Here is a 57,671-nt window from a genome sequence, read left to right on the forward strand (position 1 = left end):
TGCACTTGTTTGCCCTCCTTTATTATTTTGTGGTGATTTAATTTTAGGTGATAGGGAAAACAAGTGCTATCTTTTTGCACAAAAATATCCATTGAGGAGGTTACTCCCCAACGGATATTATAGAGCCCAAAAAAAGAGCGCGGTTTCGACCGCACCCTTTGGGTTCAATAAAATTTACGCTTTGGCCAAGTCTTGTTGCTTGCTGCCTTCCTTCGAAACGATGTAGCCGTAAAGCAATGCGGCGACGACGCCGATAATATTTGCGGCCATATAGGGCAGGCGGAAACCGATCTTGGCGCCGAAAATGTAGGCCATAATAATGTAGGTGTAGAACATTCCCGGAATCAACGAAATCAGATAGGCTCTGCCGTGGCGTTTCAGGTAAATGGCGATCATGGCAAAGGCAAAGACCGCGATGGTTTGGTTTGCCCAAGCGAAGTATTGCCACAAGACATTGAAGCCGTTGGGGCTTAATTTCGCGAAAATCAAAATCACGAGCACGCCGGCGAAAATAGCCAAGGAAAGGCTCACGCGGTTTTTCATTTCCTTTTGCGAAATATTCAAGTGGTCGGCGATCATCAAACGGGCGGAGCGAAGCGCCGTGTCGCCGGAAGTGATGGGAAGCACGATGATGCCGATGACGGCGATTAAACCGCCGACGGTACCCAGCATGTCGTTGGCCACGAGACCGATGACGGCGGGTTTACCGATGAGGCCGGCGTCGATGCCCATGTTGTAAATACCCATGGCGGCGGCGGCCCAGATCATGGCGATAAAGCCTTCTAAGATCATCATATCGTAGAATACGAAGCGGCCTTCTTTTTCACTCTTCACGGAGCGACCGATCAGCGTCGCTTGGGTGGAGTGGAAACCCGAAACGATACCGCAGGCCACGGTAACGAAGAACACGGGAAGAAGGTGGATGCCTTGGGGATGCACGCCGCTTAAATTACTCATGGTCAGATTATCCAAGGGATAGCCCTTGATAAAGAGGCCGAAGAAAATACCGATGGCGGAAAGCAAGAGGATGCAGCCGAAAATCGGGTAGACGCGGCCGATGATCTTGTCAATGGGGAACAGGGTCGCAATAATGTAGTAGGCGAAAATGCAGGCATAAACGATCCATACCACGGGGTTTGAAGCGACGGCTTCCTGATGCAAAACATTGGCGACGATTAAGTCCCCGGGGGTGTAAATAAATACGGCACCGACTAAAACCATAAGTACGATGACGAAAATGTTGTACACGGAGTACACCTTGTTGCCTAAATTGCGCTTAATCAACGCCGGCATTTGCGCCCCGTCGGAGCGCAGGGAAATCATCCCGCTCATGTAGTCGTGAACGGCACCGCCGAGAACGCAGCCGATGGGAATTAAAATAAATGCGATGGGTCCAAATAAAATCCCTTGGATCGGTCCTAAGATCGGGCCGGTACCGGCGATGTTCAATAATTCGATTAATGCGTTTTTCTTTTTGTCCATGGGGACGTAGTCGACGCCGTCTTGGCTCTTAATGGCCGGCGTTTCTCTGTCGTCCGGTTGGAACACTTTCTCAGCGAAGCGACCGTAACCGATTCCGCCGACGAGCAAAATCGCGAGGCCGATGAGAAATGTAGTCATAAATACCTCCTAAAATTAATTTCTAAGTAAAAGCCAATAAACAACAAAGACTTCTACTACTCACATCCTTATTATAACGCTGATTGTGAAAATTACAACATCCTCCCGTGAAAAAATAGGTAAATTCTCCGGCTTCTCGCTCATTTTTTCTGTTCTGTATAATATATTTATAATATATTCGTCTTTATTCGAGTTGACGTGTTCCATTAAATCATGTTTTACCCATAGAAAAAAGACCGCCCGCGCGGTCTTTAATGCAAGAGGACCAATTCCTCGCCTCCGTCAAGTTCCATGCGCCAGGCCACGGTGGCGTAGCCCCGGGTGCCGTGGGAGAGGTTTTCCACGGTGCCCTGTTCTTCGGGATTGAAGTAGTAGCAGGGGTCGATCTTTTTTATGGTCCTGCCTTTTAAGCTGTCGTGGCTGAGGAGGCGAAGGAGGGATTGGGTGGCCATGGGCAGGGGCTCCCGCTCGGCGGTTTCGTCGATGACGTCGATCCAGAGCCGGTCCATGCGCACCACTTTGTCTCCCACCAGGTCGATTTCCGTGTAGGCGGATTCCACGTAGTTGCTTTTGTAGGTCTTCGTAAACATGAGCTTCCTGCGATTGCCCGCAGCTTCGCTGTAAAAAAGGGCGATGTCGTCGGTGGGAAAGCCCCGCTCCGCCAAAAAGTCCAGGGCTTTTTTCTCCGCGTCTTTTTCGTTTAAAAAGGCGTTGGATGCGGCGTCGGCTTCGTAGATCAGGCGCCGCTCGTCAAGCACTTTCAGTTGCCCTCGGGCCGTGCGAAGCACGAGGCGCTGATCGTCGTCTTCCGCCACGCGGCCTTTTCCCTGAAAGAAGCGCTGATTTAAATTGTCCGTCGTGTCCGTTTCGTAGGCCACATCCAAAATGGGCAAGGACGATCCGTCTTTCGGAATCTCCGCTTCCAAGGCGATGCCCGCGTCATTTAAAAGCTCTTTCGTCTCCCGATGAAAGGCGGCGGCGTTTTCTGCCGGGGCCACGCGCATGCGGTCCGCGTAGAGGACGCCGGCGAGGAAAAGGTCAGTGATGAGGAGGGCGACGATGAGGACGGTTTTTGCTTTTTCCCAATTCATGATCTGTCACCGCCTACATAGGCCCCGCTCAGGGCGTCGAAAAGATACACCCGCTCCTCGTAGAGGACGTAGTAGCCGGGCACGAGGGCCTTTTTTTCTTCTCGACCGTCGTCTAAATAACAGAGGCTTACCCGCTTCAGGGGCTTGAGCAATTGATCGTAGCCGTCTTCTTTCGCCCCGAAGATTTCCGGATGCATGGCCACCACGTCGGCAAAGGCCATGCCTTCGACCAAGGTGTTTGCGCTTTCTTCCTCGGCTTTGTTGCGGTAGAGATAGGTCATACGCTTCACCTGATTGTTGAAAAGTTCCACCACGATGGCATCGATCTTTTCGCCTTTTACGGGAAAAACGGGCAGGCCTTTTTCCGAATGGTTCATGACGACGCGGTAGCCCCGCCCGCCGTTTGCGGTGATGGGCTCCAGCTTTTCCAGATAGACGTCGTCGATGGTGCCGGTGTTTTTCGCCACAAATTCAAAGGCCCGCTCCACGGCGCCGGCGGGATCCATGACTTCCTTGGCCGCTTCCGTCTGATCTTTGTAGTCCAGAAGGCCGTTGTTGTACAGGCGCACGGTGCGCTGGCCCCAGACGTAGAGGGTGGAATCTTCTTCGCCGATTTCGTGAAGGTCGTCGATGCCGGCCTTCAACAGGCGGCGAAGCAGGTCGTTTTTGTAGGCGCTTTTCATATTGGCCAGGTCGTTTTCGTAGACCACATCGCCTTCAAAGACGGGCTTTTCGTCGGAAATGTACACGGCCCGCTGAATGCCGTAGCGCTCCCACAGGGAGCTGTAAGGTGGATTGTCTTCCCTCTCCAGGGAGCGAATGTACTTGTTGATGTCCGAAAGGTTCACGGCGAAGTCGGGCTTCATGGCGCCTTCTTCCGTTTCGAAGATCACGCCTTCGGATTCGGAAAAGTAGATGGCGGCGATCTCGCCCTTCAGGTCGTGAAGATTGTACACGTCTTTAAAGAGATCGGAATAGGTGCCCTTGGCCACTTCAAAGACCACCGAGGGCTTGTCGTGGCATTTTAAATAATCCTTGTAGGCCATTCTTTCCCACTGCACCTTTTCTTTGCCGTCGAAACTTTGCTTTAAGATGTTGCGATAAAAAGGCCAAAGATTCTTCAGCTGCACCGTCTTCGTGTGGGCGCCGTCGCCGAAGTTTACCACCATGGCCGCGGGCATCATGCGCCCGATGACGGCATCGGTGAATTTCGTGTCCGCCACGGCGATGAGTTTGTTGCCCGTCGGCGGCGGGGCCAGCCAAATTTGCCGGGCTAGAACCAATGTGAGCACCAAGAGGGCGGCGAGAATGACGGTTTTTATTCGCTCTTTCATGCTTCCTCCTGATCCATGGGAAAACTCAAGAGCACTTCCGTGCCCACATTCAGCTCGCTCTTAATGCGAATGCGCCCGCCCATGTTTTCCATGATGTCCTTGGCGATGGAAAGGCCCAGGCCGCTCCCGCCCATGGCGCGGCTCCTGCCCTTTTCCACGCGGTAAAAGCGTTCGTAGATGCGCTCCAAATCCCTGCGGGCAATGCCGATGCCGTTGTCCTTGATCTGGATGTGCACGCGGGAGCCGTAGTTCCTTCCGATGACCTCGATTTTTCCCGCGTAGGTGGTGTACTTAAAGGCATTGGTCAAAATATTGGTAATCACCTGATAGGCCCCGTGCTTGTCCGCCAAAAAGGGGCGAATGTCCACGGGAATATCCAGATACACCTTGTGGTGGCGCTCCTTGATCATGGGCTGCAAGGATTCCAAAATGGCCGTCACCACTTCGTAGGCGTCCATGGACACGGGTTCCCAACTGGTGCGCTTGGCGTCCATATTGGAAAGCTGCAAGAGGTCGGTGACCAGGTGGGTCATGCGGTCGCTTTCCCGGTCGATAATGCCTAAAAACCGCAGCTGGGCATCGCGATTTAAGGAGGCTTTCATCAGGGTTTCCGTGTAGGATTTTATGGTGGTAATGGGCGTCTTCAGCTCGTGGCCCACATTGGCCACGAAATCTTTTCTGAGCACGTCCAAATTGTGTTCTTCCGTAATGTCCTGTAAGACGGCGATGATCCCCTGGGGCTGCTTGCTCTCCCCTTTGTAGGGGGCGTAGCGAATATTGTAGAATTTGTTTTTGATTTCGATTTGGCTGAGCCCCGTTAAGGAGCCCACGTCGTAGTAATTGATCTTCTCAATGTTCAGCCGCTTCATGTCGAAGGCCTCGCCCACGGCGTCGTCGGCGAGATCCAAAATCTCTTTGGCCACGGGATTCATGTGAACCAACCGCCCCATGGAATCCACGGCGATGATCCCCTCGGACATGTAGTGAAACATGGTGTCCAGCTTGGACCGCTCGGAATCCATGCGGGAGATGGTCTCTTCCAGTTCCGTGGTGAGGTAATTAAACATGCTCCCCAAGCGGCCGATTTCGTCGTTGCTCTTGACTTCAACCTTTTGATCGAAATTCCCCTCGGCCATTTCCCGGGCCTGACGGGTCACGTCCCGAATGGGCAGGGTGATGGAGCGGGCCAAAATATAGGCCAGAATGGTGGTAATGCCCATGGCCACCACCATGGCGTAGGTCATAATGACCCGGGCGTCGTCCACCACGCCGTAGAGGCCGCTTAAATCCGACACCATGTAAAATAAGCCCATGACGCTGCCGTCTTTTGCAAAAACCGGCATGGTGTAATGGGCGTAGCGTACCTTGGTCTTGGCATCTTCCCGAATCACCGAAGAGCCTTCGCCGCGAAAGCCGTCCAAGATCAGCTTCGGCGACAGATCGGAATCCCCCAGGGCGTTTTTTCCCGCCGCGAGGTCCCCGGAATTGTTGGTGGTGGCGACGATTCTCGGCACGCGGCCCGGGCCGATGACGTAAATTGCCTCGTCGCTACCGATGCGCCAGGCGTCCAGGGTGTTTTGAATGCGGCTGTGCACCTCGTCCCAAGGCGTCTCCGTCAAATAGGGCGATGAATTGGCCATGGAACTCAAGGTCTGCTCCATGTCCGTCTGTACTTTCTCCAGCTGCGCGTCTTCCAGTCGGTTGACGATAAAGGCGCCGATAATGGCCATAACCACCAACACGAGGAGGACGTAGATAAATATAAATCGCCACTTAATGCTGGAATAATGCTTATCCTCCAAAGTAATAGCCCACTCCTCGCTTCGTTAAAATGTAGCGGAAATCTTCCCCGGGATCTTCGATTTTTTCACGCAAACGGCGCACCGTCACATCCACCGTGCGAATGTCGCCGTAGTATTCGTAGCCCCAAACCTCTTCGAGGAGCGTCTCGCGGCTGAACACCGTGCCCGGCGATTGGGCTAAGTACTTCAAAAGTTCGAACTCCCGCAGGGTCAGCTCGATCACCTTGCCCCGCTTCGTGACTTCATACTTCACGGGATCGATGTTCAGATCCGCCTCTTCGATGACCTCGTCGGGCAAATAGCCTTCGTTCTCGAAATCCTGGCGGCGGAAGTTCGCCTTCACCCGGGCGATTAATTCCCCCATGCTGAACGGCTTCACCACGTAATCGTCGGCGCCGAGCTCCAGGCCGCGAATGCGGTCGCCTTCGGAATCTTTCGCCGTGAGCATAATCACCGGCACGCGGCTCTTCTTGCGAATCTCCCGCAGAGTTTCAAAGCCGTCCATGCGCGGCATCATGACATCCAAAAGCACCAGATCCGGCGCCCAGCTGTCGAAGGTTTCCAGGCAGGCCACGCCGTCTTTTGCCATGGCGGTTTCGTAGCCTTCGTTGGATAAATTGTATGCAATAATTTCGGCAATGGCCGATTCGTCTTCCGTAATTAATATTTTCATAGGATCCCTCCTCCCTCGATTATATCATAGGTAAAATCGGTTATAATCAAGAGGAGCCATCAGTCCTGAAGATTTCGGGAAAGTTCCATCATTTTTTCATAAAGGGCGCGCACCTCGCCGCCGTAGGGCGCAGCTTTCTCTTCCAATCGGGCGAGAAGGGCCGCTTCCCGCGCGGGATCGTAGACCGCACGGCCGATTTTTTTCTTCTCCTCGCCCATGGCCCGGGACAAATCGAAGCGGGCCTTTAAAAGATCCACCAATTCGTCGTCCACGGCGTCGATTTTCTTACGAATAGATTCTACTGACATAATTCCTCCGGAGGTTACATGATTCACATAATTTATCACGGTTACTTTTCCTTCGCCATCCACAAAGTGGTGCAGGATCTCGCCAAAAAGGGCACAGACGTATTGGCCAAGCCCCACACAGACTACGTCCTCCTTGCGGAAAAAGAGGGCGTCGTCACCCGAGACATGAAGGGAGATCCCGCCCCGGACGCCATACTGTTTTTCGACAAAGACGTGCGCCTGGCGCGGGCCCTGGAAAAAACCTGCCCCCTCTTTAATCCGGCGGATGCCATCGCCTTGGCCGACGACAAGATTTCCACCTACGACGCCCTGGCCCCATCCCTCCCCATGATCGACACCATCCCCGCCCCCTTTCACTACCGAGTGCAAGCGCCGAAAGACGACTTCCTCGATTATGTGGAGGCGAGATTCGGCTACCCCATGGTCATCAAAGCCGCCAAAGGCTCCTTCGGCGAGCAAGTGTTTCTCGCGAAAAATCGCGACGAGGCGAAGGAGATCGCGGAAAACATGGGGGCGGAAGATTATCTCTTTCAGCCCTTTATCGCCGAATCCGCCGGCGTGGACAAGCGAGTGCTCGTCATCGGCGATGAAATCGTCGGCGCCATCGAGCGCAGAAACGATCACGACTTCCGCGCCAACATCGCCGCGGGATCCACGGCCCGAGCCATCGAGCTCACCGAGGGAGAAAAAGAACTGGCCCTCGCCGCCCACAAAAAAGCCGGCCTCGCCTTCTCCGGTATCGACCTCATCGACTCCCACAATGGCCCCCTTCTCGTCGAGATCAATTCCAATATGAGCTACCTGGGCTTTCAGGAAGCCACGGGCATCGACGTATCGAAGAAAATCCTGGACTATGTGGAGAATCGGATCCGATAAATTCAGTGTAGCATGTTTCGGATAGGGGGACAATTGGGGCATCAGCCCATCGCCGAGACCGTAATCCAATGCAAAGCCGCCAAGCCGCGCTAAAAAGAAAACATCCTCTGCATTTGCAAAGGATGTCAGACTGCAGACAAGCTTCGTATAAATCTCGGGGTTTGCCTCTCTCTTTTCTTATGGAAAAAATTTTCAGCATTCATTATTAGAAAATGCAATAGACTCATTAGCTTTCACTTGCATGTTCCTCGAAATTCTCCACTTGTTCCATCACCTTATTAAACACCTCCGGACTATACTGTGGCGGATAACCATTCTTAACCAGACAAATCTTGATGTCAAGTCTTAACTGTTCGCGGACGTTGCGGTTGTTAAGCCAATCCGCAAATGAAGATTTTGTATCGATGATCTCTTTAACTTTTCGAGCCAATATTTTGCATTTCTCATTGACGACAACACCGTCTACTTCTTTATCTTCGCCGTATTCAAAATTATGCTGATCGCGTAAAGCGATTAAAATATCGTAAAATGCTTTTTCTTCAAAGGTCAATCCGAGTTTTCTGAAGCTCTCTTTACTTTCGTTCATTTGTTGAAGAATCGCCAACGCTTGCTCCGTTGCTGTTTTAATAATATCTTCTGAAGCAGTCTCCTGTGTTTCGCCGGCCTCTTCTGCATCAAGATGCTTGCGACGTTCATGGTACTGTTCGATGGTTTTCTCAAGCAATTCTTGAAACGACACCGCCGCTATGCGATTGACTTTCCCATAGTCTTTGATTTCCTTGCGCAACAGTTTAATCAGCAGTTCCAATTTCGTTGCAGGTAATTTTACATCCGAAAGCTTCTCAAAATACTCCGGCGAAAAGATATCTTCATCTTCTCCTGCCTCGAGAACACTTTCCACTTGATTATATCTTAAAGCCTCCTCAACCATCTTCGATACCGCTAAATTCATCGTTTCGGTATCCAAATCGGAAGTTCCGCTCATTTTGCGGACAAATCCCGCAATCGCCATAAAGCACTGGGCAAGCGCGGATTCTTCTTCCCCGAGATGACCTGAGGGCTGCGCAATATCATACGCACCTCTCATGCGCCGAACCGATTCGAGGAAATATTTCTTAAAGGATACTTTTTTCGAAGGATCTTTACCTTCCATACTTAGCTTCACGGTAGAGGCGAATACATATTCCGCGGCCTTGGCAAGAAGCGTGTAACGTCTAATCGGATCACCGTCGGGGTCGAGAAATGGTTTGAAATCATAATTTGTAAAAAGACGCTTAATAATTTCGAGCTCTTCTCTGAAAACCAACGTTGCTTGTTCAACATCGTCTGCAGTCGGAGCAACAGAAGTATCGCCGCCATACATCTTCATGGCTTCACGCATGTTGTTTCGAATGCCGATGTAATCGACAATCATGCCATAGTCTTTACCGGGATATTTTCGGTTTACGCGACTGATTGTTTGAATGAGCAGATGCTTCTTAAGGGGCTTATCGTTGTAAAGATAAGTAAGTGCGGGGACGTCGAAACCTGTAATCCACATATCCACCACAATGACAATGCGGAAATTCGATTTTTCCTGCTTAAAAGCCGCATCCAGCTTTTCACTTCGCTTATCATTTTTAACGCCGCCGAGATAATTGTACATCGCAGGTTCGTCATTGCTTCCCACGCTGGATACCATGGCGATAAACGGCATCGGCGATAGATTCTTAAGCTCCTCATCACTCGCTTCGATTTGATTCGGCGTTTTCTTCTCTTCAAACCACTCGGGATACTTCGCTTTAAACTTCATCAGTAAATCATAAGCAATCTTTCTGCTTGAACAGACGATCATCGCCTTTTGAATCCTGTCAGGATCATTTGCACAAGAGGAAAGGTAGTGGTCGTGAATGTCGGTAGCTAATCTTTCCAAACGAGAAGGCTCTGAAAGAATTATTTCCATGGAAGACATGGCCCGTTTGCTGGCTTCAATATCTTCGGCAGTTGCACCGTCATCAGCGCATTTTAGATAATAATCTTCGATCTCCTGTACCTTGCTGTTATTGAGCAACACTTTGGCGATACGAGGATGATACTTAATAGGCACAGTGAGCCCGTCGGCCACCGATTGATCCATCGTATAACGATCGATTTCATCACCGAACGTTTGATACGTTTCTGCAATGGGTGTGCCGGTAAATCCGACAAACGTCGCCTGCGGAAACGCCTCCTTCAAAACCTTGGCGTAGGGCTTCGAAACCATCGCTTTCATATTTTCGTCGGCATCTTTGCTGAATTGAATCTTTCTCGAATGTTCCAACTGTGTTCTGTGTGCCTCATCGGAAAAACAAATGATGTTGCGACGATCATTGATGAGGCCGATTTTGTCCTCTTCGCGATCGCAGAATTTTTGAATAGTGCATATATAAAATCCGCCACTTTGACGCGCACCCAGCTCCTCGCGCAGATGGGCTCTGTTTTTAACAACTTCCACTTCGCCTAAGTTTAAAAAATCCTTGCTCTTGGTAAAAAGCTCTCTCCCCTGCTTTTGCAGCTCTTCACGGTCAACGATCAAGATAATCGTCGGCGATCCGATTTCCTGAACATCTGTGCAGCGCAATGCCAACTGCCGGGCGAGAAAAGCCATCGTAAAGGTCTTGCCACAACCCGTGGCCCCGAAATACGTGCCGCCCTTGCCGCTTTTATTTATCACAGACCTGATAATACTTTCTTTAAGTAATTTCGATGCAAAAAACTGAGGATACCGACAGACGATTTCTACTTCCTCACTGTCATAATTGCGATCTTGGAAATAGATGTAATCTCGAAATATTTCTAAGAAACGATTCGGTGCATAGACCCCTTTAATCATCGTTTGCGTTTCGGCAAAAGGCATGGTGGAAATCGGATCGCTTTCGTTAACGCGCCGCCACGCGTAAAAATGCTCATAGGGCGCGCGCACGGTCCCGAGCCTCGTCTTGACGCCATCCGAAATACAGGCCAAGGGACAATAATGCAAAAGATGAGGAATGTCCCGCCAGTAGCGAATATTGACTTGTTCCCATGCATCGTAAACAGTTGCATTGGCATCCGCCGGATTTTTCAGCTCGATCGCACAAACAGGCATGCCGTTCACATAGAGAAGCACATCCGGCCGGCGCGTTGCCTTCATCCCGTTGTTCATGTACTCGATACTCAATTGATTGACGACACGAAAAATATTCCTGTCGGGCGCTTCAAAATCGATTAAAGGAACCATCTTCGGCAAAGCATTTTGTGGGGTAAATTGAACGCCGTTCACCATCCAATCATACACCTTATGCAAGGTGGCAAAATCACTTTCCGCACCTACCAAACGCACTTGATCGTAAAGCTGCGTAATTTCATCTTCTTCGAGCTCCGGATTGGTATGGGCGAGAAAGCCCTTGAAGTCATCGGCGATTAACACATCCCTTTTGTTTTCGCGAGCAATCGCCTTTCCGTAAGTATATTGCCAGCCTTCCTCTTCTAAAAGCCCGATAAAGGCAGACTCAAAGTCCGATTCACAAAAATACCCGTTGTAATTTTGTATCTTTGCCATAGGTTAAGCCTCCTTTGTTCTTTTCCCTTCTTCCAGGGAACCTTTTATCAGAATCGGGCAAACGGCCTTAATTTGTGCTTTAAGCTTTTCATTAATGACTTGGCGGCGTTGGTAGACGGTGTAAATATCAACGATGGATTGTTGGATTGGTAATGGCGGGATTGGGATTTCTATTTCATTGAAGCAATCCATATCTAGATTTGTCCTAATGCTGGCATCACTCAAAAACCACCCAAGTCTATCTATCTCATTGCGAGAAAACCACATCAACACATATTCCGAGAGTGCAGAGTCATCTTGATTGCTCAAGACTGTATAGGCGGGCGAAATAACTATAGGCTCAAGCTTGTCAAACAAAGCAATTCGAATACACTCATCTCTGCCGGTTTGCATTCCCGAAAAGGCAAAATCCCCTTTTGATACGACTTTATACTTTGTTAAATCAATTCCATTAACATTAGCATGAGATGGTATAAATTGTTTGTTAATGTTAATACCTTGAACATCAGAAATCGTGCCATCGCTGTTTCTGATATCAACTTCTCTTAACATATCAGCCACACGCTTTTTTGATGACTTATTTTTATAATTGTCGATTAACGCATCACAGGTGAGTTTCAGATCCTCCAATCCGCGCTCGTAAGCTTTTTGATTGGCGACCATGGCACTGTAAACATCCACATACTTTTGTTGAACGGAAAGGGGAGGAAGGTCGATATCCATATCGCATAATGCATGCCATGAAAAAACTTCTGTCGAACTGCCCCATGATGAAAAGCATGCAGCTCTGTCCCACTCAGAACGATTAAAGTGTAAAAATATATATTGAGGCAATACTAGTTTTCTCCCCTGCTCGGATAGCCTAAACGCAATATTATTCCAGCTAATCAAAAATGTCTTATTTGAATTGTTGTATCCAAAACCAATCTTTTTACCATGCGTTCGAGGATTAAATATAAACTCATTTGGTTGTACAATTAAAAAATTACTTAAATCGGTATCTTTAACATTCGCCTTTGTCGGTATTATTTCCTTTGTTATCGTCACCCCTTTAACATCATCTGCCCGATATGTTAATTCCGAATTTGTCTCAGTGACTAATTCAATCAGCTCGCCTATCTTATACCTAGTCAATCCCATAGCCGATCCCCCTGAAGGCATCTTCCAGCATCGTTTGCGTGCGCTTCTCTTCTTTCATCAGTTCTTTCATCTCTGCTTGAATGCGGGCCATTTCTTTTTCATAGTCGATGTCCAAGTCATGATCAATGAATTCGATGTATTTGCTCGGCGTAAGGGTCCATCCCTTGCTTTCAATTTCTGAAATGTCGACGCTGCGATACAGCTCCGCCACGGCATAGTTCTTTCCGTCTGTGCCTTCCCTTTGCCATTGGTGGTAAATCTCGGCGGCGCGCCGAATCTGTTCGATCGTTAGCCGCACTTTTTTCTTTTTTTCGCCTTTTACGGCATTTTCCGTCCAGGTACGTAAATCCATAAATAATATTTCACCTGTGCGGTTGCGAAGCATTCGATCGTGATAATTGCCGCCTTTTTTGTTTTGGTTGAGTATCCAAAGCGTCACGCTGATGTCGGTGGTAATAAACAGTTCTCGAGGTAATACGATGATCGCTTCCACTTTGTCGTTTTGAATTAATTTTTTACGAATTTCCAAGGTGTCGCTGTCGTTTAATGCGCCGTTGGCAAGCAAAAAACCGGCCACGCCGTCGGTAGGTTTCAGATGGGAAAGCATGTGCAGTATCCAAGCATAGTTGGCGTTGCTTTTCGGCGGCGTTTCGTAATCTGCCCAGCGAGCATCGTTCTTGAGATTGTCGTCATACCAGCCTTTCAAGTTGAAGGGCGGGTTGGCCATGATGTAATCGAAGTACAGGCCTTGATGCAAGTCGTGGATAAATGACGAATCGTTCGTTTCTCCCAGGTGATGGCTAATGCCGCGAAGGGCGAGGTTCATTTTAGCTAAGCGATAGGTGGCGGCTTCTTTTTCCTGACCGTACACGTTCACGCTTGAAATGCTTCCTTGCTTTGATTTTACGAGCTCGGCACTTTGAATAAACATGCCGCCGGAACCCTCTCATGTCAAGCTTATGACAAAAAAGGGTTTATAGTTATGTAATTTAAAAGAGAGTGATTGCTCACTCCCTTTGCTACTTCCATATTATGTTCAACACTTCGTTTCCTTCACAGAATACTGAATCTATATATTTCTCCATCAATTCTCTGGTAAGTTTAGTGTTGTCTATTACTTCTTTTTCTTCTTTTGCTTTTAGTATTTTTTCTTTTATTGCTTGTATTTCTTCATCTATCGAATTTTTAGAGTCAATGAATTTTTGTCTATTCATCTTGCCTAATTTATACTTTTCAAAATTTTGCATTTTCTTAGCTTCAAGATCTTCGATAGATTTTTCCATAGGTTTAACTTTTACTTTTTCATTCTTGATTTGATCTTCTAGACCATATTTTTCTTTTATCGCTTCAAATACTTGTTCTTCAAGGCTTCCTGCTCTTGAGTTCTTGTGTTTTACATTATTACACTTACATATCCTACAAGTAAAATATGTGTGTACTCTAAGACTTCCATCAGGTCTTTTGTGTTTAGATTGAATACAGCCTAGAATGTGATTACAAGTTGGACATTTTGCAAAACCTTGCAGTGGAGATTTTTTCCTCCATTCATAATCAGTGTTTTTACCTTTCATAAATAGATTCTTCTCTTTAATCTTTTGAACTTTTTCGAAGTCTTCTTTAGATATAATAGCTTCATGATTATTCTCAACTCTTCCCCACTCTTCTTTTGGTTTGAACTTAAAGGAAGATGGATTCAATACTGACTTATCTTGCATATTGAAAGTGTAAGTTCCAGTATAATTTTCATTCGCTAATACATCTATTACATTACCATTAGTCCAAGTTGGTCTAGGTTTTTTCTCAGTTCTAATTATCGAATATTCAAAATCAAGATTTGTTAATTCACTCTTTCTTTTTGATGGTGTTGGTATTTTTTCTTCATTTAATATCTTAGCTATATTTCTTGAAGATATTCCATCTAGTGCAAGTTTGAAAATCTTCTTTACTATCCAAGCAGTTTCTTCGTCAACTATGATTTTATGTTTATCATTAGGATCTTTCATATATCCCAATGGTGGACTCCAAGCTAAAAACTTTCCTTGCTTTTTAAGTGTGGTCATAGATGACTTTACCTTCTCAGAAATATCTTTTGTGTAGAAATCATATAATAGTCCCTTGAATTGAATATCTAAATCTGTTCCATTTCCTTTTTCTTTGTCACTATCATAGCCATCATTTATGGCGATAAATCTTACTCCTAGGAATGGAAATATATTTTCAAGATAATCTCCAAGTGTTATATAATCTCTCATAAATCTGGACAAGTCTTTTACAATTATCGTCTGGATATTATTTTTCTTTACATCTTCAAGCATTCTTTGAAAGGCTGGTCTATTTTCATTTGTTCCAGAATATCCGTCATCGACATATTCTTCTCTTGTGAAATTTTTAAATTCTTCATTCTTATCGAGATAATCATTTAGATATGCTCTTTGATTTATGATACTTTCACTTTCATCAGTCTTTATCATGTCTTCAACGGATAATCTAATATAAAGAGCAATCTTACTCATCGTCTGTTCCTCCTACTAAATTATCTATATTGAATTTAAAGACTATTTCAAATTCGTGTTTATCATAAACTATTATTTTTTCAATTAAGCTATGGATTAAATCGCCCGGTAGCTTTTCCAAATTCTTTGAAGCATATAAATCATTTATCCATTTTGTTGATTTTAATCTTTCTTTTTTAAGTTTTGATATATTAACTTCAATTGCTGAAATCTCGTTATCAAATGTAGACATATGACTTTGAGCAATCTCTCTTTTTAATAGATACTCGTCCCTATCAATCTTACCTAGACTGTATTCTTCATAGGCTCTTTGAATGATATTTTCTTCATTTAGATTTTTCCTTTTAAGATTTTCAATGTCTTTCTTACAAGTATCTATTGCGTTATTAAATCTAGCCTTAATTCGATTAACAAACTTTGTCTTGCTAGTTGTCTTTATAATAAACTCAGAAATCTTATCACTAATAGCCTGATCCAAATCTCTTTCCATAATGAATACTGATTTTTCGGGTTTTATACTTCCACTAAATCTCTCATTCTGAAAAGAATAGTAAAGTCTATCTTTATTTTTACCATAGATACGAGTTCTTCTATTAAGTTCTTTGCCAGTATTATTATTGATTACAAGACCTTTAAATCTGTTCTCATAGTCCCTGTTTTCAAAATTGTGCATTGGCGAACTGAAAACATGATTTTTCTTTCTCTCTTGTCTTTCTCGTAAGATTCTTTCGTGAACTTCCTTAGAAATGATTGCTTCATGTGCATTCTCACAAATTATATACTGACTTTCATTTACAAAATGTTGTTTAATTCCTTTTGCAAGATTTTGTTGCTTAACTCCTTGGACTAAAGTCCCCGTATAAGCTGGGTTTGTAAGCATTTTTGAAATTGTCCCTTTATTCCATTCAGGATCATCATTTTCTCTGTAAACTCTCCCAGTTTTATAGTAAATCATTCCAGGAGCATAGCCTTTTTCATTAAAATGCTTTGCTACTTCATATTGGCTTTTGCCTTGAAGAGTTAAATCAAACATCTCTTCAACTATAAATCTAACATTTTCATCAATTACAAGTTTTTGACCTTCTTTAGATTTTTTAATCTTGTAACCATAAGGTGGAACAGATCCAATAAAGTATCCGTTTCTTGCCCTATTGTGTTTTGAGGTTTTTATCTTAACTGAAATATCCTTAGCATACATATCGTTGATAATATTTTTAAGAGTAACCTCAAAAGATTTCTTTGAATCTGTTTCTTTGACTGTGTCTAATTTATCATTAACTGAAATAAATCTAACACCTAAAAATGGAAACACTTTATCAATCAATCTTCCCATTTCGAGATATTCTCTTCCAAGTCTTGATAAATCTCTGATAATAATACAATTGATTCTTCTATCTCTAATATCTTGCATCATATTCTGAAATGATGGTCTTTCAAAGTTTGTCCCACTATATTCATAGTCAGTGTAAACTTCTAAAACATCTATATTTTCTTTTAATGCATATTCTTTACAAGATAGGATTTGAGTTTCTATGGAATATGATTTTTCTCTCCACTCTTCTGTTCTTTCGTTAGATAGTCTTGTATAAATTCCGGCCTTAAAGACTTTTCTTTCTGTCTTTTCGCTTTTCTTTTCAATATATCTTTTGGAAGTTCTTGCCATTATAAAACACCTCCAACTAATTGCATTGGAGTCTTATTTTCAAGAGAATTTCCAAATACCTTATTTATTGAAATCAAATTCTTCTTTACTTCGGACTTGCTTTCACTTTCTTCTTTTATAAGGGTCTTCAGTAAGTTAACTGTTTCCAAATTATTGAAGACAAAATTAATCTCATTGTTTTCTCCGATTTCTATTATATCTATAAAAGATACGATTGTTAGCCTATTTAGGCTGCTTAAATCAGTGGGAACAATTTCGGAAACCAAACTGTCCTTGTTTTTCATCTTTTCTTGCAAGTTGGCAAGTATATTTTTCTTTGTAGCAATTTGTTTCTCTATTTCCCTGATTTTAATAAGATAATTTTTTCTGAACCTTTCAAACTCTTCAGAAGTTATAAGTTCATCTTCTAAGTCCATATATAAAGATTGTCTAAGTCTTTCATATTTTCTTTTTTCTGAGTTTAAGCTTTCAAAGTCAATATTAAATGTAACTTTTGATACATCTAACTTATTAACTTGACTTAGTAATTCATTGTATTTTTTTAAATAATCTTTAAGTGCAAAAAGAGTCATATCAAGTAGATAGTCTTCTTTTATACTATGTCTTGTGCAATCTCCTTTGTTATTATAGTGAGAACAAATATAAAAAATATTATATCCATTCTTGGACTTAACCTTTCTTCTAACCATTGAAGATCCACAATCTTTGCAATAAAGCATTCCTGATAAAATATGTGGTATATCTGCCGATTGTTTTACATCTCGAAGCATCATCTTATTAGCCAAAGCATAAATGCTTTTTGAAATAATAGGCTTATGAGAGTCGTTTATTACAATCCAATCTTCTTCATTTACTTCTACTTCTCTCTTAGACTTGTAATTTAGTTTTCTAGTTTTTCCTTGTTCAAGCACTCCAATATAGACCTTGTTTGTAATAATCCTATTGACCATTTTTGCATCCCATTTAGAGTCTTTAACAATAAAACCAGTAGTATGATTATCACCAGAATTTTCTTTATGCTTAGATGGTGTTACACAACCTATGCTATTTAAAAAATCTGCAATAGCCTTAGACGAATAACCGTCTATCTTCATATTGAAGATTCTTTCAATTATATGTGAAACTTCTGTATCAACGACTAACTTATGTTTGTTTTTGCTATCCTTCTTATAACCAAAAGGAGCAAATGCACCAATAAATTCACCATTCTTTCTTTTGATCTCTTTTGAAGATTTAACTTTCATAGAAATATCTCTACAATAAGAATCATTAATAAAGTTTCTTATTGGAAGAATTAAGTGTGTATCGCTTACATCTGCATTTTCACTGTCATAGTTATCGTTTACGGATATAAACCTTATACCTTTTTCTGGAAATATCTTTTGTAGATATTTACCTGATTCGATATAATCTCTCCCAAAACGGGATAAGTCCTTCACAATAATTGTTTTGAACTTCTTTTCTTCAAGATCTTGAATCATCTTCTTAAATTTTGGTCTGTCAAAATTAGATCCTGAAAAGCCATCGTCTACATATTCAGCAACAACTTTAAAATCATTGTCCCTTGCATATGATTTGATAATCTGTCTTTGATTTGAAATAGAATTACTTTCTGTGCTATCTCCATCCTCTCTCGATAAACGAAGATACATACAAGCAAATTTTTCCATCACAAAACCTCCTTAATTTGTATTTGGGCAAATATTCATTAAGGAGTTCTTCTACCACTTATATTTTACCGCACCCAAGTTTTTAAGTCAGCACCCCAGCTTATAGTCTTATACAAGCTCTACATAAATAAAGCTCAACAATATCTAGTAAGTCGAGGGACTCTTTATCACTTTGAGTGTAAGTAATTTTTTTAGAATAATCTTCTTTTGATATTTGCTCTTTAGGTTTATATTTCTTCTTTTCTTTTGTATTCATAGGTTTTACCTCACAATATAAAATTAAAGTTTTTTGACATTAACAAGTGCCTTGGATTAGCAACATAGGAATCTCACCTCCGCCTCTGTTCAGGATGAGCCGGCTTCAACCTTAGAAGTATCATTATCCTCATTTTCTTCATAGCGAATAGGGTATCCCTCCCTATATTCAAACTCTTACTTATCGCTCCCTTTCTTCTTCCCTTGCTTTTAGCTTAGCAGTACTTGTTTTGCCGAATTATTCAGCAGAAAGATCTTGGCGGATAGGTTATTACGCTCCAAAAATGATTAATGTCTTGTCTTGGTCTATTCAATTGTTAAGGTTCAAAATTTATCGAGAGTTATTAATCTTTTTAAATTTTGACCATCAGAAAATACTTATCTTGATGAAACAAAATTGTTTAAAATTACCCTCTTATACTTAACAGTGAAAAGAAGTCTTTCTTGGTAACCAATTTTCAAAAATAAATTTGGTTAAATAAAAAGGTCCAATTCCCACTGTATAAGTAACAGTGAAAATTAGACCCTCTTGGCAATTGTCATCTAAAAGTCTTCCAACATTTCCTTTAGTTTTTCTAAGACTTTATTACACCTTTTAATAACGGCTGGATGAGAAATATTCAGTTTAGCAGCTACTTCTCTAATTGTTTCTTCTTTATAAAAAAGACTTTCTATCAAATCCCTTTCAACAGGATTGAGTTTAGAAATAGCTCTTCTTACTTCTTCAATCATTTCCTTTGTTTCGATAATTTTTTCAACATCAAATTCCAGATCTTCTAAATTTTCTTCAAAATTACCATCATGATCATAGGAACAAAAAAAGAAACAGTTATTTAACCTGTCTCTTCTCATTTGATATTTCTCTTTGTTAAGTTCACTATGATAAGCAAGATATACTTCCTTGCTAACAACTACTTTCTTTCCTTCTACAAATAAATAATATTCTTTGTTCATTAATTTTTCCTCCTTGTTGACATGAATTTCTTTTGTTTGAAAATAAAATTCACACAAGGAGGGCTTCTAATTCTATGCATATACTCTCCTGGGCATAAAAAAAGACCGAAAGAAAATAAATTCTTTCAGTCAATGAATGCCAATATTAAATTTAGGTGCTAATCACCCATCATGGATATTATATATGCACTTAAGTACATATAAAATTCGTATATGGTACTTTTTTCATTCGGAAATAGTACGCAATCAGTTCGTCATAATTTAATTTTTTAAATGTTCATTATATCATCAATGCTACGACCGTCTTCAAGTTGACTAATAGCAGTTGGTAAAGTATATCCCCAAATTATTACACCAACCAATGCAATTGCTTCCTTCTTTCTTTGATAATAAACAGTTCTCTCTAAAGATACGCTTCTCATACAAGCTTCATCAGTAATCTTTTTTTCAGAAATATAGTAGTTGTAAATAATCTTATGATAGATTTCTCCATACTCTGGATAAACTTTTAGCCTAACACAGGCATCATAAATTATTAAAAGCATAAGCTTACTATCCATTACATTGGCTACTCTATTATTAAACTTTTCTTCAACTTTTTCTGGAGCAAATGTAGAAAGATACAAGTAAGCAGATTCTGAAGTTGATCCATAGTTTTCTTTACTCTCAAACATCATAAAATTTGCCCTGCTATCTACTGCCCAGGTAACTTGTCTATATAAACTTAAAATAAGTTTTGCAGCTGAACTAATCTCTTCAAATTTCAAGTTACTATCTGCATACATGTCCATTATATTCTTTAAAGTTTTACTTATTCTCAATCTAATCACCCCAATACAGCTTATTTACAAACTTGAATGTTTGTGCTATAATATGAATATAAGTTCAGTTTGTATTATATCTCAAATTGAAAAATAATTCAAGCACTATTGTTCGTATTAAAAGTTATAAATGCACATTAGTACAGGAGGTTAAAGTTATGGCTTTTGCGGATAGATTAAAGGATTTTCGTGAAAAAGAAAAGTTAAGTCAAGCCGATTTTGCAAAAATGATAGGAATAAGTACAAGAACTCTTGTACATTATGAAGACGGAGAAAGATACCCAAGAGATGTCGAGGTTTACAAAAAAATAGCTGAAGTTATGGACTGTGATTACAATTATCTTCTAGAAGAAAGTGACGAATTTTTAAATCGAGTTTATAACATGGGTGGCAAAAGAGAATTAGAAAAAGCTAGAGCATTAACAGAAGGTCTAAGCTCTTTATTTGCTGGTGGAGAAATTTCTGACGAAGATAAAGATGCTGCTTTTGAAGCTATTACTCGTGCTTATTGGGAGGCTAAAAGAGAAAACAAGAAATACGGTCGTAAGAAAAAAGATTAGGTGATTTTATGAGCATGAATCGCTATATATATGATAAGGTTAATCGACTTATAAAAAAATATAAGACACGAGATCCTATCGAATTAATAGAAGCTTTGAATATTAACCTGGTATATCTACCTGAAACAAAAATACTTTTAGGAATGTACCATTATATTCAAAGGAACAGATTTATTTTTATCAGTAGCAACACAAATTTTAATAGAAAAACGATATTAGCACATGAATTAGGTCACGATCAACTCCACAGAGATTATTGTATAAGTGGCGGAGCTTTTCATGACCAAACAGTGCTAAACCCTACAAATAAATTTGAAACTGAAGCTAATATTTTTGCAGCTCATTTATTAATAAGTGATGAAGATATCCTAGATAATATCAATGATCAAGTTTGTGATTATGAAATTGCTGGAAAATTAGGTGTGGATATAAATTTACTAAATCTAAAAATTTCTGAGTTAGCAAAAATGGGCAAGTTTAATAAACCAATTAATGTTAATACATCTCAGGGAGATTTTCTTAAAAACTATCGCCCTGAACATGATGATTATTATTAGGAGACTCTATGGGAATTTTTATTGCAGGATATTTTTTATTAATCCTTTCTGGAGTAGTTTTCTACTATCTCATCTCTACCTACTCTGTAAAAATCTCAGCATTTTTGATTGATTTTATAGTTGTAGGTTTAGGATTTTATATATCCATAAAAGATAAACTAGATAACAAATTGGCTATTCCCCTTTCAATTACAGTAGTAATAGTTTATGGAATATTGCTAGTTTTAATAAATCAAAAGCTACCAAAAATCAGTAAACTTTTAAACTATATAATTGCTTTTATAGGATCATCAGTTGCCCTATGGTTGGCACTTGATTTTATAACAAACACACTTACCGCTTTTAAAATAATAGGTCAAACTTATCATCAATTACCAATAACAAAATATATGATGATAAATTCCTTTATACATTATGTAATTGTATTCTTGATTAGTATTCCAGTGTTTAAAGGTAGAATGAAATTTATACTTGGAGGAAATTATGAGTAAAGAAATGGATAAAAATAAAGACGAAAATCATGATAAAAAAGAACTTCAAATCAGATCATCTGCTGCTGAATACTTGACTTTTATTGCAGCAAATGGTGATGATCAAGAAGCTATTGAAATTAGATATGAAGATGAAAATATTTGGCTTACTCAAAAGATGATGGCAGCTCTTTATGGTGTCAGTACTGCAGCAATAAATCAGCACTTAAAAAAAATATTTGATGACAATGAATTACAAGAAGAAGCAACTATTAAGAATTTCTTAATAGTTCAAAAAGAAGGTTCTAGAAATGTTTCAAGAGAAACAAAACACTATAACCTGCAAGCAATTATTGCAGTAGGTTTTAAAGTAAATAACGAACGTGCCGTCCAATTTAGAAAGTGGGCAAACCAAATTGTAAAAGATTTTACAATTAAAGGTTGGGCAATGGATGATGAAAGATTAAAAAATTCTGGCACAAAACTTACCAAGGATTATTTCGAAAAATTACTTGTAAAAATTCGTGAGATTCGATTATCTGAAAGAAGATTCTATCAAAAAATCACAGATATTTATGCCACTTCTTTGGACTATGATCCATCTGCAAAAGCAACAAAAAGATTTTTTGCCGCTATTCAAAATAAATTGCACTACGCAATTCATGGAAAAACTGCAGCTGAATTAATCTTAGATAGAGCCAATCACAAAACGAAAAATATGGGACTTACAACTTGGGAAGGATCACCAGATTCAAAAATTCATAAATATGATGTAGTTGTTGCAAAAAATTATCTAAACGAAGAAGAATTAAATCAAATGCAAAGAATTGTTTCATCATATTTGGACATGGCAGAACTACAAGCAGAAAGACATATCCCAATGACTATGGAAGATTGGGAAAAAAGATTAAATGGATTTTTACAATTATGGGATAAAGAAATCTTAAATGATGCAGGAAAAGTATCTGCAGCTCTTGCTAAAAAACACGCAGAAAGCGAGTTTGAAAAATATAGAATTATACAAGACAGACTCTACAAAAGTGATTTTGATAAGTTCCTAGAACTCGAGGATAATACAAAAGATTTAGAAAAATAACTTAATATACGCTTAATGCTTATAGGGGTTTGTAAATAATTTTTTGTATCAACCTAAATCCTGATTAAAGGATAAGGGTTGATACATTTTTTTATGCTTAAATCATCATTTGTGTAGATACAACTTTTTTCTACACCAACATTTTTATCTTCTAAATTATCTTCAAAATTCCCATCATGATTTAGGGACGAAAAAAGAGCAAGTGGTTTTTCTCGTCCACCTGCTCTAAATGCTTTTCCTTTTGAAAGACTTTAATATTTCTTCCTATTAATTATTTAATTTCCATGATTCCGCCTTAGCTTTTGCATTGATAAGATCAGAATAAAGTCCATTATTTTTAATTAGTTCTTCGTGATTTCCACGTTCTACTATTTCCCCATCTTTTAAGACTAAAATTTGATCTGCATTTCTTATGGTTTTTAGTCTGTGGGCAATCATAATTACTGTTTTATTTTTTGTTAATGATTCTATTGCTTCTTTAAGTTTATCTTCATTTTCTGGATCTATACTTGCTGTGGCTTCATCAAAGATTATGATGTCCGCATCTTTTAGCATAGCTCTTGCAATTGAAATTCTTTGTTTTTCTCCACCAGATAAACTTGCTCCACCTTCTCCTATTATAGTGTTATATCCTTCTGGTAAAGCTTCAATAAATTCATGGCACCTTGCCTTCTTTGCAGCTTGAACTACTTCTTCATGGCTTGCATTTTGTTTTCCAAATTTTATATTGTTTTCAATTGTGTCTTCAAAGAGATAGACGTCTTGAAATACCATGGAAATTGAATTCATAAGGTTTTCTATCTTATAGTCCTTAATATTTTTTCCACCTATTAAAATTTCGCCAGAATTTACATCCCAAAATCTTGCAATAAGATTACAAAATGTAGTCTTGCCAGATCCAGATGGTCCTACAATAGCAGTCATGGTATTTTCATTTATCTCTGCTGAGACGTTTTTTAAAATGGGTCTGTCATCATAAGAGAAGCTGACATTTTTAAAGACAATATCATGATTTTTTATAGGCTCTGTAATACTTCCTTCTCTCATATCAGGCATTGAGTCTATAAAACCTACAGAATCTATGGCATTTTCGCAAGCTCTTAGGATTGCCATGTTTGATCCTGCCCCGATTAAGCCTTCAAAGATAATAAATGATGCCATAATCATAAGAATTGTTTCAGCAAGTGGAAGTTCACCAGATAAATTTAATTTTAATGATACATAGACCATAGCTACTGTTGTTATTCCCATTACAATTCTTTGGATAACTGTGTAAGGTGCTACAGATATTTCTAAATCTAAAAGTATATTTGATGTATCTTTTATAGACTTTCTTAAAGCCCTGTTATTTTCTCCACCAAGATTATAGGATTTTATAACCTGCATACCTTGTAAAGTTGCTAATACTTCTTTTGTAAGTCTTGTTTGTGTTTCTGTCATTTTGTCTGCATTAGCTGATGATTTTTTCTCCATCATTGATGTAACGATGAAAAATACTACCACACCTGCTACAGCAACAAGTCCTACCTTTACGTTAAAAATTAAAGTTCCAAGGACAAAGACTAGTGTATTTAAAACTCCACCAAGTACAAGAACCAAAAGCATAGGCACCCACATTTCTGCTTGGGAAAGTGAAGATGTAGCAATAGTTGTTAATCTTCCTAGTGAAAAGCTTGAAAAGAAACCCATAGGAACTCTTTTTATCTTTTCTCCTATTTCTATTCTCTTGTGAGCTGCCATAAAATATCCAGCGTGTGTTTGTGCCATTTGTGATGATTTTTGTGTCATTATCTTTCCAACAAGGGATATAACTAATATTCCAAGACAAATAAAGATAGCCTTATAGTCTAAAGTTTTAGAAAATATATTTACTAGCATATAGTAAATTGCTCCAAACTCAAGGGCATTAAATACTGCGTGCAAAAATCCAGCGAGAATAGATTTCTTAATATATACCTGTTCCTCTTTTGAAAAATTCCATATCTTTTTAAACACATTAAGCATTTTCATCACCCCTTAAATTTGCAGCATACATTTCCTTATAAAGTTCTGATGACTTTAATAGTTCTTCATGAGTACCATAAGAATTTAATTTGCCATCTTTAATAACAAATATCCTATCTGCATCAACAATTGTCTTTAACCTATGAGCAATTATAATTAAAGTTTTACCCTTAACTAAATTAGCCAAGGCGTTTTGTATGAGTGCTTCATTTTCAGGATCTATATATGAAGTTGCTTCATCTAAAATTACGATTGGTGCATTCTTTAGCATGGCACGAGCAATAGATATTCTTTGTCTTTCTCCTCCAGATAGATGACCTCCACCTTCACCAACTCTTGTATCATAACCATTAGATAGATTCATAATAAAATCATGGCAGGCAGATTTTTTGCACACTTCTATGATTTCTTCGTCACTAGCTTCTTTATTTCCAAGCCTAATATTTTCCTTTATAGTCATATCAAAAAGAAAATTATCTTGAGATACAAAAGAAATAAGTGAAGACAAGTTTTCGAGCGACACATCTTTTGTTTCTACTCCGCCAATTTTGATAGATCCCTTATCTACATTCCAAAAACCAGCAATAAGCTTTGCTATTGTTGACTTGCCTGACCCAGAAGGTCCAACGAGTGCTGAAACTGACTTTTCTTTTATTTCCATAGAAAGATTATCAATGACTTTCTTTTCTCCATCGTAAGAAAAGTCTACGTCTTGAAGTTCTATATTATATGATTCTAAATTTTGTCCCTTGTCAATATTTTCTAACTCTCTTGAATCTAAAATCTTTCCTATCTCAGAAGTTATAGTCGATATTCTTGACATATCATCCATATAGTTCATGATTTTTAAAATACTAGAAACTGTAGCAAAGGATAAGACTATTAAGGTAATTAAATTTCCTAAATCAATACTTCCATTTATATAAAATAAAATCCCAAAAGGTATGATTGTAATAATTCCCATAGGAGAAAGTAATCTACCTATAGCAACCTTATTCATAGACTCGTCCATCCAGTTATAATAAAAACTTGCATTGTCATAAACTGCATCAGCATATTTTTTATAAGATGATTCGCTTTGATTAAAAGTCTTTATTACTTCTATCCCATTTATATACTCAACAATAGAATTATTCATGTGTTGACCAATGGCAACTGACTTTCCAAACATTTCCTTATAATGAGCATTCATAACAGACATCATAATAGACATTCCTACCACAAAAGGAATTAGTGATAGCAAAGTTAAACGCCAATCTAAGCTAAACATATAAATTAATAATAGAACAGGTCCTACTAAATTTGCAGTAAATTCTGGGACTAAGTGGGCAAGGGATGTTTCCATAGAATCAACCTGCTCAACTATAATATTTTTCAATTCTCCAGATGATCTTGATAATACATCTCCTAATGGCATCTTGAATAATTTCTTAGAAATATCATTTCTGATTTCTCCAAGTGAATTAAAAGTTGCTGTATGAGAAATACTTGTTGATATTCCCGCTGCCACTTCTTTAATAACAAATGTTAGAAAAATACTAAGGCATAATGGAGTATATAGGCTTATATCAGTTATGCCATTAATCAAATTTACAATAATTTTTGCCATATAAATATAAGAAAAAAGTCCAGCCACTACCCCTACTATTGCAAGTAGTACAGAAATAAAATATGAGCCTTTTCTTTTATTTACATATTCTTTTACTAAATTCACTTTAAAACCTCCTTTAGTAATATTTTTAAATAGTTTATTATATTTTTTTTATTTCAGAGGGCATTCTATTAAGCTCTCCAATCATCATTGCTATTCCAGCTAAAATCATAATTAAATCTACAAGAGGTTCAGCAAACCATACTGCCTTAACTCCAAATGTCATTGGTAGAATAATCATGGCAGGAACGAATAAAAATAATTGTCTTAGCATGACGATTATGCCTGCCTTTTTAGCATTTCCTATTGCTTGGAAGAATGTTATAGACATAACCATTACTCCATATAAGATAAATATAGAATAGAATAGTCTAAAGTTTCCTACTCCCTGAGTTATAATACTTTCTTCTACTCCAAATAAAGAAAGAATATTCTTTGAAAATGCTAATGCTGGTATCCAAAATATTGATGCAAGAACTAATCCTCCGATAGAAAATACTTTCATAGCTTCCTTTACTCTCTCATATTTCTTTGCTCCAAAATTTGTACCAACTACAGGTTGTAAACCTTGACTCATTCCCCAAAGTGGAATAAATGAAAAGGCATATATTCTAAGTGTTGCTGCCATCAAGATAGCATTTGTATCTCCGCCATATTTAAAGGACATTTTATATAGCATTGTTTGTTGAATCATAAATAAAATTTGCATCATCATAGCAGATGACCCTACGCCAAACATTTCTTTTTTTATTTCCTGATCCGATTTGATTTTATTTATTTTTACAGATTTACTCTTGTATTTAAAGTAATGGAGTGTTATTATTGCTTGAACTAATTGTGCTGTAATAGTTGCAAGTGCTGCACCTTCAATTGCATATTTCCCCATTAATTTCATTAGAATAGGATCAAGAATTATGTTTAAGAGAGCTCCTAGCCCCATAATAAGCATGGCTTTTTTCATTAATCCTTCTCCACGCATAACCATGTTTGCTGATTGAGTAAAGTTTACAAATAAAGAACCAATGAAAATCACGCGTAAATATCTGATACCATATTCTTTAATTTCGCCACTTGCCCCAACCATATCTAAAAAATGTGGTGCAAGTAAAATTCCACCTATTGTAATAATTGATGAGAATAAAATAACCCAAAAGATTAAATTCCCCATAATTTTATCAACTGTTTTTTTGTCGCCCTTTCCTATAGCTCTTGATAAAACTGATGCTGAACCTACGCCTATAAGTGTAGATACACCACTATTGAAAAATGTAAGCGGCATAGCTACACCACAAGCTGTCATTGCTGTTTGTCCTATAATATTTCCTGCAAATATTCCATCCATTAATGGATAAAGACCTATTACTATCATTCCTATTACAGCAGGAATAGATAATTGAAAGAGTAAATCTATAGGTCTTTTTGTTAATAATTGTTCTTTCATATCTTGTTTCAAAAAATCAACTCCTTACACAATCAGTCCATCTTTAATAAATTTCAAAATTTCTTTTTCATGTCCCTGAATATTCACTTTCTTGTATCTATCTCCTCCAAGCATTAACACAGAATTACAAACTTTAAAAATAAGTTCTATATCATGAGTTATTATGGCAAAAAGATATATTTTTGAATATCTTTTTATTATTTCAGAAATATCATTCATTCTCTTGTAATCTAAACCTGACGTAGGTTCATCAAGAATTATTAATTTTCTACCACTTAAACAAGCAGTTAATAGAGCAAGTCTTTGTTTTTGTCCACCAGATAGATTTTGTGGATGGTCATACCTATTTTCCCAAAGGTCAATATGTTTTAATTCGTTTCTAAGTCTATTTAAATATTCATCGTCATTAATTCTATCTTTTTGTAAAAGCTCATTTTCCACCGTATCAAAAAACATTTGGTATTCTACATCTTGCATCATATAATAAGAGTTTCTTAATCTTTCTTTTTTATTTCTCCCAAAGCTTGTCTTGCCTTTAAAGTTTAATAAACCAGCTAAGGATCTTGCAAGAGTCGTTTTACCTACTCCATTTTTACCTATAATCGCCATTATCTCATTTTCATATAAGCTTATATTTAAATTTTTTATTAATTCTTTTTTACCAGTAGAAATATCAGCTCCTCTTATATCCTCAACTACATTTTTGGAATTATCAATATTTTCAGATAGCAAAAAATTATAGTTAGTTGTTCTTAAAGAGTAATTTTTACAATCCTCTTCTGTTAATTCACCTTTTTTAAAAACTTTTTCGATTTTACCATCTTTCATATACAAAAAACGATCATATAAATCATTTAAATAGAACAATCTATGCTCAGATATTATTATCGTTTTTCCTAAGGATTTTAATTTTTCAAGAATATTCTTAAGTTCGACTATTCCCCTATAGTCTAAATTTGATGATGGTTCATCAAAAAAAATTATTTTAGTATCATAAACAAGAGTAGATGAGATAGCAACTTTTTGCTTTTGTCCACCTGATAAAGAATTGATATTTCTATATTTTAAATTTTCAATTCCCATCACACTCAAAGAGTCATCAACTCTTTTCTTTAATTCTGAAAGCTCCATTCCTAAATTTTCTCCAACAAAGGCAAGCTCATCTTCAACAATATTTGCGAAGAACTGATCTGTTGGATTTTGAAAAACATTTCCTATATATTTTGCCAATTCTCCATTGTTATATTGCGAAATATTTTTTCCTAAAATAGATACTTGTCCATATAATTGTCCTTGATAATGATTCGGAATTAAACCATTTAATATTCTTGTTAGCGTGGTTTTTCCACAACCAGATAAACCACTTATAACAACAAGTTCCCCTTCTTTAATATTTAGCTCTATATCTTTTAAAATTACCTTATCATTTCCGTCATAAGAGAATTTTTTAATATCTGCTTCTATTACATTCATATTGACCTCCACAATAAGAAAATAGCTAAAAGTAAGAATACGATATCAAAAAATTTAAAAGTTATTTTATGATAATTGGTCCTTTCCCCTCTATATTCTGCTCCTTTAGATATAATAGATGAAGTCAAAGTTTCACTCACTTGCAAACATTTATAGATAAGAGGGATGAAGTAAAGTTCAAAAGACCTAACAGGATGGAGGGGACTTAATCTTAGTCCCCTTACCTTCATGCCATTCTTTATTTCATTAAGCCTTAACCCCATCTCTGATATAAACTTCATTCCTATCACTATGCTTAAAGCAAACACATTTGGAATGTGTAAAAACTTAAGTGAACTCATCATTTTAAGTGGTGATGAATTCACAAGAATACCACCAATAACAAATATTGGAAAGAGTTTTAATAAGATTTCTACAAGACCTAAAATTGCATTTCCACCTATTCCTAAGTCTGTAATAGTTAATGTTTTGCCAACAATTAACAAGATAAGAACTGTTGCTAGTTGTTTAATAAATTGTTTTAAGGAAAAAGTTAAAGTTAGAAACATTGATATTGCTATCATAATATAGTAGCCAATATCATCTGTTATAAATAATATAATCGAAAACGCTAAAATTAAAACAAATAAAATTATAGGATTTACAAGACAGTTGTCATCTCTCCTTATTTTTTCCATTACAATATTCCTGATTTTTTACTATTTTTAAAAAACTTATTATTTATATATAATCCAAATCTTCCTGCTATTAATACCAAGACGATATTAATGCCTATTGAGATTAGCATTGCCTTTGGTGTAAAAAAGGCATCCATAAAGGCAGCCTGTTCTTTAGTAAATACGCTAAAAACTTCAACAATTTTTTCTGGTCCAAGTAGTCTTACAAATGTCATTGCATGCATTGAAATAACAAACATTCCAGCAGATACCGCTAAGGCAACTCTATTATCATTTTTATAGTTGCCTATAATTAATTCTGCTACAATAGCTGCGATGGCATTTACTATAAGCATTGGCCAATATCCACTTAAAGCATAAAATACACCTAGCAACATGAAAAATATAAAAGCTATTCCTCTTTTTTGTAATTTTTTAGCCATAATTATAAATGGCGGAGCTACTACAAAGGAAGAAAATCCTGCCGCTATATATAAGGATAAAGTTCCTAACATTCCTGTGGCTGTTGATACAGCCATGTTTAATATAAACGCCACTACTGTAAAAATTGTAACTTGTACAATATCTTTTAATTTCATATAAACCTCCAATTTAAGATATATTTTTTCTTTCTGAGTAAACCCTAAGATCTACTTAGCATTATTATCTAAGATAATTCCTATCATTTTTTTTAATGCAAGTTTGTTCTTCACAAAATTTTCTCTTGCATTTAGAACTTCACAACCTAGAATAAATGTGTTAATCAAATCAGTTATTAATTCGATAGCTTCACTTAATTCACCTCTTACATCTTCATCAAATAACATTAGAATACTATCAGATGATGATTTTTTTAGTTTCTTATATAAGTCTTTTAACTTATCGTCATGGTTTAATTCCTGCAAAAACATTGCATAAATTGAAACATAGTCACTCTGATATAGCATTTTTTCTAAAATGATCTCAGATAAAACTTCGCTAAAATCCTGACTTGTTTTATTCATCTCATCATGGATTATCTTCTCTCTGTATTTATTTCCTTCTACCATAATGTCGTATAAAATTTCATAGGTAGAACCATAATGATGATACAACCCACCTCTAGAAAGCCCAGTAGCTTCCATTATGTCATTCATAACTGTATTTCTAAATCCTTTTTTTAAAAACACAGCTATTGATGCTTTTTTTATTTGATCCAATCTATCTTTAACATTCATTCGCACTCTTGAAATACTACCATCTCCTTAAAGACATCTGTGTCGGTATTTATGAATATTATACCATATTTTTATGATAATCAACTCATTTAACTCTACTCTTTATCATCCCAATTATTATTTCTGGATGCTTACTTAAAGCTTCTGAATGCCCCATATCTTTTATTTCTTCTACTTCTAGTTCTTTTTTTATTAACTTTTCTAAATAATTTAAAGAATCTTTTGCGTATATTTCTCTACTTCCAAAAGAAACAGATATGTCTTTCGTAGATAATTTGTCAGAATTTTTATTTGTTATATCATAACTATATGCAGCTTTAAAGGTACTGTATAAAGTTTCATTACTTATAGACTTAAATAACATTGGTTTTAATATTTCAATGTCATTTTCATCATATCCCATGTTATCTCTGATTTCTTTTTGAAGATGATTATTTTCTAATAATCCAATAAATTGTTTAGACATTATATTTGAAAATAATTCAATATTTTCTCCCATATTTATATATTGACCACCATCTAGGATTACTTTTGTTATGTTAACTTCTCCGCACAATATCATTTCAAGAACAATACTAGCCCCTAAAGATATACCATATGCTAGTTCAATATTATCAATTCTTAAATCTTTAATTTCCTTTATTATCCTTACAGCAACTTGTTCTACAGATTTAATTGGTTCTTCATTGATATCACTATGACCTGGTAAAACAGGTAATAGTATGCAATAACTTGATTTTAAAGATTCTATTATTTCCCTAAAACAATTTTCCCAATAAAAGCCAGCACCATGAACTAGCATAATTTTAGGATTGTTTAAATCACCCACTATCTTCATTTATAACACACCCTCCTCATATTCCTTTTTTTCTTTTTTGATATTTACTTTAACATTTTTAAATATCAAATCCCTTTCTATATCTTTAAAGTCTAAAATATCCATTGAATAATATAGCCCATTTTTATAATTTCCCTCCATAATTTTCTTAACAAGATTAGAACAAATTACAGCACTCATTGTACTGCTTTCTTTACTTTCTACTTCAATCTCAATATTTTCCATAGAATTTTTCGCAGAAATTATTAGCTTGTTAAAATTATTTTTAGAAACATTTGCTTTAAAAAATGAAATTATATTATCTATATCTTTACTATAACTACCTTCAAGTTTATCAGATTTTAATACTATGTCCTGCATTTTTCGAATAACCTTATCGTCATAAATTTGATTAAACCAATTTGCAGTGTTAACATTAAATTTTTCTGCTACTCTTAAAAATTCTTTGGTGATATAGTTTGATAGCTTATAAATATCACCATTAATATTTACAAATTTAATTCCATCTTCATATACAAGCTCTCCATTTTTGTAATAATATAATGCTTTTCCAAACCCAGATAAATTTGTTAAAACAAAGTCTTCAATTGCTGATTTACTGGGAATTTCTTCACTTACATTAAAACCTGAAATAGAATCAACATTCTTTAAACAACTACAAGCATAACTTGCCATAATTCCACTTAATCCAGGGAAATATCCCGAAGATAAAACAAATATGTTGTTATCTAATTCTTCTTTTATTTTATCCTCTAAAAATGATTCACCTGATGGATCTATATATGGAATATTGCATTCACTTGCTATTTTAGCTATCTTTTCTCCATTTTTATATGATGCTCCAGCACAATTTATCAAAATATCAACTTGATTACAAAATTCAGCGACTTTACCCAAATCTTTTATGTCCACCTGTACATAAGTGCAATTTTCTGTATCTTGTTTTTTATTGTTCTTGTAGGTAGCATATAAAGGATATATCTCACTTATAATTTCTACACATTTTGAACCAATATTTCCACTTCCTCCCAATATTCCAATTATCGGATTTTTCATATATTCACCTCTCTTTTAGTAAATAAAAACCAATATAGCTTCAATTTTTAGCTTGAATCATTAAATAATTTTATCATCTTGAATATTCCTTATTCATTAATGAATTTTAATATCTTCGTGCTATTTTGTTTTAGATTTTCTCCCGTTAAACAATCAAAATGTTGTCCTAATATACTGCTATACACTATATTTCCAGCTAAATACTTCTCCCAAGTTTCTTTATCTTCTCCAAAAAATTCTCCATAAAAACTTTTTTCTGTTTCTTCACAAGAGAAAACTCTTACATTCCCGCTATATTTTTGGGGTTTATAAGTTGATACACATCCAAAATTTTGAGAAAAGATGTTAAATAGTGTATTTAACATTCTTATTTCATTATCTAATAAATTTAACTTATCTCTATTTATTGAATTATAAAGATTATTTAGTCTTTCGGAAATTGGAATTGAAGAAAGTCTTTTAAACTCAAGTCCTATATCCTCATACTCTCCAACAAGCCTCTCAAATGACTCTATTTTCAAGTCACCATCTAGATTTTTTACCATATATTTTATACAATCATCTAGTCTTTCATCACTTACAGTATGACCAGCTTTAAAAATATCAGCATTTATTAGCCTAGAAAATGTTCTTTCTAGCAGTAATTCATTTTCTAAACTCGTCCTTAGTGCTATATCATATTTATTTCTTGATAAACAATGGAAAACTGTTCTATTTTGTTCTCTTGGAATAGTCGTACTCAATAAAGTTACATCTGATACATTCATATTTTTATTGGTTATATAATTCGCAGTCTCAATAGCTATCAATCCACCAACGCAATGTCCAATAAGGATATACTTGGAATAACCGAGTTTACATAATACCTCTCCATATTTTTCTCCAAGATTTTTAAATGTATCCTCAGTTTTCATAGAAACATATTCTGCCTCATCTCCGAAAGAAAAGCCCAATACATCTTCGACATCATTACTATCTTTTATAATATAATCTAATAATTCTGTATATGCAGATAATGTGCCTGTCCCTGCGTGAAATAAAACTTTAGCAGTTTTCTTATCATTATCTAAATTGGATTTTTTTAATACTGATAAAGACTTATCAATCTTTTTATCAATCTTGTCAAACCTGTTTTGAATTTTTTTGGAAATTTCTCTGATTGTCGGCGTTTGCATCATTTCAGTAAGCAAAGAACTCCAGTCCCAATCTTTTGCTTCTTCTACTTTTTCCAAAATTTCACTTATAATTTGTGCTATTAAAAGAGAGTCTCCTCCTACACTATAAAAGTTTTCATCTAATCCAATAAAAGACTTATTTAGCTCTTTACACCATATATGTTCAATCTTTTTTTCTATCTCTGTCATTTGCGATTTATCAATACTAATATCATCATCTTCTACTTTGAATAAACTTGATATTGCCTCTTTGTTAATTTTCCCATTGCTTGTTTTGGGTAAACTTTGTAATATTTTTATATCAGATGGAATCATATAGTTTGGCAAAGAATCATTTAAATGCTCAAATAATTCTGTTTTGTCAATGTTATAATATTCATTTTTAAATCTCGTTACAAAAACACTTTGTCCTGATACTTCTAGTAACTGACTACTTGGAAATGCATAAGTTATGTTGCCATCATTTCTATCTATAATATCTTCCCATTGCTTTTTTGAGAAAAATGTTTGTTCACTTTCTTTTCTTTCATCTTCAAATCCTATCAATCCATCCTTGAATTCCATTGATGTTAATAACATATAACTCATTTTTGTTTCCTCTAATATAATCAATGTCCCAGAATCTACTAATAGATTTTTTAAGTTTTTTATAACGAAATCTATATTTCTAGAATTGTGTAATACATTTGCACATAGTATTAAATCAAATGAGAACGCATCTAGACCCTGCTTATAAAAATCTTCATTTATATCAAATATTTTGTATTTTATCCAATCATATTCATGAAATATGTTTTTTGCATTGTTAAAAAAGAATTCAGAAACATCAGTGAAATAATATTCAACTTTTGAATCTTTCAATTTAGTAATCACATCAATAGTTGTTCCACCTACTCCTGCTCCAACTTCTAAAATCCTAAATGGTTTATTGCTATTTTTTATTTTTTCATTATATAAATAATGTATTTCATTAGCTATAAAACCATTATTGATTCTATTTATTTTATTGTCGTGATATGATGCCAAAGCAGGTTTTAAATCCCCTTTTGGAAAAAGTAAATTTAACGGATCTTCGATTCCTGTTATTAGTTCAGGTAAAGAATCATTAGATCTTTTCAGATAAGCTAAAAAATCCTTACTGTAATTAAATTCATTTTCTACTTTATAAAAATCATTCCATAATTGTTCAAGTGTTTCTCCATTCTCTTCACCTAAATATTGGTATTGTTCCTCATCTAATTGTAATATTTTTTCTTTAACCAATACATTTAGCCATCTCTTTAATAACTTTTCTAACTTTTCAGGTACTTTTATTATTTTTTTAATCTCTTGAATGTTATATTTGCTTTTTTGGTCAGTAAAAATTCCAAAATGTTGAAATGTTCCTAAAATAGACTTCAATGATACCTTGTCAGCACAATCTCCCCATTTTATTAATAAATCAAGATTCATATTCTCTAAAACACTTGATTCTAACTCTTTTAAAAACTCAATTTCATCGCAACCCAAATAAAAATCATTAGATATATAACTTTTAATTTTAGGAGTAACCACAGCATTTATTTTACCATCTAAAGATTTCCCTTTTGTATATACAACTTGTGCAGAATCTACTTTGTTATAAGAAACAATTGCATCCTCTATTTCTGATAATTCTATTCTATATCCATGAATTTTTATTTGTCCATCTCCAGACTCTCTACCAGTAAAAATAATTAAACCATTTTTTAAATAATAACCTGTATCACCTGTTTTATATATAATTTCTCCATCTCTTGTTCTTATAAATTGTTCTTTATTTAATTTTTCATCTCCGATGTATCCCTTGGATATTCCCTTACCGCCAATATACAATCCACCTTTAACATAGTCGGGACAAGGATTTAAATCTCTGTTTAAAACGAAAAATTTTTGATTTGACATAGGGTATCCATATGGAACACTAATATCAAATTTCTCATTTTTACCTATATTATAATAGATAGACCAAATTGATGCTTCTGTAGCCCCACCCATGCTAACAAGCTTCACATTTTCAAAAATATTGTATACTCTACTTGGTAAATTTGTTGGAATCCAATCTCCCGACAACATACATAGTCTTAAATATTCACTCTTTTTTATTTTTTCAGATGCCTCTAAATAATTAACTATCAGTTGCATTTGAGCTGGCACAGAGTTCCAAATAGTTACTCTATGAAGCAACATTAAATCATAAATATACTTTGAATCATTTGTCTTCTCTGATTCTGGTAGTACTAATGTTCCCCCAATATCAAAACACCCAAATATATCATATACCGATAAATCAAAGGATAATTTTGCTAATCCTAAAAACACGTCTGTTTCTTTTATCCTATATCTTTCATTGACATCAATTATTGTATTCATAACTGCATCATGCGTTATTCTTACACCCTTAGGTTCACCAGTAGTCCCAGAAGTAAAGATTATATAAGCATCATCCATGTAATATTTTTCTAAATTTAAATCTTTCATGCTATTAAATTCACTTAAAGAAATATTGTGTAAATTTATATTTTTAAATTCAGAATTACTCAGCTCTTCATCACATGATAGAACCACTTTAACATCTGACTTTTTTAGAATCTTGTTTTTTCTATTAATTGGCTGGTCTACGTCTATTGGAACATATACAGCGCCGCTTAATACAATAGCTAGTACAGATGCAATCTGCCACTCATTTTTTTCAATATTAACTGCTATTCTATCTCCAGATTTTATTTTATTGTTTTTTAAAGCTTCCATTATCGAACTAACATACAAGCTTAATTTTCTATAAGAATAAGTATTTCCCTTGAAAATTAGAGCTGTTTTCTCTGGATTTTTATTTAGCATTTTTAAAAATCCATCTCCTAAAGTTCTTTTTGGAAATTTTCTTTGTGTTGAATTAATATCATGTCTAACTTGCAGAATATTTTCAGGTAATTCCACTGGATTTTTCAAATCTAGGATTTTATACGGATTTTTACATAGTTCCTTAATTATATTTACAAAACCTGCAAACATTTCATCCATAACAACTTGATCAAACACAAATTTTCTAATATCCCAATTTATCCTAGCTCCTGTCTTTTCTTCTGCTAACTGACAATCAATATAAACTTGAGGTGTTTGGCTGATTTTATAATTGACTTTTCGCTTTAACAATACGTCATTTTCATTTGACAGACCAACTGTGCTTGTAAAAACCAATGGCACTACAACACTCTCACCTTTTAATCTGCTAAGCATTCTTAGAACTTCAACTCCAGAAAATGAGTTATGCTCCATATCCATCCATAAATTCTTTTGCAGATTTATTATTCTATCTTTAAATGTTAATTTACTGTCTATATCTATTGCCGATACATTCACATCCGTAAAATCTCCCACTATTTCATTAATATCTTTTATATTTAAAGAACTCCTCTTAAATAAAGTGGTGTTTATGCAAAATTTATTTGTACCTGACCAGTAATATACTATTTCTGACAATACTGACATAACCACAGCCGACACAGTTACACCGATATTTTTTGACAAATCACAGAGTTTACTCCACATGTCTTCATTTAAAAAAATACTTTTTTGAAGAAAAGAGCTATCTTCTATATCTACAGTCTTTAGTGTCGGTAAGAAAGGTGAGTTTCCTATATTTTCTATCTTATTTTCCCAATATTTTTTATCTTCTTGGCTATTAGCACTTTTATTTTGTTTTCTCTCTTTTTCATATATAACGATATCTCTATAGCTACTAGAATTACACGCTTCTTTTTCGGGGTTATAATAAAAATCTTCTAAATCTTTCAATATGATATTCATGCTTATATAGTCAGCAACTATCATATCAACAGAAAAGTGAAGCAACGTTTTTTCATTTATTTTAGTTATTGCAATATCACACATTGGCCATTCACCAATTTTATACTGTTTGTTAGCTAATTTCTCCCTCAAATCTAATTCTTTTTCATCTATTGAAAAATTCTCTTCAATTTCAACAAATGGTACATCCTTTTGCACTTTTTGTTTACCATTCTTATATATGATTGCTCTAAGCATATCATGCTTTTTTATGACTTTATTCCATGCTATCTCTATTTTGTCCTTATCTAAAAGCTCGTTATATTCAATTTCCATATACCCATGGCAACCCACACCGCCCAATTCAAATGCTGTATTCCTTCCCAATAAATATGAACTCTGTATTTCTGTTAAGTCAAATTCCTCATAACGATTTATTTCGTCTCTTTTAAAATATATGTTTTTTTCTTTATCCAAATATTCTAAAAGCATTGATTTATTAATCTTAAGTTGTTTTTTTAATTCATCTGTTAAGCTTCCCTTTGGTGCTCTAAATTTTACGTTGCTACCCTCTTTCCAAACAACTATATTTTTATTGTTTAAAATATCTAGTAATTCTGTTATACTCATTAGATCCATCCTTTCTTTTACTAAATTGAATAAACTTCTATATCTTCAAGAATTTCATCAATCTTATCCGATATTCTTTCTATTGTTAGATTTGTAAATATTAAGTTCATTGTAATTTGGTTTTCTAATTTAAAAACTCTTTTAATTTCATTGATTATACTCATAGCTTTTAAGCTATCACCTCCAATTTTAAAATAATTATCATAAATAGATATTTCTCTTATATCTAGATGCTTTTTCCATATATCAATCATTTTGTTTTGTGTTACTGTTAGATTTGTTGTATAAACTCTCGACTTTTCACCTAAAGGTACATCAATGCTTTGAAGCTTATTATAATTAAAACTACACTTTTTATACTCTCTATATTGTAAATAATTATTTGAAATTTCATTTGTTGCAATCCAATCATCATATTTAGTTAGTCTTAAAAGTTGTTCTTCTAAAGAATTTAACATGTCATCTAACATTTTTTCAGGGAAAATTTCATCTACACTGTCCCAGCATAAAATCAAATCTCCGTCTTTTATATAAGATTGGAAATCTAACCATACTCCTGGAGTTTGTGAAACCATATATGTAATTTTGCCCAAAGCTTTCCTTGAAATTTCAGTTTCTAGTGGATAGTCTATGTTGCACGCAAAAACTACAGGTGCTACATTAAGACTTGTACCCTGTGATTTTGATATATCTCTTTGAACTTGAACTCCACTATAAGATGAATGGCTAACATTGTCTATAAAGGTTTTGCTTATTCTATTCAAAGTTTCTAGGAAAGAAGTATCATTTTTTCTTTCATGCTCTACTAATAAGATATTTGTAAAGTCTGCCACCATATCTTTCATGTTTTCGTTTGAAAGATCTCTATTAAATAATGGTAAGTTTATAAAAAACTTATCTTGGTTAGTCCATCTTTCTAGAATTAAATCATATGCAGTTAATAAAACCATTGATGGCGTAGATTTATAGCTTGCTGCAAGCTCTTTTATTTTGCTCCACTTATCTTTTTCAATAACTCGTTTTCTTCTAGTAAATCTTGTTTCTTTGATTTGTTCAGGATCTTTTCTTAATGGTAAATTAGGTCTTTCTATTTCAAATGAGTCTATTTTTTCTTTCCAAAACTCTTGGTCTTTTTTATAAATTTCAGAGTCTACTTCAAGATTATTTATATAGTCTTTAAAAGTATAACTGTTTGGATTGTCTAATTCTTTTCCTAAATACAATTCTCCTAATTCTTTTAAAATAAGGCTCAAACTCATTACATCAGCAACTAACAAATCTAAATCAAAGAATATTTTGTTTCTATTTTGTGATAGATTCGCAAGTTTTAATCCTGCGACTTCTCCCATTTCTACTCTAAGTTTTCTATGAGATAAATTTTCTCGTATTTTATCTAGTCTAATTTTGGTTTCTTCTTCATCTAAATTAGACAAGTCAAAAACTTCAATTTCTTCGCTAAAAGGTTTATCTAATATTTCTTGTTTTCCATCTTCTGTGAATCTTGCTCTGAGCATTGGATGTCTATATTGAAGTTTATTCCATGCATCATTCAATCTTTTATAATCTATATCTTTTCCATCTATTTCAATATAGGCATGACAACCCACTCCACCTAGAGTTTGATCATCACTTCTGCCTATAAAATAAGAATATTGAACATCTGTAAGATTGAATGAATCTTTGCCATCATTTGATTTCTTATTATCTTTTGAATGTTTCTTGATAATTTTTGAATTAGCTACTAGGTCAAACCATGAATTAAGTGTAGGCTTCTCTATGAGCTTTGCAAAGGATATTCTAAGTCCTTCTTTTTTAAGAATTCCTGAAAGTTGCATTACTTGCATGGAACTTAAGCCTTTTTCTATTAAATTGTCATTTTCTTTTATATCTGATTTCTTCAAGGTATCTTTTAACCATTTTTCAATTATTAATCTAATTTCTTTTCTCGCATCAAATTCCATGTTCTGCTCCTTTCACTCTATTCTTTTTAATTTATTTCTATCAATTTTCCCCAAAGCAGTTAGCGGCCATGAATTTATATATTTTATAGAATCTGGCAATTTAAATTCCGCTACATTCTTATTTGCTAGAAATGTTCTGATATCTTCTAATGAGAGTTCGTCCTTCTCATCTTTTAATATGAATACTCCTATTTTTTCTCCCAAAAGTTCGTCAGGTACCCCTACAACTTGAACATCTCCTATATTCTCATTAGATAGTAAAATATCTTCAATTTCAGAAGGGGTAATTTTTTCTCCAGCCTTATTTATTGTTTCTGAAATTCTTCCAACTACCTGATAATTCCCATCTTTTAGTTTCCTTGCCTTATCTCCAGTTTTAAAATATAAATCTTTGTCTATGCATTTTTTGTTTACTTCTGGGAGCTTATAATAGCCATAGATTGTGTAAGAACCTCTGACTATAAGTTCTCCGTACTCTTCATCTTTGACCTCTTCTCCATCTTCATCAACTATTAACAATTCATCAAACTCACTTATAGGCTTACCTTGAGTTGTAAATATAGTTTTACTATCATCATCTAAAGAAGTTGTCATAATCAAACCTTCAGCTATTCCAAAAATTTGTTGAAGTTTGCAACCAAATTCTTTTTCTATCTTTTCAGCAAGTTTTTCTTCTAAAACTGATCCTCCAACTTGAAGAACCTTTAATGAAGATATGTCGTAATCATCTTCCTTTATAAAATCTATACATATATTTGCCATAGCAGGAACTAAGCCCGTTATCGTAACCTCCTCTTCCTCAATTAAAGGCAAGATTTCATCTGGACTTGTTACTGGGCATAAAACAACTTTACCGCCTATAAAAAATGTCCCTAATATCCCTGGGCAACATAAAGGAAAGTTGTGAGCAATAGGAAGAGAAGCTAGATAGATACTGTCTTGATCCATTTTACATCTCTTTGCCGTCTCTTTTGCTACATAGATATAATCGCAGTGTCTCCTTGGTATCAATTTTGGTATCCCAGTTGTACCTCCCGATAAAAGTAGTAATCCTATTTCTTTATAGTCAACATCTATATTTTGATATAGATAATCTTTATCTTTAAGATTGTAAAATTTTTTATATCCTTGATTATCTCCAAGAATATAAACTTCAAAATCTATATTTAATTCTTCCTTTACTTCTCTTATCATATCAACATATGAAAAGCCAAGATATTTATCCTTAGCTATATATGCTTTTGCCCCTGATTTTTCTAATATTCCCTTTATTTCATTTTTCCTATGAGCTGGAAGTGATAATACTGGAATCACACCAATCTTAAACATGGCAAAAAGGGTAATAACAAATTCGTGACAATTAGGAAGTTGAAGAACGATTCTATCTCCCTTTTTAAATCCAGCTTTCAATAAACCATTGGCATAATGGCAAGCTTTTCTATTTAATTCTTGATATGAAAGTTCAACATCTCCATCTACTAAGGCAATTTTACCCCCATATTTTTTAGCACAATCTTCAATAAATTCTCCTAAGGTCATATGCGGCCATACTTGTTCATCATAAATTTTTTCTAATTTTTCTTTTAATTCAATGTTCATTAATTTTCCTCCAAGCATATTGCCCCGAAATATTTGTCATCATAATTTAATGGCTGTAATCTACTTATTATATTGTTTTTATTATCGCTAATTTCTATAACTTTATTTCCATAAGAAATTATTTCAATTTCTTTCAAATTTCTTATAATACCAATCCCATCACATTTAAGATAGGCTTCTTTTGCAGTCCAATATCTATAGAAACTGATTATGTTGTTATCTATATTTATTATTTCATCTTTAGTGAAACAATTTTCTAATATATCCTTAAACTCAAATTTATAATTTATTTTTTCAACATCTACTCCTACTTCTCTTTTAAAAAAAGCTAACAGGACTAAGCCTTCAGTATGTGAGATGTTAAACTTTAATCCTAGAGTGCTTTCTACGTAGGGTTTATTATTTTTATCTCTTTTGACTATCAGATCATCAATTTCTTTTTCTAGTAAACATTTTAGGACTAAATTAAGTATTGTCCTTGATGCTAGATAATTAATTTTTGCTATTTCTGATTTATAATCTTCTGATTTTATTATCTCCTCTTTAGTTAAGTAAGAAAGTAATTTTTCTTCTAATAATTTATCTGTATAAGCCTTAATTAGTATTAAATTATCACTAGCTAATTTATCTTTTAAATCTTCTAAAGTAAGAAAATCATTAATTTTTCTTATTTCATATTCTTCAATTTTCATTTACTTTTATAAACTCTTTTATCTCTTTAATGACACTTTCAGGAGATGTATTGACAAACATATGCTTGCCATCGATATATCTATAAGTGAATTCTTTTGTGGTATAATCTTGCCATTTTATAAGTTCATCTAAGGTCATTTCTTGATCTTTATCCCCCATAAGACCTAGTATAGGTGATTCTAATTTCTCAAATTTTGTGTCTTGATAGTCTTCATCTATTACAAAATCTGCCCTCAGTGTTGGTAAGAAAATGGAAATTAAATCCTTATTATCTAGAATTTCTTTTGGTGTTCCTTCATATCTTCTCAAGCCTTCTATAAATCCGTCATCGTCAAGATGATAAATTGGATGAGGTTCTTTATATAATGGAGCACGCCCTCCTGATATAATTATTCCTCTTGGATTTATGTAATCCGAATTTTTAATTCTTAATGCTAATTCATAGACTATTTTTGTTCCCATACTGTGTCCAAATAAATAATAAGGTTTTCTAAAATCAAAATTTTCTTTCATATCTTCAAATAGATTATCTACTAAGATGTTAATATCACTTATAGCCTTTTCAGAAAACCTGTTTTCTCTTCCTGGATATTGGGCAACAAGTAATTTTATATCTTCGAATTCATCTTTCCATTTTCTAAAGGCAGACACCCCGCCACCTGCAAATGGAAATATAAAAAGATTTGCTATTATATTATTTTCATTAATTTCTTTATTTAGTATTTCAAAGTTTTTTGACATAAATTCACCTTTTTATTTATTTTCTGTTAGCATTGGCTAACTCAAAATTATTATATACCATTTGATAGCTTTTATCAATAGCTTTGAGATGTTTTTAAAAATATAATTTTAAAAATAAAAATAGCATAGACATCTCATTATGCGAGTCATCTATGCTATTTATTATAAATTATAATCGAAATGTTTTTTTAATTTTTTAAAAGTTTCATCAGAAATAACATGCTCTATAAGACAAGCTTCGTCTTCAGCATTTTTTGCATCTATTCCAAGTCTTATAAATACGTCCGTTAAATATTTATGCCTTGTATACATTTTTTCGCAAAATATTTTTGACTCCTCTGTTAAACGAATTATTTTATCTTCACCATAAATAATCAGCCCTTTATTTTCAAGTTTTTTTAGCATTCTTGTAACAGTAGGTCTTTTATATTCTAAGTAATTAGCAAGATCCATATTTCTTACTTCCTCTTTTTCCAAAGATAAAATATATATAGCTTCTAAATAATTTTCCTCTGCAAATTCCCTGTGTAGAATAGATTACCCCTCCCTCAAAATAAAAATAATTACAATCAAATTTAGTAAATACGAAATTAAAGAACTTAGAATATGATTTCCTTAATTATTTACACTATTTCATTATACTTATAAAAATCCTTATTTAAAAGTAAATTTCGCAATAATCCTTGAAGTTTATCTTATATTGTTTATTTGCATCAATAAATGCGGTATAATTAATAAAACTGAATAAACGCTTAACGCTTATAACTTTAATAGCAAGCACAGTAAGTGAGTACCCACTTACGAAAAATTGATGAAGCAGAACCTTTATGGACTGCTTCTTTTTTTATCAATTTTACCTTGTTAGGGAGAACCCTAAGACCCCAATATTTTATGATAAGGAGATATACTATGGATAATAGAAAAAGAAATAATCAACTAAAAATATATTTAACAGATGAAGAAAAAGAAATCTTTGAAAAGAAAATGAAACTTGCAAATTGTAAAACCATGTCCCACTTTCTTAGAAAGTGCGTATTAGAAAAAGAAATTTATGTTGTAGATTTAGAACCATTTAGAAACCTACAATGGCTACTTTCAAATGCAACAAACAATATAAACCAGATTGCAAAAGCAACTAATACAACTGGTGTTATTTACAAAAATGAAATCGACTCAATGAATAAACAGATAGAAAAATTATCAAAAGAAATATGGCAGATCCATTCCCTACTTCTTAATAAATCTAAAGAAAGTTCTGGTGATTAGTATGGCAATTACAAAAATACATCCTATAAAATCAACTCTAAATTTGGCAATAGATTATATAACTAAGAGTGAAAAAACTGATGAAAAAGTCTTGGTATCTTCATTCAAATGCCACCCATCTACTGCCCATATTCAATTTATGAAAACACGAGAAGACAATGATACTAAAGGAACAGTTTTGGCAAGACATTTAATTCAATCTTTTCTACCAGGAGAGGTTGATCCTACAAAAGCTCACGAGATAGGAATGAAATTATGCAAGAAAATTTTAAAGGAAGATTATGAATTTGTTCTTGCAACTCATATAGATAGAGGACATATCCATAACCATATTATTTTTAATAATGTTAATTACAAAACTGGTAAATGCTACCAGTCTAACAAAAAAACTTACCATAAAATCAGGTATCAAAGTGACGAATTATGTAAAGAAAATAAGCTTTCAGTCATTGATGAATATTATGAAGCTTACAAAAGAAAATATAAAACTGCGGGTAAATCTTGGTACGAATATGACCAAAACAAGAAAGGAAATTCTTGGAAGTCTAAACTACAATTTGATATAGACAGAATGATTAATAAGTCTAACTCGTGGGAAGAATTTTTAGAAAATATGAAATCTATTGATTATGAAATTAAGTTTGGTAAACACATTGCTTTTCGTCATAAAGATAAGCAAAGATTTACAAGAGCTAAGACTATCGGAGAAGATTATACCGAAGAAAAAATCAAAGAAAGAATAGATTTAGCTATTAAAAACAAAGCTAATCCTATTAAAAAACGTGTAGGAAACGTAATTGATATATCTACTAATAAAAAAGCTCAATCCTCTAAAGGTTATGAAGTTTGGGCAAGAAAACACAATATCAAAACAATGGCAGATTCAATAATTAAATTGAGAGAACAAGGAATTAATTCCATTACACAACTCGATGATCTTATCAAAAAATCTGCTGATGATAGACAAGATTTGCTAGATAAAATTAAGAAAATTGAAACTGAAATGAAGAGTTTATCCGAGGATATGGAAAATATAAATACTATAAATAAGTATCGTGAAATATATAAATACCACAAGAAAAATCCTGAAGATAAGCAATTTGCAAATGAGTATTATAGCGAACTTTCCGTCTATAAAATAGCCGCAAAAGAAATTTTAGAAAACTATAAAAAACTACCAAATACAAAAGAAATATTAACAAGACTCGATAAACTGCAAGAAAAAAAGAACACCCTTATGCAAGAGTATTCTTTGAATAAAGAACAATTTTCTGATCTTGTTCAGTATAGGAAAAACTATGAAAATTATTATGGGAAGGAAGTAGAAAGATAAAAAATTAGGGGAAGTCAATTCTTTATATAAACTATTACTCATAAAAGTTGACATTCCCATTTTTTTACAAAGTATATATGTTATCTGACAACATAGCTATATTATCATTTAGTCTATGAGTAATCATTACAACAGTTAAATTTGAATCTAAAAACAATTCTTTCTCTATATATTCTGAATTTTTAATATCCAAATTTGCTGTCCCTTCATCTATAAAAATCAAATCCCTTTCTGAGTATAATGCTCTTGCTAAACAAATTCTTTGAATTTGACCTGCTGAAAGGGTAAGATTGTTACTTTTCAGTTCTGTTTCCAAACCTCTAGGTAAATCTTTTATAAAATCTTCAATTTTTGTTCTTTTGATTACATTATAGAGTAGTTCAGCGTCATATTTTTTATCCAAAATGATATTGTTTCTTATACTCATATTAAATATATAATCATCCGAACTTACACATGCTATTGAATTTTTTATCAATTGGGACGATATTTCTTTATAATTTTTACCATCCCAAAATATATTCCCTTCATACGATAATAAATTAGAGGAAATTATTTTCATTAGCGTCGTTTTACCTGTTCCGCTCTCACCTATAACTATGTATTTTCCATTTTTTTTAATACATATGTCTGGAAAATTAATTTTCTCTTTATTATTGTAAGAATAAGATAGATTACTAGTTATAATTTTATCAGAAAATATCATCTCGCTTTTATCTACCTTTTTCACCTGTAAATCTAAGTCATATTTTCTTAATATAGATTTTGATAAAATATATTTAGAATAAACTTCTCCAAATGATTGCAATGAATTAAATAATTGATTTGATAAATTCCCTACTGAAATTATTATCCCATAGCTTACAATTTTATTATAAGCCAGCCATCCTGATATAAAAATTAATAAAACTTGACTAAATGTATTCAAAAAATTTATCAAAATCCATAATTTAGATAAATTTTTTTCTAATGTTATTTTATCATTTCCTAAGGAGATTGAATGATTTTTTATTACTCCTAACATTAATTTCAATGAAGAATAATTATTTAGTATATGACTCCCATTTATCATATTAAAAGAATTTGATTGCAACTCTTTATATTTTTCTGATACATTGTTGATTTCATCAGATATTTTATCATCAAAAAATTTAGGTATCACCAAAATAATTAAGCCTAACAATATAGATGTTAACACAATAATATAATGAAAACTAAACAATGCTAAACTTGAAAAAATTACTCCACTAAGTATTGAAACCAACTCAAAAAAACAACCTATCCCATCACTAATTATTTCTATATCATTTGTACATAAATTTACATATTCATCATAATTTACGAACTTATCTTGTTTTGAATTACTCGAAAATTCTGAAACCAGCTTCTTAATAGCAGCACTTCTCAGATCAGTACAAATTTTTTGTGTTAGAGTCTCTTCTTTAATTCTACGAATATAATTTGAGAATAAACCTGATATCCAAGCAATAAAAGACAATAAAATATAGTATAAAAATTGATAAAAATTCTGTTTTAATAAAAAATCAATACTTTTAGCTATTAACAATGCACCTACCGTACTAGCTAAAACAAAAAAACTAGATAACAATGTAAGAATAATTGTTTCTTTAATATTTTTTTTTAATATTTTTATCATCTTTATACCCCTACTAAAATAATTAGCTTATATTTCTTAAATAAAATTCTTCCAATGTCTCTTCTTTTCTAAAAATTTCATAGACTTTAATGCCATTATTAACTAATAGACTAACAAGCTCTGAACTGTCTTCTATATTTTCTTTAACTCGAATCCTGTCATTTTGAATATCAATTTTGGAGATTTCCTGTTCCTTTAATATTTCTACTGTTCTATCAATATCTGAAGTGCAGATTTCTATATAATTAAAATCTCTGTTATGCAAATCATCCAAACTTAATTTATCTATCACTTGACCGTCATTAATAATCGCTATTTTATTTACCAAGTTTTCCAACTCTGGAAGCACATGACTAGAAATAATAATAGTCACTCCATTTTCTTTATTTAGTCTTTTTAATAAGTCTCTTATTTCTACTATACCTTTAGGATCTATTCCATTAATAGGTTCATCTAAAATTAAAAGTTCTGGTTTTCCCAAAAGACATACAGACAAAGCTAATCTCTGCTTCATACCTACTGAATAGTTTTTAACTACCTTACCATCATCGTAGTTTAATCCAACTAATTCTAAAGATTTCTTTATAGTATTCTCATTAGTAATGCCTTTTTGAATTGCAAAATATCTCAAATTATCTCTAGCTGTCAAATTACCAAACAAAGTTGGATTTTCCAAAATTGCTCCAATTTTTTTTCTTCCTTCTGAAAGATTCTTTCCTCCAAACAATTCATAATCACCTTGAGTTTTCTCAGTAATTCCACAGAGAATTTTCATCAGCGTTGATTTTCCAGCACCATTTTTACCAATTATACCATAGATATCTCCTCTATTCACTATTAGCGAACAGTTATTTAAAGCGTATTTGTCATTATATTTTTTTGAAAGATTATCTGTTTTTACTATAGCATCCATAATCCACCTCAATTGATTTCTTTTCTACTAAATCTTACATATCCATTCATTAGATAAATTACAAAGACAAAAACAAAACTAATACCAGCTGTCTTCATAAAGCTATTTCCAATTTGCTCTGTAGCCAATCCTAAATCTAATAGCTTGAATGGTTGTATAAGAAGAAGGTTATTAAGTACATCGTAGATTTTTCCTTCAGTCATATACATTCCTATTTGAAAAACTGATGGGATTATAACAAAAGAAGTTGCAATGCCTAGAGCCACATTATTTAACAAATAAGTTAAACCCATGACACCATTGTTTACATTTATCATCAATATTATCATTCTAATCAAGAAAAAGACAAATCCGATATATGATCCTCCAGTGTAATCAGATCCCACTAGATTTTTTAATACACTGAATAATAAAATCAATCCTCCCATTATTACTATAGAAAAAAGAGTAAAAATTTGTAAAGTAATAAGGTCGCATACAAATATATGCTTTCTACTAAGCCCCATTGATAGTAGCTCTACTTTTATATCTTTTTTCTTAAAAATAGTCACGCTGAAAAAAATTGAAATTATAATACTAACAATCTTTAAAAAGGTTTCCATAGATTCAAAATATTCTCCCGAATTAGAGTCTATGGATGAATAAATCATACTTCCTAATAATATCAATGTAGTAGCAGCGATAAATTTAAGATAATTTCTTGTATGAAAAATTCTAAAAATCTCAGCTTTAATATATTTCATGATCTTTTCACCTCTCATTGATAAACTCAAATCTATTTAGTTTACCTTCTAATTTTATTTTATTGGGCGTATTTTGATTAAATATCTCATCATAATTTTTTAAACCAAGTTCGCCTTCAACAATAGAGAAATTCAATATATTATCTCCTTTAAACTCATTTTTTTCTCCAAAGATTCGAGATTTATTTAAATTTAGTTTACTATCACTAATATTTGTAGAACTCATACTTAAATCTGATAATTCTAAATCAAGATTTAATTTGTTAATCGTTGAATCAGTAAGATCAATATCAATTGCATTACCCTTAATGCCTACATTCTTAAGCGTTGCATTCTTAATACTTATTGAACCAACTTTATCATTTATAGAAATCTTATCTATGTTTTCGATAGGTCCTTCAATTACCAATTTCAATTTAGATGATTCTTCGTCTAGTATTCCTATTGGTTTTTGTTTTAATAGCTTGTTAGAGATACTAATTACGCCATTTTTTTCTTCGACCTCTATAGGACTCACATAGTCTGATTTTAAATTTTCAATCTCTACATTGTAATTTTCACTTGTATTGGATATTAACTCTATATTTGTAATATTTGTATCAATTTGTAATTCTTTGATTTTTTCAAATGTTTCTGTTCCTGTATAACTAGATGCCACTACAGGATCTAACCCATTTTTGTCAATATAATATTCATCTTCAGATAATTTTAGGTTCAGCTTTCCTCCCATATTGCATCCGACAAGAGTTAAAACCATACCTAATGCCAAGGTAATCCATAATTTCTTTTTCATATTAAAACCCCTTTCTAACTATTGATATTTCTTTCCTTGATTCTTTTTATTATTAATTTCCCAATTAGGTTAATTATTTCAATCAATATCCCTGTTGCCGAAATAACTAAAAGTATTACTCCCAGTAGCAAACATAAACTTGCTATCGAAAATCCACCTAAAAAGAAATTTTTTACTGTTCCAATAACCAATAAGATTACCGTGAAATAAGTAGCAGCTATTAAAAAAATAGCTGTAAATAACAAAGCCAAGAATACTACTAATCCTACCAAAATTGTTGGTAGTGATAAAATACTTAAGGTAATTATTGGTATCCCTTTAAAAATTTTCTTAATCGAACTGTTTTCATCTTCCCAGTTATCTATTTTCATAGATAAATTTAAATCCCTAGCAATTTTATTTACATCATATTGATTTGGTATTTGATCTTCATCCGCTAAATTCATTTCATCAAATAACTCTGAATAAAATAGAATTGCCTCTTCTCTTTCTTTGTTATCAAATTTCTTTAATTTTTTATCCAAAGTTTCTAAAAAAGATTTCCTAATCATCTCTACCCTCCTTACTTTTCATAATAAAATCATCTACTGTATTTTTATACTTCGACCAGCTTTCTAATTGCTTCTCCAATTCTTTTTTTCCATCATCCGTTAAAGTGTAATATCGCCTATTTCTTCCATTTATGGATTTATTATATGTTGCAAGATAATTGGATTTTTGCAACCTTCTTAATACTGGATAAACGGTAGATTCTGAAATATTAAATTCATCTGATAACTCTTGGGTCAACTTGTACCCATAGGTATCTTCTTTATCGATTGCTATTAAAACACATAGCTCTAAAACTCGAGTATCTATTTCAAACATCTGTATTGCATCATATCCTTTCAAAACTATTCCGTTTCATTTATTACAAAACCATATTTGTTAATGCTTTAAAATTTATTTAATTTTAGTTCTTTCTTTTTATAAACTATGACCTAATTATAAGTTTATCAACTAATCAACACAATACTATATGACGTATAATATTGATATTTATATTATATGAGGTATAATAATAAATGTCAAGATGTATGCCATTTAATTCTTGATATTAACATTTTTTTGAATATTGTTAATTACCATGTTATACTATAAATAGTAATACTAATATGTATTAAGGAGGTCGTTGTATGGATTTAAGATATTTTGAATATCTATTAGATGACGAAAAATACTATACAAAATTCACGGTAAACGATGTAGCTTTTACTCTACCCGAAATTTTTAAGAATAATTCAGATAAGTTTGATATTTATTATAGTGAAGATCTTCACTGGAAAGAAATTCGAATGAAATATCCCCATCTATTAACTCAGGGATGGAAAATACATATATCAGCGATATTATCAGAATCACAAGATATACTTAATATTGTATCAAAAATTTGTTTCAATTATAATGTCTCTTTTAAATTTGTAAGAACTCATGGTGAATTAAAGTTTAAGAATGTTAAATATGCTGATAGAAGTTCTTCTGGAAAGTTTATTACTATCTACCCTAACTCTGAAGAACAATTCATACTTTTGTTAGATATTCTACATAACTCTTTACTCGGATTTAAGAATGGTCCATATATCCTAACTGATAAAAGATGGAGAGACGGTAACGTGTATTTTCGTTATGGTGGATTCAAAACAATTAAGAAGGTAAATGATCAAAATAATTATTACATTTATACGCCTGAAGGCAATCTAATTGTAGATGATAGAGACCCTTATTATAAACTTCCTGATTTTATTAAAGAGCCATCTTTTATCCAAAAAATAGAAAATGAATATATTATTGACGATGAAGAATTATCTAATTTAAACAAGTATGAAATTATTGACGTTATACACTTTAGCAACGGTGGAGGTGTGTACTTAGCTAAAAGCATTAATAATCATAGTAAATGTATTATAAAAGAGGGCAGATTGTCAGCCGGGCTAGATGGAGAAAATATTGATGCATTTACAAGAATTAGTAGAGAGTTTAAATATCTCTCAAAATTATTTGATGTAAAAGGCGTAGTAGAACCTATAGAGTTTTTCAAAGAATGGGAAAACAATTACCTTGTAGAAAAATATATTGATGGCTATGTTTTAGATGACTGGATAAGGCTTAATTTCCCTTTTATTGCTGATTCTACAACAAGAAATTCATACGCTAATAGAATAATCAATATTCTTAATAAACTTTTGGACATAATAAATGAGATACACTCAAAAAATGTTGCTATAGGTGATTTACAACCAAATAATATAATAATAAATGATGAAGATGAAGTCACTATTATAGATTTAGAAGTTGCATCTGATGCAAACGCTGATAACTCTCTAAATATAAGAACTCCAGGATTTATGGATAAAAGAGCAAAGACATCTGAAGAAAATGATATTATTGCTTTAATTAACATTGCTTGGTATTGCTTTTTACCTATTGGTCCAATATCCAGCATTAATAAAACAATTATAGCAAATCATTTTAATCATATTAAAAAAACTTTTAGTCCCTCTATTTCTAATAAATTCTATGAGTACATCTATAAATGTTCCAACTTATTATCTTTTGGAGATGACTATATCAAACTCCTTACAGAAAATAATAATATTTTAGAGATTGGTATAAATAAAATTATGGAGATAAAAAATTCATTATTGTATACACTTGAACAAGATGCAAATTATAATTCTATAAAATTATTTCATGGAGATATTAGACAATACGAAACCGAATTAGGTATGTACAATTTTTTATATGGATCTTTTGGAAATATTTATACATTGTATAAATATAATAAACTAAATGATTCATCACTAGATTGGATTGATAAATTCTGTGATTTTAAAAAATATAATGACCTTGGATTGTTTACTGGAAAAGCAGGCATTGCCTCAATATTATATAATATTGATTTGAAAGAGAGTGCAAATAAATTATTTAAAGAAGTTACTGATGAACTAGATTTAAATAGTCCTGATATCACCCTATTATCAGGACTTTCTGGAATAGGACTTTCATTGATTGAATATTATAGAGTAACTAACGACTTAAACATTTTATATTTAGTTGAAGAAATCGGAAGAAAAATGATTCAAAACTTAACAGATAAATATTTTGAAATAGAACCTATAGATGATTTTTCTCCAATCGGTTTGTTAACAGGATGGACAAGTATATCATACTTTTTAATCAATCTATATAAATTAACAAATAGAGACATATACATTAATTATGCTCATGTTGCTATAAAAAAGGATCTTGCTAAATGTAAATTTGATGGTGCCTTATACACAGAATATAATTCAATCTTGTCACCATACTTGTTAGGTGGTTCTACTGGTATAGCTATTTGTATAAAAGAATTTCAAAAATTAGGCATTCATGATTATGATAATCAATTTGAACAAATACTAATAAATATTAATACTACAAATTTCTATGGAGTCGGTTTATTTAGAGGCGTTGGTAGTATGGTATTGTTATCCACATACGCAACAGATAATAAAACAACTTTAATAAATAAATCTTTATCTTTATTAGAATTGTTTTTATCCTATAATGATAATGAAATTTTAGTTCCTGGAGAATTTTCCTATAAATTCTCCAATGATGTTTTTTCTGGTACATCTGGTATTTTATTATTACTATATGACATCTTAAACAATACTACAGACACGTGGATTCCAACAATCAAACAATAATTACTTTGGTATAATACTTCATATGTCAGATAAATATTTATTTCTGATGTGTGATTTATTATAAATATTTTGAAAGGAGGATGCTTTATGTCAAAGAAGATTCTAGAGTTGCAAAAAATGCAATCAAAAAAAGCTGATAAAGTTGTATCTAGAAAATCTGGTACAAGTGGATCTTGTACACTTAAGAGCGCAATCAGCCTATTTTGCTAATTCTTTAAATAGCTGATTTATGAGTCTGTTTATTTATTTTTGAATAATTAAACAGAAAATACGAAACAGTTGCTATTATGTGTTGTAATTTAAGCACAAATATGGCAACTGTTTTGTTCTTTTGTTTGACACTCCTATAAATTATACGATAGCCATATTTTAAGTAATTACATTTACGATTGATAATATTATAATTGATTATTTGCAAAAAAATAAAGACAGTCCGAAGACTGCCGATATTTATCTTTCTGCACCTTTGCTATGGTCTTTCTTATTTAACTTAGCTTTGTCATCTGTCTTAAAGCTTTTTATTTGCCCTAATATGGACTTTTTATCCTTATCTTGACCCTTTACTTGTTCTTTTGCTTTTAAGAGCTTAGAAGACAAGATACGAACATTCTTATGTTCCTTTCCGTTGTAATCAATGCTTGTTTTTACTTGACCGAAGATTTTAACAAAATCTCCTTGTTTCAGGTTCTCTAAATCTTTTGTCTTATCTCCATAGGCTGAACAATTCGTATAAATTTTATTCCCATCGTCATCTTTTGAAACAAGAGAAAAATTACTTACTTTGAACTTTTCTCCATTAGCATTTTCTCGTTCAAGATTTTCTACTTTACCAGCTATATTACCCACGAGATTTATAAGATCATCTTTTTCTTCAATATCACTGACATTTTCAACAATCTTACCTTGTTCTTTCATATCATCAATCATATAGTCAAAGTCATCATTTAGTAGACCTGTTGTGTCATTGTTCATATATAAAACATAGACTTCTTCAAGTGCCTTTTCATCATTAACACCTTTTTCTATGCTCACAAGTGCTTTTATAAAATCCTTGTAGTTATCATTCATCATTTCTTGTAAGTTTTCTCTAATATCTTTGTATTCCATATTTTCCTCCTTGTATTAAATAAGGAGAACTTTTCGCCCTCCTCTATCTTTCTTGTCCTTTTTCATTTTTTTCTTGATTTTTATCTTTTTCTTCTTCTGATTTGAATTTGGATATTTGTCCCAATATTGATGGTTTCTCTTCCCTTGCGTGAAGATTATCCTCTACATCATAAGTTGATTCAAAGTAATCACTATCTTTAAAATCATTGTCATACCTACCTGGTATTCCATCATTGTCAAGATCTTTTGCCAGTGGATCATAGAAGTTTCCATCATCATCTATTTCTAATCCTAGAGCTTGTTTTAAATCTTCTTCATCTACTGATACCAGATCATCAAAACTAGACATCTTTATGGCTTCGGTCATATCTTTAATAGCTTGTGAATTAGATATATCTTCTTCTACAAAAGATTCTGTTCTAATAGCTACATCATCTACATACTGAGTCCATGTTTTTTCTTCCAAATTTACCTCATATTGGATAGAGTGCTTACCATCAGGTGTCTCTGTATAGGCAAGTCCTATATGACTTAAATCGGGGTATAGTTTGTCAAAATCTTCATAGCTATTAGATTCTGAAAACTCATAGTTAGAATAATCAACTATCGCCCTCTTTAAATCTTCTAATAGTGGTGACTCATTTTCTAATTCTTCCACTTCTCCCATATCTAAAAGTTTATTAATCTCAGCTAGTCTTAGTGTCTTTTCCCTTAATTCATCTGCTTTTTCAAATGGTTTAGTTAATTCTACTTTGGCATTTTCTAAAGATTCTTTATAATTTTCTAGGTTTTGATTTAACCTTTCAAGTCTTGAAGGTATTTTTTCAATGGCATTATCAAGCCTTGTTATATTACCATCAGTAGAGTTTGAAAACTCTCCGAAGTATTCTGCTTTTCCTAGGAGTTTAAAAGTGTGAGTATTAGTCATAAAGTTATACGAAACTTGTAAATCTAGATTTCTATATTTACCAATAACCTTGCTATCATTTATCTTTACTTTTTTTATTTCTTCTAATAATTTCTCTCCAGCTTCTTTCTTATCTAAAATTTTATTTTCACCAAGACTGATTGAAGTGAATTTGCTATCTCCTTCTCCTAATTTCTCAACATTTGCAATATCTTCTTTAACTGCTTGTATTTCCATTTCAGTTTTTAAAATACTTTGAGGATAAATTTTATTTACCTTATCTTCAAGCTTATATTTATTAGACTTGTAGTTTGCTTCAAGCATTTTTAGCTTTGTAACTTCGTTATCTAAATCCATTTTTTCTTTAATTAAAGGATTTCCAGTAGCTAAAGCCTTAATTTCTGAATAGGATAGACTTGCTTCATCAACATCTTCTGCAACACGCACAGGCGTCTTGCTTGTCATTATTTGGGATATGAATTTCTGCTTATTCTCTATCGTCTGGTCGAGTAGGTCGGGGATATTACTATCCCTTTCCCCTCTAAGAACCGTGCATGAGAGTTTCCCCTCACACGGCTCAAGTTTTTATAAGCCCTAATTAAAGAGCCAGCGTGTTTTCTTCATCATTTATATGCAATCTTCTATGACACCAAGGGTGTACTAAAGTTTTAAGGGTAATGTTATTTTGAATTGTTTGATGTACTCTAAAGTCTGTATCAATAGTTATTTTCTCTCCACAAACAGGGCATATTCCATTTTGCGTTTTATACAGTCTATTTATAACTGTACGTCCTTTAAGTTCGTTTCGTATTTTTAACTCTTCTCTTTCTTCAAAGTATATTTGCCAATTTTCATCAAATGGATTTGCTTCAGCTTGTATCTTGGTAAATCTTTTAATATCAGTGTCTGTAGCATATTTAAGACGAAGATAGTATTTCTCGCCATTTTCCATTCTGTCGCCAGTTGCTACACTGAAAGTCCAGGTTCTATTTCCAATGGTATGGAAGTATTTCTTAGCTATCCATTTTCTACCTTTCTTTGGGTGTCTACGAACGCACCAGGTCCACAAGCTCTTATATATTTCATAATCAAGTTTTTCAAAGGCTTTAGATGAAACATTATATTTCTGATAGTTTACCCAACCTATAATGATTGGATTTAATTTTCTAATCAAAATTTCTTGTTTCATTGACGGATTATCTTTTATGATTCGTCTGATTTTATCGACAATAGCCTTGAAGTTCTTATCAGATGGTTTTGTAAGCAACTTATCTTTATACATCCTAATATTAACTCCGAGAAAATCAAAACCATCATTTATGT

The 57,671-nt window shown here is 33.7% G+C and carries 47 protein-coding genes and 2 pseudogenes (1 of these 49 running past the window's edge); 9 read left to right on the forward strand and 40 right to left on the reverse strand.

Translation table 11 applies throughout. The features are described from left to right. Positions 1–174: 174 nt before the first annotated feature. From DG046_RS02040 to DG046_RS02065, 6 genes are all read right to left on the reverse strand, one after another. Positions 175–1,620 carry a carbon starvation CstA family protein gene (locus DG046_RS02040; protein ID WP_108830938.1) on the reverse strand — a complete coding sequence of 482 codons (1,446 nt, stop codon included), beginning with the start codon at positions 1,618–1,620 and terminating at the stop codon, positions 175–177. A 251-nt stretch (positions 1,621–1,871) separates the two neighbouring features. Next, positions 1,872–2,711 (reverse strand): two-component system regulatory protein YycI, encoded by an 840-nt coding sequence (yycI, locus tag DG046_RS02045; protein ID WP_108830939.1) that lies wholly within the window; start codon positions 2,709–2,711, stop codon positions 1,872–1,874. Next, entirely contained in the window at positions 2,708–4,045 is a 1,338-nt protein-coding gene (locus DG046_RS02050) for a hypothetical protein (protein WP_108830940.1), read from the reverse strand. The genes yycI and DG046_RS02050 overlap by 4 nt, the downstream gene beginning before the upstream one ends. Then, positions 4,042–5,847: an ATP-binding protein gene (locus tag DG046_RS02055; RefSeq protein WP_234411441.1), complete on the reverse strand. Its 1,806-nt coding sequence runs from the start codon at positions 5,845–5,847 to the stop codon at positions 4,042–4,044. The genes DG046_RS02050 and DG046_RS02055 overlap by 4 nt, the downstream gene beginning before the upstream one ends. Further along, entirely contained in the window at positions 5,837–6,520 is a 684-nt protein-coding gene (locus DG046_RS02060) for a response regulator (protein WP_108830941.1), read from the reverse strand. Before DG046_RS02060 ends, DG046_RS02055 begins: the two co-directional genes overlap by 11 nt. A 59-nt stretch (positions 6,521–6,579) precedes the next feature. Continuing rightward, positions 6,580–6,828 carry a chorismate mutase gene (locus tag DG046_RS02065; RefSeq protein WP_108830942.1) on the reverse strand — a complete coding sequence of 83 codons (249 nt, stop codon included), beginning with the start codon at positions 6,826–6,828 and terminating at the stop codon, positions 6,580–6,582. 18 nt (positions 6,829–6,846) lie between these two features. Between DG046_RS02065 and DG046_RS02070 the strand changes: the two genes are divergently transcribed. Continuing rightward, on the forward strand, positions 6,847–7,704 hold the full coding sequence (locus tag DG046_RS02070; RefSeq protein WP_108830943.1) for an ATP-grasp domain-containing protein: 858 nt from the start codon (positions 6,847–6,849) through the stop codon (positions 7,702–7,704). A 226-nt stretch (positions 7,705–7,930) separates the two neighbouring features. Here the strand turns inward: DG046_RS02070 and DG046_RS02075 are convergent, their stop codons facing one another. The 9 genes from DG046_RS02075 to DG046_RS02110 all read right to left on the reverse strand — a co-directional run bounded on the left by DG046_RS02075 (position 7,931) and on the right by DG046_RS02110 (position 20,249). Beyond that, on the reverse strand, positions 7,931–11,263 hold the full coding sequence (locus tag DG046_RS02075; protein ID WP_108830944.1) for a type I restriction endonuclease subunit R: 3,333 nt from the start codon (positions 11,261–11,263) through the stop codon (positions 7,931–7,933). 3 nt (positions 11,264–11,266) lie between these two features. Continuing rightward, positions 11,267–12,403, reverse strand: a complete 1,137-nt coding sequence (locus tag DG046_RS02080; protein WP_108830945.1) for a restriction endonuclease subunit S — start codon at positions 12,401–12,403, stop codon at positions 11,267–11,269. Beyond that, complete coding sequence (locus DG046_RS02085; protein WP_199909561.1) at positions 12,390–13,334, reverse strand: N-6 DNA methylase; 945 nt, start codon at positions 13,332–13,334, stop codon at positions 12,390–12,392. The genes DG046_RS02080 and DG046_RS02085 overlap by 14 nt, the downstream gene beginning before the upstream one ends. An 88-nt stretch (positions 13,335–13,422) precedes the next feature. Continuing rightward, positions 13,423–14,916, reverse strand: coding sequence for a recombinase family protein (locus DG046_RS02090; RefSeq protein ID WP_108830946.1), 1,494 nt, complete (start codon positions 14,914–14,916; stop codon positions 13,423–13,425). Further along, on the reverse strand, positions 14,909–16,579 hold the full coding sequence (locus DG046_RS02095; protein WP_108830947.1) for a recombinase family protein: 1,671 nt from the start codon (positions 16,577–16,579) through the stop codon (positions 14,909–14,911). Before DG046_RS02095 ends, DG046_RS02090 begins: the two co-directional genes overlap by 8 nt. Continuing rightward, a complete protein-coding gene (locus DG046_RS02100; protein ID WP_108830948.1) occupies positions 16,579–18,249 on the reverse strand; it encodes a recombinase family protein in 1,671 nt (556 codons plus the stop codon). Before DG046_RS02100 ends, DG046_RS02095 begins: the two co-directional genes overlap by 1 nt. A gap of 100 nt (positions 18,250–18,349) precedes the next feature. Continuing rightward, positions 18,350–18,529 (reverse strand): hypothetical protein, encoded by a 180-nt coding sequence (locus DG046_RS09700; protein WP_425321133.1) that lies wholly within the window; start codon positions 18,527–18,529, stop codon positions 18,350–18,352. Between the two features lie 518 nt (positions 18,530–19,047). Next, entirely contained in the window at positions 19,048–19,458 is a 411-nt protein-coding gene (locus DG046_RS02105; protein WP_108830949.1) for an RNA polymerase sigma factor, read from the reverse strand. Between the two features lie 269 nt (positions 19,459–19,727). Beyond that, positions 19,728–20,249 carry a hypothetical protein gene (locus tag DG046_RS02110; RefSeq protein ID WP_306419033.1) on the reverse strand — a complete coding sequence of 174 codons (522 nt, stop codon included), beginning with the start codon at positions 20,247–20,249 and terminating at the stop codon, positions 19,728–19,730. Positions 20,250–20,437: 188 nt separating this feature from the next. Here DG046_RS02110 and DG046_RS02115 point away from each other — a divergent pair, with 188 nt between their 5' ends. From DG046_RS02115 to DG046_RS02130, 4 genes are read left to right on the forward strand one after another with little or no spacing between them, the layout of a single operon-like run. Continuing rightward, positions 20,438–20,839 carry a helix-turn-helix domain-containing protein gene (locus tag DG046_RS02115; RefSeq protein WP_000852880.1) on the forward strand — a complete coding sequence of 134 codons (402 nt, stop codon included), beginning with the start codon at positions 20,438–20,440 and terminating at the stop codon, positions 20,837–20,839. Between the two features lie 8 nt (positions 20,840–20,847). Beyond that, the gene (locus DG046_RS02120) at positions 20,848–21,396 is read left to right on the forward strand and encodes an ImmA/IrrE family metallo-endopeptidase (RefSeq protein WP_108830950.1); all 549 of its coding nucleotides are present in this window, start codon (positions 20,848–20,850) and stop codon (positions 21,394–21,396) included. 8 nt (positions 21,397–21,404) lie between these two features. Next, entirely contained in the window at positions 21,405–21,887 is a 483-nt protein-coding gene (locus DG046_RS02125; RefSeq protein ID WP_108830951.1) for a ligand-gated ion channel, read from the forward strand. Continuing rightward, positions 21,880–22,962, forward strand: a complete 1,083-nt coding sequence (locus DG046_RS02130; RefSeq protein ID WP_108830952.1) for a virulence RhuM family protein — start codon at positions 21,880–21,882, stop codon at positions 22,960–22,962. The genes DG046_RS02125 and DG046_RS02130 overlap by 8 nt, the downstream gene beginning before the upstream one ends. 100 nt (positions 22,963–23,062) lie before the next feature. Here DG046_RS02130 and DG046_RS09790 read toward each other — a convergent pair. The 16 genes and pseudogenes from DG046_RS09790 to DG046_RS02205 form a co-directional block, all read right to left on the reverse strand. After that, positions 23,063–23,206: pseudogene (locus tag DG046_RS09790) on the reverse strand (sigma-70 family RNA polymerase sigma factor); the annotation flags it as partial. A 23-nt stretch (positions 23,207–23,229) separates the two neighbouring features. After that, positions 23,230–24,966, reverse strand: coding sequence for an ABC transporter ATP-binding protein (locus DG046_RS02135; RefSeq protein WP_108830953.1), 1,737 nt, complete (start codon positions 24,964–24,966; stop codon positions 23,230–23,232). Beyond that, entirely contained in the window at positions 24,959–26,680 is a 1,722-nt protein-coding gene (locus DG046_RS02140) for an ABC transporter ATP-binding protein (RefSeq protein WP_108830954.1), read from the reverse strand. Before DG046_RS02140 ends, DG046_RS02135 begins: the two co-directional genes overlap by 8 nt. Positions 26,681–26,717: 37 nt before the next feature. Continuing rightward, entirely contained in the window at positions 26,718–28,070 is a 1,353-nt protein-coding gene (locus DG046_RS02145) for an MATE family efflux transporter (RefSeq protein WP_108830955.1), read from the reverse strand. Positions 28,071–28,082: 12 nt separating this feature from the next. Continuing rightward, complete coding sequence (locus DG046_RS02150; protein ID WP_108830956.1) at positions 28,083–29,531, reverse strand: ABC transporter ATP-binding protein; 1,449 nt, start codon at positions 29,529–29,531, stop codon at positions 28,083–28,085. Continuing rightward, on the reverse strand, positions 29,528–30,208 hold the full coding sequence (locus DG046_RS02155; RefSeq protein WP_108830957.1) for an energy-coupling factor transporter transmembrane component T family protein: 681 nt from the start codon (positions 30,206–30,208) through the stop codon (positions 29,528–29,530). Before DG046_RS02155 ends, DG046_RS02150 begins: the two co-directional genes overlap by 4 nt. After that, the gene (locus DG046_RS02160; RefSeq protein ID WP_108830958.1) at positions 30,208–30,786 is read right to left on the reverse strand and encodes an MptD family putative ECF transporter S component; all 579 of its coding nucleotides are present in this window, start codon (positions 30,784–30,786) and stop codon (positions 30,208–30,210) included. The genes DG046_RS02155 and DG046_RS02160 overlap by 1 nt, the downstream gene beginning before the upstream one ends. A 51-nt stretch (positions 30,787–30,837) precedes the next feature. Then, entirely contained in the window at positions 30,838–31,404 is a 567-nt protein-coding gene (locus tag DG046_RS02165; protein ID WP_108830959.1) for a TetR/AcrR family transcriptional regulator, read from the reverse strand. A gap of 85 nt (positions 31,405–31,489) precedes the next feature. Further along, the gene (locus DG046_RS02170; RefSeq protein WP_108830960.1) at positions 31,490–32,242 is read right to left on the reverse strand and encodes an alpha/beta fold hydrolase; all 753 of its coding nucleotides are present in this window, start codon (positions 32,240–32,242) and stop codon (positions 31,490–31,492) included. Continuing rightward, entirely contained in the window at positions 32,243–33,298 is a 1,056-nt protein-coding gene (locus DG046_RS02175) for a saccharopine dehydrogenase family protein (protein ID WP_108830961.1), read from the reverse strand. It lies immediately after the preceding gene. An 89-nt stretch (positions 33,299–33,387) separates the two neighbouring features. Beyond that, positions 33,388–38,907, reverse strand: coding sequence for a non-ribosomal peptide synthetase (locus DG046_RS02180; protein WP_108830962.1), 5,520 nt, complete (start codon positions 38,905–38,907; stop codon positions 33,388–33,390). Positions 38,908–38,927: 20 nt separating this feature from the next. Beyond that, the gene (locus tag DG046_RS02185; RefSeq protein ID WP_108830963.1) at positions 38,928–40,868 is read right to left on the reverse strand and encodes a condensation domain-containing protein; all 1,941 of its coding nucleotides are present in this window, start codon (positions 40,866–40,868) and stop codon (positions 38,928–38,930) included. 12 nt (positions 40,869–40,880) lie between these two features. Further along, on the reverse strand, positions 40,881–42,467 hold the full coding sequence (locus DG046_RS02190; RefSeq protein WP_108830964.1) for a (2,3-dihydroxybenzoyl)adenylate synthase: 1,587 nt from the start codon (positions 42,465–42,467) through the stop codon (positions 40,881–40,883). Then, a complete protein-coding gene (locus DG046_RS02195; RefSeq protein ID WP_108830965.1) occupies positions 42,467–43,159 on the reverse strand; it encodes a 4'-phosphopantetheinyl transferase family protein in 693 nt (230 codons plus the stop codon). Before DG046_RS02195 ends, DG046_RS02190 begins: the two co-directional genes overlap by 1 nt. Further along, on the reverse strand, positions 43,149–43,901 hold the full coding sequence (locus tag DG046_RS02200) for a thioesterase II family protein (RefSeq protein ID WP_070737647.1): 753 nt from the start codon (positions 43,899–43,901) through the stop codon (positions 43,149–43,151). The genes DG046_RS02195 and DG046_RS02200 overlap by 11 nt, the downstream gene beginning before the upstream one ends. A 162-nt stretch (positions 43,902–44,063) precedes the next feature. After that, positions 44,064–44,435 (reverse strand): metal-dependent transcriptional regulator, encoded by a 372-nt coding sequence (locus DG046_RS02205; RefSeq protein ID WP_108830966.1) that lies wholly within the window; start codon positions 44,433–44,435, stop codon positions 44,064–44,066. Between the two features lie 375 nt (positions 44,436–44,810). On the opposite strand from DG046_RS02205, the gene DG046_RS02210 reads away from it, so the two are divergent. Beyond that, positions 44,811–45,167, forward strand: coding sequence for a plasmid mobilization protein (locus DG046_RS02210; protein WP_108830967.1), 357 nt, complete (start codon positions 44,811–44,813; stop codon positions 45,165–45,167). Position 45,168: 1 nt separating this feature from the next. Next, on the forward strand, positions 45,169–46,500 hold the full coding sequence (locus tag DG046_RS02215; RefSeq protein ID WP_108830968.1) for a relaxase/mobilization nuclease domain-containing protein: 1,332 nt from the start codon (positions 45,169–45,171) through the stop codon (positions 46,498–46,500). Between the two features lie 64 nt (positions 46,501–46,564). On the opposite strand, the gene DG046_RS02220 is transcribed toward DG046_RS02215, so the two are convergent. The 6 genes from DG046_RS02220 to DG046_RS02245 are packed head-to-tail and all read right to left on the reverse strand — an operon-like array spanning position 46,565 to position 51,497. Next, positions 46,565–48,157 (reverse strand): ATP-binding cassette domain-containing protein, encoded by a 1,593-nt coding sequence (locus tag DG046_RS02220; protein ID WP_108830969.1) that lies wholly within the window; start codon positions 48,155–48,157, stop codon positions 46,565–46,567. Positions 48,158–48,179: 22 nt separating this feature from the next. Beyond that, the gene (locus tag DG046_RS02225; RefSeq protein ID WP_108830970.1) at positions 48,180–49,070 is read right to left on the reverse strand and encodes an ABC transporter ATP-binding protein; all 891 of its coding nucleotides are present in this window, start codon (positions 49,068–49,070) and stop codon (positions 48,180–48,182) included. Positions 49,071–49,078: 8 nt separating this feature from the next. Beyond that, the gene (locus tag DG046_RS02230; RefSeq protein WP_108831044.1) at positions 49,079–49,813 is read right to left on the reverse strand and encodes a hypothetical protein; all 735 of its coding nucleotides are present in this window, start codon (positions 49,811–49,813) and stop codon (positions 49,079–49,081) included. Between the two features lie 7 nt (positions 49,814–49,820). Beyond that, a complete protein-coding gene (locus DG046_RS02235; RefSeq protein ID WP_108830971.1) occupies positions 49,821–50,606 on the reverse strand; it encodes a DUF4097 family beta strand repeat-containing protein in 786 nt (261 codons plus the stop codon). A 14-nt stretch (positions 50,607–50,620) separates the two neighbouring features. Beyond that, positions 50,621–51,157, reverse strand: a complete 537-nt coding sequence (locus DG046_RS02240) for a DUF1700 domain-containing protein (protein WP_108830972.1) — start codon at positions 51,155–51,157, stop codon at positions 50,621–50,623. Beyond that, a complete protein-coding gene (locus DG046_RS02245) occupies positions 51,150–51,497 on the reverse strand; it encodes a PadR family transcriptional regulator (protein ID WP_234411444.1) in 348 nt (115 codons plus the stop codon). Before DG046_RS02245 ends, DG046_RS02240 begins: the two co-directional genes overlap by 8 nt. A 284-nt stretch (positions 51,498–51,781) precedes the next feature. Between DG046_RS02245 and lanKC the strand changes: the two genes are divergently transcribed. Continuing rightward, positions 51,782–54,334, forward strand: a complete 2,553-nt coding sequence (gene lanKC / locus DG046_RS02250) for a class III lanthionine synthetase LanKC (RefSeq protein ID WP_108830973.1) — start codon at positions 51,782–51,784, stop codon at positions 54,332–54,334. Between the two features lie 87 nt (positions 54,335–54,421). Continuing rightward, positions 54,422–54,544: a class III lanthipeptide gene (locus tag DG046_RS09705; protein ID WP_002838476.1), complete on the forward strand. Its 123-nt coding sequence runs from the start codon at positions 54,422–54,424 to the stop codon at positions 54,542–54,544. 240 nt (positions 54,545–54,784) lie between these two features. Here the strand turns inward: DG046_RS09705 and DG046_RS02255 are convergent, their stop codons facing one another. The 3 genes and pseudogenes from DG046_RS02255 to ltrA form a co-directional block, all read right to left on the reverse strand. Further along, positions 54,785–55,441 carry a DNA-binding protein gene (locus DG046_RS02255; protein ID WP_108830974.1) on the reverse strand — a complete coding sequence of 219 codons (657 nt, stop codon included), beginning with the start codon at positions 55,439–55,441 and terminating at the stop codon, positions 54,785–54,787. A 43-nt stretch (positions 55,442–55,484) separates the two neighbouring features. Then, a pseudogene (locus tag DG046_RS02260) lies at positions 55,485–56,858 on the reverse strand (helicase-related protein); the annotation flags it as partial. A gap of 88 nt (positions 56,859–56,946) precedes the next feature. Further along, positions 56,947–57,671, reverse strand: the 3' end of a protein-coding gene (ltrA, locus tag DG046_RS02265) for a group II intron reverse transcriptase/maturase (RefSeq protein WP_108830976.1). The gene runs 946 nt beyond the window's last position; only the last 725 of its 1,671 coding nucleotides appear in the window; its start codon lies off the right edge, out of view — the gene reads right to left on this strand; it ends in the stop codon at positions 56,947–56,949.

Source organism: Aedoeadaptatus coli, assembly GCF_900343085.1.
GTDB lineage: Bacteria > Bacillota > Clostridia > Tissierellales > Peptoniphilaceae > Aedoeadaptatus > Aedoeadaptatus coli.

Excerpts from the sequence above, each read along its gene's own strand:
- DG046_RS02040 (WP_108830938.1), bottom strand. The coding sequence starts at position 1,620 with ATGACTACATTTCTCATCGGCCTCGCGATTTTGCTCGTCGGCGGAATC.
- yycI (WP_108830939.1), bottom strand. The coding sequence starts at position 2,711 with ATGAATTGGGAAAAAGCAAAAACCGTCCTCATCGTCGCCCTCCTCATC.
- DG046_RS02050 (WP_108830940.1), bottom strand. The coding sequence starts at position 4,045 with ATGAAAGAGCGAATAAAAACCGTCATTCTCGCCGCCCTCTTGGTGCTC.
- DG046_RS02060 (WP_108830941.1), bottom strand. The coding sequence starts at position 6,520 with ATGAAAATATTAATTACGGAAGACGAATCGGCCATTGCCGAAATTATT.
- DG046_RS02065 (WP_108830942.1), bottom strand. The coding sequence starts at position 6,828 with ATGTCAGTAGAATCTATTCGTAAGAAAATCGACGCCGTGGACGACGAA.
- DG046_RS02070 (WP_108830943.1), top strand. The coding sequence starts at position 6,847 with ATGATTCACATAATTTATCACGGTTACTTTTCCTTCGCCATCCACAAA.
- DG046_RS02075 (WP_108830944.1), bottom strand. The coding sequence starts at position 11,263 with ATGGCAAAGATACAAAATTACAACGGGTATTTTTGTGAATCGGACTTT.
- DG046_RS02080 (WP_108830945.1), bottom strand. The coding sequence starts at position 12,403 with ATGGGATTGACTAGGTATAAGATAGGCGAGCTGATTGAATTAGTCACT.
- DG046_RS02085 (WP_199909561.1), bottom strand. The coding sequence starts at position 13,334 with ATGTTTATTCAAAGTGCCGAGCTCGTAAAATCAAAGCAAGGAAGCATT.
- DG046_RS02090 (WP_108830946.1), bottom strand. The coding sequence starts at position 14,916 with ATGAGTAAGATTGCTCTTTATATTAGATTATCCGTTGAAGACATGATA.
- DG046_RS02095 (WP_108830947.1), bottom strand. The coding sequence starts at position 16,579 with ATGGCAAGAACTTCCAAAAGATATATTGAAAAGAAAAGCGAAAAGACA.
- DG046_RS02100 (WP_108830948.1), bottom strand. The coding sequence starts at position 18,249 with ATGGAAAAATTTGCTTGTATGTATCTTCGTTTATCGAGAGAGGATGGA.
- DG046_RS02105 (WP_108830949.1), bottom strand. The coding sequence starts at position 19,458 with ATGAACAAAGAATATTATTTATTTGTAGAAGGAAAGAAAGTAGTTGTT.
- DG046_RS02110 (WP_306419033.1), bottom strand. The coding sequence starts at position 20,249 with ATGGACATGTATGCAGATAGTAACTTGAAATTTGAAGAGATTAGTTCA.
- DG046_RS02115 (WP_000852880.1), top strand. The coding sequence starts at position 20,438 with ATGGCTTTTGCGGATAGATTAAAGGATTTTCGTGAAAAAGAAAAGTTA.
- DG046_RS02120 (WP_108830950.1), top strand. The coding sequence starts at position 20,848 with ATGAGCATGAATCGCTATATATATGATAAGGTTAATCGACTTATAAAA.
- DG046_RS02125 (WP_108830951.1), top strand. The coding sequence starts at position 21,405 with ATGGGAATTTTTATTGCAGGATATTTTTTATTAATCCTTTCTGGAGTA.
- DG046_RS02130 (WP_108830952.1), top strand. The coding sequence starts at position 21,880 with ATGAGTAAAGAAATGGATAAAAATAAAGACGAAAATCATGATAAAAAA.
- DG046_RS02135 (WP_108830953.1), bottom strand. The coding sequence starts at position 24,966 with ATGCTTAATGTGTTTAAAAAGATATGGAATTTTTCAAAAGAGGAACAG.
- DG046_RS02150 (WP_108830956.1), bottom strand. The coding sequence starts at position 29,531 with ATGAATGTAATAGAAGCAGATATTAAAAAATTCTCTTATGACGGAAAT.
- DG046_RS02155 (WP_108830957.1), bottom strand. The coding sequence starts at position 30,208 with ATGGAAAAAATAAGGAGAGATGACAACTGTCTTGTAAATCCTATAATT.
- DG046_RS02160 (WP_108830958.1), bottom strand. The coding sequence starts at position 30,786 with ATGAAATTAAAAGATATTGTACAAGTTACAATTTTTACAGTAGTGGCG.
- DG046_RS02165 (WP_108830959.1), bottom strand. The coding sequence starts at position 31,404 with ATGAATGTTAAAGATAGATTGGATCAAATAAAAAAAGCATCAATAGCT.
- DG046_RS02170 (WP_108830960.1), bottom strand. The coding sequence starts at position 32,242 with ATGAAGATAGTGGGTGATTTAAACAATCCTAAAATTATGCTAGTTCAT.
- DG046_RS02175 (WP_108830961.1), bottom strand. The coding sequence starts at position 33,298 with ATGAAAAATCCGATAATTGGAATATTGGGAGGAAGTGGAAATATTGGT.
- DG046_RS02180 (WP_108830962.1), bottom strand. The coding sequence starts at position 38,907 with ATGAGTATAACAGAATTACTAGATATTTTAAACAATAAAAATATAGTT.
- DG046_RS02185 (WP_108830963.1), bottom strand. The coding sequence starts at position 40,868 with ATGGAATTTGATGCGAGAAAAGAAATTAGATTAATAATTGAAAAATGG.
- DG046_RS02190 (WP_108830964.1), bottom strand. The coding sequence starts at position 42,467 with ATGAACATTGAATTAAAAGAAAAATTAGAAAAAATTTATGATGAACAA.
- DG046_RS02195 (WP_108830965.1), bottom strand. The coding sequence starts at position 43,159 with ATGAAAATTGAAGAATATGAAATAAGAAAAATTAATGATTTTCTTACT.
- DG046_RS02200 (WP_070737647.1), bottom strand. The coding sequence starts at position 43,901 with ATGTCAAAAAACTTTGAAATACTAAATAAAGAAATTAATGAAAATAAT.
- DG046_RS02210 (WP_108830967.1), top strand. The coding sequence starts at position 44,811 with ATGGATAATAGAAAAAGAAATAATCAACTAAAAATATATTTAACAGAT.
- DG046_RS02215 (WP_108830968.1), top strand. The coding sequence starts at position 45,169 with ATGGCAATTACAAAAATACATCCTATAAAATCAACTCTAAATTTGGCA.
- DG046_RS02220 (WP_108830969.1), bottom strand. The coding sequence starts at position 48,157 with ATGATAAAAATATTAAAAAAAAATATTAAAGAAACAATTATTCTTACA.
- DG046_RS02225 (WP_108830970.1), bottom strand. The coding sequence starts at position 49,070 with ATGGATGCTATAGTAAAAACAGATAATCTTTCAAAAAAATATAATGAC.
- DG046_RS02230 (WP_108831044.1), bottom strand. The coding sequence starts at position 49,813 with ATGAAATATATTAAAGCTGAGATTTTTAGAATTTTTCATACAAGAAAT.
- DG046_RS02235 (WP_108830971.1), bottom strand. The coding sequence starts at position 50,606 with ATGAAAAAGAAATTATGGATTACCTTGGCATTAGGTATGGTTTTAACT.
- DG046_RS02240 (WP_108830972.1), bottom strand. The coding sequence starts at position 51,157 with ATGATTAGGAAATCTTTTTTAGAAACTTTGGATAAAAAATTAAAGAAA.
- lanKC (WP_108830973.1), top strand. The coding sequence starts at position 51,782 with ATGGATTTAAGATATTTTGAATATCTATTAGATGACGAAAAATACTAT.
- DG046_RS09705 (WP_002838476.1), top strand. The coding sequence starts at position 54,422 with ATGTCAAAGAAGATTCTAGAGTTGCAAAAAATGCAATCAAAAAAAGCT.
- DG046_RS02255 (WP_108830974.1), bottom strand. The coding sequence starts at position 55,441 with ATGGAATACAAAGATATTAGAGAAAACTTACAAGAAATGATGAATGAT.